General features: G+C 69.4%; 45 protein-coding genes and 1 pseudogene (1 of these 46 cut by a window edge). 23 read left to right on the forward strand and 23 right to left on the reverse strand.

What is annotated here, in order from left to right:
* Positions 1-888, reverse strand: partial view of a MerR family transcriptional regulator gene (locus ABZ877_RS24080; RefSeq protein ID WP_361074541.1) — the 5' portion only. It extends 63 nt beyond the left edge of the window; 888 of the gene's 951 nt are visible here — the first part of the coding sequence; it begins with the start codon at positions 886-888; its stop codon lies off the left edge, out of view.
* A gap of 413 nt (positions 889-1,301) precedes the next feature.
* Between ABZ877_RS24080 and ABZ877_RS24085 the strand changes: the two genes are divergently transcribed.
* From ABZ877_RS24085 to ABZ877_RS24100, 4 genes are all read left to right on the forward strand, one after another.
* Complete coding sequence (locus ABZ877_RS24085) at positions 1,302-2,312, forward strand: aldo/keto reductase (RefSeq protein ID WP_361074543.1); 1,011 nt, start codon at positions 1,302-1,304, stop codon at positions 2,310-2,312.
* A gap of 49 nt (positions 2,313-2,361) precedes the next feature.
* Positions 2,362-2,781 carry an SRPBCC family protein gene (locus tag ABZ877_RS24090; RefSeq protein ID WP_361074545.1) on the forward strand — a complete coding sequence of 140 codons (420 nt, stop codon included), beginning with the start codon at positions 2,362-2,364 and terminating at the stop codon, positions 2,779-2,781.
* Positions 2,782-3,008: 227 nt separating this feature from the next.
* On the forward strand, positions 3,009-3,965 hold the full coding sequence (locus ABZ877_RS24095; protein ID WP_361074547.1) for a GNAT family N-acetyltransferase: 957 nt from the start codon (positions 3,009-3,011) through the stop codon (positions 3,963-3,965).
* 201 nt (positions 3,966-4,166) lie between these two features.
* Positions 4,167-4,388, forward strand: coding sequence for a hypothetical protein (locus ABZ877_RS24100; protein WP_361074548.1), 222 nt, complete (start codon positions 4,167-4,169; stop codon positions 4,386-4,388).
* A 381-nt stretch (positions 4,389-4,769) separates the two neighbouring features.
* Here the strand turns inward: ABZ877_RS24100 and ABZ877_RS24105 are convergent, their stop codons facing one another.
* The 3 genes from ABZ877_RS24105 to ABZ877_RS24115 form a co-directional block, all read right to left on the reverse strand.
* The gene (locus ABZ877_RS24105) at positions 4,770-5,495 is read right to left on the reverse strand and encodes a dienelactone hydrolase family protein (RefSeq protein ID WP_361074550.1); all 726 of its coding nucleotides are present in this window, start codon (positions 5,493-5,495) and stop codon (positions 4,770-4,772) included.
* Positions 5,496-5,563: 68 nt separating this feature from the next.
* Positions 5,564-7,237, reverse strand: a complete 1,674-nt coding sequence (locus ABZ877_RS24110) for an amidohydrolase (RefSeq protein WP_361074552.1) — start codon at positions 7,235-7,237, stop codon at positions 5,564-5,566.
* A 51-nt stretch (positions 7,238-7,288) separates the two neighbouring features.
* Complete coding sequence (locus ABZ877_RS24115; RefSeq protein WP_361074554.1) at positions 7,289-8,140, reverse strand: mycofactocin-coupled SDR family oxidoreductase; 852 nt, start codon at positions 8,138-8,140, stop codon at positions 7,289-7,291.
* A gap of 205 nt (positions 8,141-8,345) precedes the next feature.
* Here ABZ877_RS24115 and ABZ877_RS24120 point away from each other — a divergent pair, with 205 nt between their 5' ends.
* Both ABZ877_RS24120 and ABZ877_RS24125 read left to right on the forward strand, forming a co-directional pair.
* Positions 8,346-9,059: a tRNA-dependent cyclodipeptide synthase gene (locus tag ABZ877_RS24120; protein ID WP_361074556.1), complete on the forward strand. Its 714-nt coding sequence runs from the start codon at positions 8,346-8,348 to the stop codon at positions 9,057-9,059.
* Between the two features lie 137 nt (positions 9,060-9,196).
* The gene (locus ABZ877_RS24125; RefSeq protein ID WP_361074558.1) at positions 9,197-10,345 is read left to right on the forward strand and encodes a cytochrome P450; all 1,149 of its coding nucleotides are present in this window, start codon (positions 9,197-9,199) and stop codon (positions 10,343-10,345) included.
* Between the two features lie 106 nt (positions 10,346-10,451).
* Here the strand turns inward: ABZ877_RS24125 and ABZ877_RS24130 are convergent, their stop codons facing one another.
* A complete protein-coding gene (locus ABZ877_RS24130; RefSeq protein WP_361074560.1) occupies positions 10,452-12,149 on the reverse strand; it encodes a hypothetical protein in 1,698 nt (565 codons plus the stop codon).
* Positions 12,150-12,470: 321 nt separating this feature from the next.
* On the opposite strand from ABZ877_RS24130, the gene ABZ877_RS24135 reads away from it, so the two are divergent.
* From ABZ877_RS24135 to ABZ877_RS24150, 4 genes are all read left to right on the forward strand, one after another.
* Complete coding sequence (locus tag ABZ877_RS24135) at positions 12,471-13,109, forward strand: dihydrofolate reductase family protein (protein WP_361074627.1); 639 nt, start codon at positions 12,471-12,473, stop codon at positions 13,107-13,109.
* 112 nt (positions 13,110-13,221) lie between these two features.
* The gene (locus ABZ877_RS24140) at positions 13,222-13,515 is read left to right on the forward strand and encodes a hypothetical protein (RefSeq protein ID WP_361074562.1); all 294 of its coding nucleotides are present in this window, start codon (positions 13,222-13,224) and stop codon (positions 13,513-13,515) included.
* A gap of 225 nt (positions 13,516-13,740) precedes the next feature.
* On the forward strand, positions 13,741-14,340 hold the full coding sequence (locus ABZ877_RS24145; protein ID WP_361074564.1) for a DUF6461 domain-containing protein: 600 nt from the start codon (positions 13,741-13,743) through the stop codon (positions 14,338-14,340).
* Between the two features lie 80 nt (positions 14,341-14,420).
* Positions 14,421-16,073 (forward strand): hypothetical protein, encoded by a 1,653-nt coding sequence (locus tag ABZ877_RS24150; protein ID WP_361074566.1) that lies wholly within the window; start codon positions 14,421-14,423, stop codon positions 16,071-16,073.
* Between the two features lie 98 nt (positions 16,074-16,171).
* On the opposite strand, the gene ABZ877_RS24155 is transcribed toward ABZ877_RS24150, so the two are convergent.
* Positions 16,172-16,561, reverse strand: a complete 390-nt coding sequence (locus tag ABZ877_RS24155) for a hypothetical protein (RefSeq protein WP_361074568.1) — start codon at positions 16,559-16,561, stop codon at positions 16,172-16,174.
* Positions 16,562-16,890: 329 nt separating this feature from the next.
* On the opposite strand from ABZ877_RS24155, the gene ABZ877_RS24160 reads away from it, so the two are divergent.
* From ABZ877_RS24160 to ABZ877_RS24170, 3 genes are read left to right on the forward strand one after another with little or no spacing between them, the layout of a single operon-like run.
* On the forward strand, positions 16,891-18,492 hold the full coding sequence (locus ABZ877_RS24160) for a Na+/H+ antiporter (protein WP_361074570.1): 1,602 nt from the start codon (positions 16,891-16,893) through the stop codon (positions 18,490-18,492).
* A gap of 46 nt (positions 18,493-18,538) precedes the next feature.
* Positions 18,539-19,078 carry a SigE family RNA polymerase sigma factor gene (locus ABZ877_RS24165; protein WP_361074571.1) on the forward strand — a complete coding sequence of 180 codons (540 nt, stop codon included), beginning with the start codon at positions 18,539-18,541 and terminating at the stop codon, positions 19,076-19,078.
* Positions 19,075-19,734, forward strand: a complete 660-nt coding sequence (locus ABZ877_RS24170; RefSeq protein WP_361074573.1) for a hypothetical protein — start codon at positions 19,075-19,077, stop codon at positions 19,732-19,734. Before ABZ877_RS24165 ends, ABZ877_RS24170 begins: the two co-directional genes overlap by 4 nt.
* A gap of 836 nt (positions 19,735-20,570) precedes the next feature.
* Here the strand turns inward: ABZ877_RS24170 and ABZ877_RS24175 are convergent.
* The 5 genes and pseudogenes from ABZ877_RS24175 to ABZ877_RS24195 form a co-directional block, all read right to left on the reverse strand.
* Entirely contained in the window at positions 20,571-21,113 is a 543-nt protein-coding gene (locus ABZ877_RS24175) for a M4 family metallopeptidase (RefSeq protein WP_361074575.1), read from the reverse strand.
* A gap of 14 nt (positions 21,114-21,127) precedes the next feature.
* Complete coding sequence (locus ABZ877_RS24180) at positions 21,128-21,499, reverse strand: hypothetical protein (RefSeq protein WP_361074577.1); 372 nt, start codon at positions 21,497-21,499, stop codon at positions 21,128-21,130.
* A gap of 382 nt (positions 21,500-21,881) precedes the next feature.
* Complete coding sequence (locus ABZ877_RS24185; RefSeq protein WP_361074579.1) at positions 21,882-22,319, reverse strand: hypothetical protein; 438 nt, start codon at positions 22,317-22,319, stop codon at positions 21,882-21,884.
* Positions 22,320-22,563: 244 nt separating this feature from the next.
* Positions 22,564-22,842: pseudogene (locus tag ABZ877_RS24190) on the reverse strand (ATP-binding cassette domain-containing protein); the annotation flags it as partial.
* A gap of 218 nt (positions 22,843-23,060) precedes the next feature.
* Positions 23,061-23,855 (reverse strand): SDR family oxidoreductase, encoded by a 795-nt coding sequence (locus ABZ877_RS24195; protein ID WP_361074581.1) that lies wholly within the window; start codon positions 23,853-23,855, stop codon positions 23,061-23,063.
* Positions 23,856-24,007: 152 nt separating this feature from the next.
* Here ABZ877_RS24195 and ABZ877_RS24200 point away from each other — a divergent pair, with 152 nt between their 5' ends.
* A complete protein-coding gene (locus ABZ877_RS24200; RefSeq protein WP_361074583.1) occupies positions 24,008-24,892 on the forward strand; it encodes a helix-turn-helix transcriptional regulator in 885 nt (294 codons plus the stop codon).
* Positions 24,893-25,140: 248 nt separating this feature from the next.
* On the opposite strand, the gene ABZ877_RS24205 is transcribed toward ABZ877_RS24200, so the two are convergent.
* The 5 genes from ABZ877_RS24205 to ABZ877_RS24225 form a co-directional block, all read right to left on the reverse strand.
* A complete protein-coding gene (locus ABZ877_RS24205) occupies positions 25,141-26,289 on the reverse strand; it encodes an NAD(P)/FAD-dependent oxidoreductase (RefSeq protein WP_361074584.1) in 1,149 nt (382 codons plus the stop codon).
* A 527-nt stretch (positions 26,290-26,816) separates the two neighbouring features.
* Positions 26,817-27,566 (reverse strand): glucose 1-dehydrogenase, encoded by a 750-nt coding sequence (locus ABZ877_RS24210; RefSeq protein ID WP_361074586.1) that lies wholly within the window; start codon positions 27,564-27,566, stop codon positions 26,817-26,819.
* Between the two features lie 208 nt (positions 27,567-27,774).
* A complete protein-coding gene (locus ABZ877_RS24215; protein ID WP_361074588.1) occupies positions 27,775-28,797 on the reverse strand; it encodes an LLM class flavin-dependent oxidoreductase in 1,023 nt (340 codons plus the stop codon).
* Between the two features lie 156 nt (positions 28,798-28,953).
* Entirely contained in the window at positions 28,954-29,418 is a 465-nt protein-coding gene (locus ABZ877_RS24220; RefSeq protein ID WP_361074590.1) for a helix-turn-helix domain-containing protein, read from the reverse strand.
* 290 nt (positions 29,419-29,708) lie between these two features.
* Positions 29,709-30,149, reverse strand: coding sequence for a nuclear transport factor 2 family protein (locus ABZ877_RS24225; RefSeq protein WP_361074592.1), 441 nt, complete (start codon positions 30,147-30,149; stop codon positions 29,709-29,711).
* A gap of 507 nt (positions 30,150-30,656) precedes the next feature.
* Between ABZ877_RS24225 and ABZ877_RS24230 the strand changes: the two genes are divergently transcribed.
* A complete protein-coding gene (locus tag ABZ877_RS24230; RefSeq protein WP_361074594.1) occupies positions 30,657-30,836 on the forward strand; it encodes a hypothetical protein in 180 nt (59 codons plus the stop codon).
* Between the two features lie 440 nt (positions 30,837-31,276).
* Positions 31,277-32,182, forward strand: a complete 906-nt coding sequence (locus ABZ877_RS24235) for an alpha/beta fold hydrolase (protein WP_361074629.1) — start codon at positions 31,277-31,279, stop codon at positions 32,180-32,182.
* A gap of 160 nt (positions 32,183-32,342) precedes the next feature.
* On the opposite strand, the gene ABZ877_RS24240 is transcribed toward ABZ877_RS24235, so the two are convergent.
* Positions 32,343-32,933 carry a CGNR zinc finger domain-containing protein gene (locus ABZ877_RS24240; protein WP_361074596.1) on the reverse strand — a complete coding sequence of 197 codons (591 nt, stop codon included), beginning with the start codon at positions 32,931-32,933 and terminating at the stop codon, positions 32,343-32,345.
* Positions 32,934-33,108: 175 nt separating this feature from the next.
* On the opposite strand from ABZ877_RS24240, the gene ABZ877_RS24245 reads away from it, so the two are divergent.
* The 5 genes from ABZ877_RS24245 to ABZ877_RS24265 all read left to right on the forward strand — a co-directional run bounded on the left by ABZ877_RS24245 (position 33,109) and on the right by ABZ877_RS24265 (position 38,582).
* On the forward strand, positions 33,109-34,422 hold the full coding sequence (locus tag ABZ877_RS24245; RefSeq protein WP_361074598.1) for an MFS transporter: 1,314 nt from the start codon (positions 33,109-33,111) through the stop codon (positions 34,420-34,422).
* 265 nt (positions 34,423-34,687) lie between these two features.
* The gene (locus ABZ877_RS24250) at positions 34,688-35,074 is read left to right on the forward strand and encodes a hypothetical protein (protein ID WP_361074600.1); all 387 of its coding nucleotides are present in this window, start codon (positions 34,688-34,690) and stop codon (positions 35,072-35,074) included.
* Between the two features lie 1,012 nt (positions 35,075-36,086).
* A complete protein-coding gene (locus ABZ877_RS24255) occupies positions 36,087-36,563 on the forward strand; it encodes a MarR family transcriptional regulator (RefSeq protein WP_361074601.1) in 477 nt (158 codons plus the stop codon).
* Positions 36,564-36,637: 74 nt separating this feature from the next.
* A complete protein-coding gene (locus tag ABZ877_RS24260; protein WP_361074630.1) occupies positions 36,638-37,948 on the forward strand; it encodes an MFS transporter in 1,311 nt (436 codons plus the stop codon).
* 55 nt (positions 37,949-38,003) lie between these two features.
* Positions 38,004-38,582, forward strand: a complete 579-nt coding sequence (locus ABZ877_RS24265) for a hydrolase (protein WP_361074603.1) — start codon at positions 38,004-38,006, stop codon at positions 38,580-38,582.
* Between the two features lie 12 nt (positions 38,583-38,594).
* On the opposite strand, the gene ABZ877_RS24270 is transcribed toward ABZ877_RS24265, so the two are convergent.
* Complete coding sequence (locus ABZ877_RS24270; RefSeq protein WP_361074605.1) at positions 38,595-39,095, reverse strand: hypothetical protein; 501 nt, start codon at positions 39,093-39,095, stop codon at positions 38,595-38,597.
* 93 nt (positions 39,096-39,188) lie between these two features.
* Here ABZ877_RS24270 and ABZ877_RS24275 point away from each other — a divergent pair, with 93 nt between their 5' ends.
* The gene (locus ABZ877_RS24275; protein ID WP_361074607.1) at positions 39,189-39,680 is read left to right on the forward strand and encodes a helix-turn-helix domain-containing protein; all 492 of its coding nucleotides are present in this window, start codon (positions 39,189-39,191) and stop codon (positions 39,678-39,680) included.
* Positions 39,681-39,756: 76 nt separating this feature from the next.
* Here the strand turns inward: ABZ877_RS24275 and ABZ877_RS24280 are convergent, their stop codons facing one another.
* Positions 39,757-40,860 carry a histidine kinase gene (locus ABZ877_RS24280; RefSeq protein WP_361074609.1) on the reverse strand — a complete coding sequence of 368 codons (1,104 nt, stop codon included), beginning with the start codon at positions 40,858-40,860 and terminating at the stop codon, positions 39,757-39,759.
* Positions 40,857-41,510, reverse strand: a complete 654-nt coding sequence (locus ABZ877_RS24285; RefSeq protein WP_361074611.1) for a response regulator transcription factor — start codon at positions 41,508-41,510, stop codon at positions 40,857-40,859. Before ABZ877_RS24285 ends, ABZ877_RS24280 begins: the two co-directional genes overlap by 4 nt.
* Positions 41,511-41,659: 149 nt before the next feature.
* On the opposite strand from ABZ877_RS24285, the gene ABZ877_RS24290 reads away from it, so the two are divergent.
* The gene (locus ABZ877_RS24290) at positions 41,660-42,424 is read left to right on the forward strand and encodes a BPL-N domain-containing protein (RefSeq protein WP_361074612.1); all 765 of its coding nucleotides are present in this window, start codon (positions 41,660-41,662) and stop codon (positions 42,422-42,424) included.
* Between the two features lie 54 nt (positions 42,425-42,478).
* Here ABZ877_RS24290 and ABZ877_RS24295 read toward each other — a convergent pair whose 3' ends face one another.
* From ABZ877_RS24295 to ABZ877_RS24305, 3 genes are read right to left on the reverse strand one after another with little or no spacing between them, the layout of a single operon-like run.
* Positions 42,479-43,312 carry a methyltransferase domain-containing protein gene (locus ABZ877_RS24295; protein ID WP_361074614.1) on the reverse strand — a complete coding sequence of 278 codons (834 nt, stop codon included), beginning with the start codon at positions 43,310-43,312 and terminating at the stop codon, positions 42,479-42,481.
* Positions 43,309-44,424: a hypothetical protein gene (locus ABZ877_RS24300; protein ID WP_361074616.1), complete on the reverse strand. Its 1,116-nt coding sequence runs from the start codon at positions 44,422-44,424 to the stop codon at positions 43,309-43,311. Before ABZ877_RS24300 ends, ABZ877_RS24295 begins: the two co-directional genes overlap by 4 nt.
* Positions 44,421-45,641 carry a GNAT family N-acetyltransferase gene (locus tag ABZ877_RS24305; RefSeq protein ID WP_361074618.1) on the reverse strand — a complete coding sequence of 407 codons (1,221 nt, stop codon included), beginning with the start codon at positions 45,639-45,641 and terminating at the stop codon, positions 44,421-44,423. Before ABZ877_RS24305 ends, ABZ877_RS24300 begins: the two co-directional genes overlap by 4 nt.
* Positions 45,642-45,735 lie beyond the last annotated feature (94 nt).

Below are 45,735 nucleotides of genomic sequence, written 5' to 3' on the forward strand. Positions count from 1 at the left end.
TCCTTCCGCCAGCTCCATACAACGCAGGCGGGCCGGCGAGAAGTCGTAGGGCAACTTGCCGGTGGCTTCGAGCGCGCTCATGCCCATGGAGTCAGCCTCTCGCCCGCCTGAGCCGAGGTCGGTCTCCTCCTGGTCGTTGCCGCCGGTCGCAGGGTGCAAAGTGTCCCAGGCGTCGAAGAGGGCATCGTCGTCCTGCCCGAAGCCGGACTCCTCGATGACGGCCTGCAGGGCGTTTTCGAAGGCGTGCCGCTCGACGGCCACTTGAACCACCCGTGAATCATCGACGGCGACACTGTCATCGAGGGACTCCTCGGCGCCATCGATGCGGTCGGATTCCTCGCGCAGAGCGGGGTGCATGGCCAGAACGGCGAAGCGGGCGGCCTGGACGGCCGCGCCGAGCGGGCCGAAGATCCGCTCAGTGACCAGCAGGCTGTCCAGGTCCGTCTGGCGCAGGGAGCCCTCGGGCAGGTTCTTGAGGCGTTCGGTGACGAATTCGGAGAGCAGGCCCATGCGACTGCCCTCGGTGCGCATCCGCTGCACGGCGGCCCGTTGCCGCCGCACTTCCGCCTCCTGCTCGGCGAGGGATTTCTCCAGCCGCTCCAGGATGCCCGCGACACCGTCTTCGTTGTCCGCATCGACGGAGGCCGTGCCAGTGGTGAAGGCGTCACGGATGTCTTCGAGGGCGATCCCGGCGTCGGCCATCTTGCGAATCCAGAGCAAGCGGATCATGTCCTCGTACCCGTAGCGGCGACGGTCGTCACCGCCCCGTTCGGGCTCGGGCAGCAGGCCGATCTCGTGGTAATGGCGAATCGCCCGCGGCGTGCTGCCGACGAAGGCCGCCGCGTCACCGATCTTGACTCGACGCGGTGGCGTGAAAGACGAATGCACGAGATGGACCCTTCCTCAAGGCATCGGGACGTAAGTCCACCGGATCACATGCCGCTACGGAAGGTGCAACCCCATACGCGCCGCGCCATGCCGCGCCGCACCCGGCCACCGCCACGTTCGCGGCGCGCCGACGCTTCTCGCCCTCGATCCAGCCGCTCGGTCCGTGAATGCAGTGCAGCAGTCCTCAAGACCGCCCGAGTCGGGCGCATTTGCATTACCCCGCGCCTGCAATTATTGTCTTAGCTTGTAAAGCGCTACTACAAGTACATGTAACAGCTCCGTACTACCCGGCGGACGCCCCCCCTCACCTGGCGCCCCGGCCCTCCTCCCGGCGGGCAGCCGCACCAAGAGGATCCGCCTTCCCCCAACGCCTCGCCGCACACACCGAGGCCCTGATCGAAAAGGCACCACTCATGTCCCTGAAGAACATCCTTCCCGGCCGCCTCGGCTTCGGCACCGCCCCCCTCGGCAACATGTTCCGCGCGATCCCCGACGAGGACGCCCGCGCCACCGTCGAAGCCGCCTGGGTCCAGGGCATCCGCTACTACGACACCGCCCCTTTCTACGGTGCCGGGCTCGCCGAGGAGCGCCTGGGTGAGGTCCTCGCGGCCAAGCCCCGTGACTCCTACGTGCTGTCCACCAAGGTCGGCCGGGTCATCCTCGACGAGAAGGAGACCGACGTTCCCGACTTCGGTGAGAAGGGCGGCCTCTTCGAGCACGGCAACCCCAACAAGGTGCTCCACGAGTGGACCGCCGACGCCACCGAACGTTCCATCGAGGGCAGCCTCAAGCGGATGGGCGTCGACCGCTTCGACATCGTCTGGGTCCACGACATCGCCCAGGACTTCCACGGCGACGCCTGGGTCAGCAAGTTCGAGGAGGCCCGTACCGGCGCCTTCCGCGTCCTGTCCCGTCTGCGCGACGAGGGCGTCATCCGCGCCTGGGGCCTCGGCGTCAACAAGACCGAGCCCATCGAGATGACCCTCGCCCTCGATGAGCCCCAGCCCGACGGGTTCCTCCTCGCCGGCCGCTACACCCTCCTCGACCACTCCCACGCCCTCCAGCGCCTGCTCCCGCTGGCCCAGGAGCAGAACGTCGACATGGTCGTCGGCGGCCCCTACAGCTCCGGCATCCTCGCGGGCGGCAGCAACTTCGAGTACCAGCAGGCCCCGCCGGAGATCATCGAGAAGGTCAAGCGCCTCAAGGCCCTCGCCGACCAGCACGGCATCTCCATCAAGGCCGCCGCGCTCCAGTTCTCCCTCGCCCACCCGGCAACGGCCGCCGTCATCCCCGGTGCCTCACGCCCCAGCCGCATCGCCGAGGACACCGCCGCACTCAACGAGAACATCCCGGCCGCCTTCTGGACCGACCTGCGCGCCGCGGGCCTGGTCAGCCCGGCCGCCCCGCTGCCCAACGGCGCCTGACCGGCAACCCCGCCCTTACCCCCCACCAGTACCCCCCCGGAGAAACACCATGGCCTCGACATCCGTCAGCCGTATCGTCCCCGTCTCGCCCGAGAAGGTCTGGAGCCTCATCGGCGGCTTCGACGCCCTGCTCGACTGGCTTCCCTACATCCCCGAGAGCACCCCGCTCGAAGGCGGCCGGGTCCGTCGACTGAAGAACCCCGAGGGTGAGGTCATCGTCGAACGCCTCGTCGACTTCAACGAGACCGAACGGCACTACAGCTACGCCATCCTCCAGGCGCCCTTCCCCGTCAACGGTTACGTCTCCACTCTCCGCGTCCACACCGTCCCCGGGCAGGAGAACGCCGCCGAGGTCCAGTGGTCCGGCCGCTTCACCGCCGAAGGCGCCGGCGAGGACGAGGTCGTAGACCTGTTCACCGGCATCTACCGCGACGGCCTCGACGCCCTCCACCAGACCCTCACCGCCTGAGACCGACACCGGCCCCGGCCCCGGCATCGGCCCCGGCATCGGCCCGTCCCAGAGAACCGGCCCCCGCACGGCCCGGGTACGCACCCACCCCGCGTGCCCGGGCCGCGGCGTGCCCGGACGTGCAGCCGCCCGGAAACCGGACCATGCCCACGGCCGGTCCAAGGACGATCGGCCACGGCGCGACGCCCCACTTGTGAGGCACCGGCGCACACGGTTACCTTCCGTCGGTGCCTCCCCTCGTCCCCTGCCTGCCGCCCGGATACCGTTGGCAGCCCTCGAGCCCCGACGACATCCCGGCGATCCATGCGCTGGTCTCGGACTGCGAACGGGAGTCGTACGGACAGGTACAGAGTGACGCGGGAGCCATCGCTGCTGATTTCCACCGACCGGGTCTGGTGCCGGAGCTGGACACCGGCCTCGTCCTCGACTCAGCGGGCCGCCTTGTGGCCCGCGCCTGGGTGAACCGGCGCTGCGAAGTGGACGTCCATCCGCGGCATCGAGGACAGGGCCTGGGCACCGCGCTGCTCGGCTGGACGCTCGCGCGGGCCCGGCAGACCGGCACCGCCCGCCTCGTGCAGACCGTGCCGGACGCGGACACCGCCGCTGCCGCACTGCTGCGCACTCACGGGTATGAGCCGCTGGTGACGGCCTGGCTGCTGGAATACGTCATGCCGACCGAGCCGGAGGTGCCCGAGCCGCCGGAGGGCATCACTGTCCGGCCCTTCCGCGAGGGCGACGGACCCGCCGCGCACATCCTGATCCAGGACGCGTTCGACGAGTGGCAGGAACGGAGGCAGGGCTACGAGGAATGGGCCACCCACACAGTTCAGCGCCCCGCGTTCGCCCCGCAGCAGTCGGCCCTGGCCTTCGCCGGAGACGCTCTGGTGGGCGTCGCCCTGGCGCTGAACGCACCGGGTACGAATGACGGCTACCTCGAACAGGTCGCCGTACGCCGCGACCAACGCGGTCGCGGCATCGCCCGGCTCCTGCTGCGCCACACCTTCCGCGCCTTCCACCGCACAGGGCAACGCTCCTGCACCCTGTGGACGCACTCCGACACCGGGGCGCTTGATCTCTATCTCCGGGTCGGAATGACGGTCCGGCACAGTTCGACGGTCTACCGCAAGGACCTGACGGTCTACCGCAAGGACCTGACGGTCTACCGCAAGGACTTGAAGGAATGAGGCCCGCCGCGAGCCCCGCCGCGTCGAGGCGCACCTATTACTGCGGCACGAGTTCCGCCACCGCCCTCGTCCGGCCAGGGCGGCGCACCAAAGCCTCCAGGTGAATGGCGCGTCCGCAGTTTCATCATCGCTCCGTGTCGGTGCCAAGATCACGGGAACAGGTGTGAACACACGAGCGGCAACCAGGAAGGGGGTTACGGCATGAACGAACCGCACGGACGCGACTGGACGCGCATGACACCCGGCGACTTCGACCGGGACGCCGAGCCGCGTCCGGAGGCCGATACCGGTCTGGCGGCCGTACCCGCCGTGCCCGATGAGGTCGGGACGCAGCCGCTGTTCGGCGGCGCGGAAGCCCCTCCTTCCCGGCGCGAGCAGGAGCGCGGCACAGCAACCCCCGTCGACCAGGGCGTCCTCTTCTAGGTGCGACCGCCACCGGCCACAAAAGAGTCCTGGCCGGACACAAAAGAGCCCTGGCCGGGCACAAAAGAGCCCTGGCTGGACGGGGGGGACCAGCCAGGGCCGTATGGGTGTGGCACACGGAGGGCGGTCGCCTCGCGGCGAAAGGCTCCATGGGGCTTCAGCCGAACGATCTTCCCCATGGGCTATAGGTAGGGCCCGGGGACACTGTCCCCTCCGCAGCCACACCCTTCCCAACGTCGCACCCGTGCGCAATGTTCCGCCGACGGAGACGACAACAGGTGAACTGCGACACACCTCGACCGGCCGTCAGCGTTCGGCGAAGCCGGGACGGATGTGCACTTCACCGGGGACAACGGCGACCGCGTGCGAACCCAGCGGCAGTCACTCCGTCATGGGCAGGCACTCAGCGAGCAGGCCGACGACGTCCCGCCAAGCTCGCTGCGCGTGTCGCGGGTGGTGGCCGACGCCAGGAAGCACGGTGTGGTCGACCGTAGGGTGGTGGAAGCCGTGCAGAGCCCCGCCGTAGACCGTGAGGCGCCAGTCGACGCCCGCGGCCTGCATCTCAGCGGTGAACGCGTCCCGTTGCGCGGGCGGCATGATCGGGTCCTCCGATCCGACCCCGGCCCACACCGGGCAGCGGATGCGCGCCGCCTCACCTGGTCGTCCCGTAGTCAGTGCGTTGACGGTCCCAATGGCGCGCAGGTCGACGCCGTCACGCCCCAGCTCCAGCGCGATGGCGCCTCCGGTGCCGTAGCCGATGGCGGCGATCCGGTCCGGGTCGGTACGCGGCTCGGCGCGCAGCACGTCGAGCGCCGCGTGGCCGATGCCTCGCATCCGGTCGGGATCGGCGAGCAGCGGCATGCAACGGGCCAGCATCTCCTCGGGGTCAGCGAGATAGCGCCCGCCATGGAGGTCGAAGGCCAGCGCGACGTATCCCAGCTCGGCGAGCGCATCGGCCCGGCGGCGCTCGACGTCGCTGAGCCCCATTCCCTCGGGCCCGACCAGAAGCGCGGGCCGGCGGTCGCCACCGGCCGGGAGCGCGAGGTGCCCGGTCATCGTGAGGCCATCGGCCGAGTACTCGACCGTACGAGTAGTAACCGTCGTCATGAGCCCGGACTGTAGTGATCGCCGAGCCCCCTCGGACCGGTGCTCTGCTGATGGCAGAAGGCAGTGACTCAGACCCCGCGCGGTGTGCGGCGCGCCTTTCCCTCGGCGTGGTGGACCAACTCGCCCTCGACGAACGTCATCCGCACCTCCGTCGCGTGTACTTGGGTGATCGGTACGTCGAAGGGGTCCCGGTCGACGACGATGACATCAGCGAGCATGCCCGGCTCGATGCGTCCGACCCGGTGCGCCATTCCCTCCTGGCGCGCGGAGTTGACTGTGAAGAGGTCGAATGCCTGCTCCAGGGTGATGGCCTGGTCCGGGCCGAAGGAGTCGGTGCCGCCTCCCGGCTCCTGGCGGGTGACGAGGGTTTCGATGGCGGCCCACGGGTTCACCGACGGCACGACGCACCAGTCCGATCCCGCGACGACGAGCGCACCGCCTTGGAGCATCTCGCGCACCGGCCACACGCGCCGGATCGCGGCCGGGCCGACGGCGGCCGCGATGTCCGCGCAGATGGGGGAGGGCCGCCACAGGTAGGGGGAGACCTCGAACGTGGCGCCGATCCGTGCGGCACGCCCGAGGTCGGACTCCGTCACGAACGTGCAGTGCCCGACGTTGTGCATGCAGGGCCCGGGCCCGTTGGCGGTGCGAGCGGCCTCGATGGCGTCGAGCGCTGCCCTGACCGCCGCGTCACCGGCCGCGTGGAACTTCACGGTGATGCCCATGCGGTCGAACCGGGTCACCGCCTGGTTCAGGACCGTCTGCTCGACGGCGAGCATCCCGTGCCGTCCGGCCTCCTCGTCCCGGCCCTCCACGGTGTCCGCGTAGGGCTCGATCATCGCCGCCGTGTGGCTGTCGGTCGGCACCCCGTCCAGGAAGATCTTCACGCAGTCGGGGGCGATGCGGGTGCTCGCGTAGAGGTTCCGCATGGCGATCAGGTCGTCGCACCCGGGATCGTACGGCGACCACACGAGGCTCAGGCGCCCCCGTTGCCTGACGGCTCCTCGCGCCGCGAGCCGGGTGTAGGCGCGCAATTCGGAGCGTGGACCGGCGGTGAAACCGACCGCTGCCTCGGTGAACGACGTGATCCCGTAGGAGAGCATCTCCCCGAGGGCCCACTCCAGAGCCGCCTCCACCTCCTCGTCGGACGGTTTGGGCGCGGACGCCGCGAGCAGATCGGCGGCGGTCTCGCGCTGTACGCCGCTCGGTTCGCCCGTGGCGTCCCGCTCGAAGATGCCGCCCGGAGGGTCCGGTGTGCCGGGGCCGATCCCCGCGGCCCTGAGTGCCGCGCTGTTGACCCACGAACTGTGGCCGCTGGTGTCCTCCAGGAGAACGGGATGGTCGGGCGCGATGGCGTCGAGCATGGTCCGGTCCGGGCTGACGCCGAGCGCGGACGCGTCCCACTGCCCACCGAGGACCCATGCGCCGGGGGCGGCCCGGGCCACGTGCTCGGCGACCATGCTCAGCGTCTGGGCCAGGCTCGAACCCTGGGGGATCTTGCAGCGGCGTTCGCGGACCCCGGCGTAGATCGGGTGCACGTGCAGGTCGTGCAGGCCCGGCAGGACGGTGTCCCCGGCCAGGTCGATCACCCGCGTGCCCGGACCTCGCCGCTCCAGTACCTCCGCGGTGTTGCCGACGACCTCGATGACACCGGCGCGTACGGCGAGCCCCTCGGCCCGGCGACCGGAATCCGTCCTGACGTGCCCACCCACCAGAATCGTGTCCGCGTACCTGTCAGTCATGGGCTGCCGCACCTCCGGCTCGGCGACTCCGCGGCTCAGCGACTGTCCGGCTCAGCGGCGGTTGATGAATCCGGCGTCGACAGGCAGCGTGACACCGGTGACGTAGCGGGCTTCGTCCGAGGCCAGCCACAGGATGGCGTTGGAGACGTCGAGCGGTTCGATCACGTCCACCGGCAGGGCGTTCGGCGCCCCCTCGGACAGAATCGGGTCCTGGGCGACGAACTCGGCCATGACGGGGTCGGCGACCATGGGCGTGGCGACGCCGGTCGGGTGTACGGAGTTCACGCGAATGCTGTGCGGGGCGAGGTTGTTGGCGTACGTACGCATGAGCCCGACCAGGCCGTGTTTCGAGGCGGCGTAGCCCAGGCCGCCGTTGCTCGCACCGCCGATGCCGACCAGTCCGGCGGTGGAGCTGACGATCACGATCGAACCGCCCTGGTCGGCTTCGACCATCGAGGGGATGGCCGTCTCGATGGTGTGGAAGGTGCCGGTGAGATTGACGTCGATGGCGTCGTGCCACGCCTGCACCTGGTCCTCCACGAGCAGCGGTGCGATCCCCGCATTGGCGACCACGACATGGATCTGCCCGAACTCGGCGAGCCCCGCGTCGTAGGCTTCCTGGAGAGCGTCCCGGTCGCGCACATCCGCCTGCCGCGCCACGACGCCGCGGCCCAGGTCCCGTACTTCCTCGACCGCGTCGCTCAGATCCTCCGGCGTCGACAGCGGGTACGGCACGGTGTCGAGGGACCGGCAGATGTCCACGATAACCAGGTCAGCGCCTTCCTCGGCCATCCGCCGCACGACATCACGACCGAGACCCCCGGCCGCCCCCGTCACAAAGGCCACCTTGCCGCCGAGACGCCCCCGCACCGGTTCAGGTTTCTCGTCTTTCTCATCGGACATGTCGCGAGTCCCTGCCATGTTTGCCCCTCAACAACGGGCCGAGCCCGCCGCGCGGAGCCCTATGGGTGATGTACCGCGCGAGGGTCGGCCTGGCCAGGGGCCGGTCGATGACCGGCACAGCGGGTGCCACCAAATTTTGGCGGCACTCGGGTGCTTCCGAGCGGTTCATGGAATCCCGCGCGAATGCGTGTGGAACCTTCCCGCCGTGCGCGCTTACACCGAACCTTCAACCCTGAACAAAGACCGTGTGCAACTGTCACCGTTCGGTCCGAGCAGCGAGGACGTGCTGCGCCAAGGCGACCACGCATTGTTCGGTGTGAGTACGGGCAACAGCTATTTCAGCCGTCGCCGTTTGACCGAGGCAATGGCGTGGGCGACCGAACGCTTCGCCGCGGTCGACGTCGTGTACGCCGATGTCGGCCTGGAAGCCATGCTCGAAGCCTTCGGTTATGAGCGAGCCGCAGCGCGAAAGAGTGTGGCCAAGCAGTTGCGCGGCGTACGGCGTCGCATCAGTGGTGCCTGCGAGGACATCGGCGCGGCGGCGGAAAAGGTACGGGCCCGGCCGCTGTCGGAGTTTCTCGGCGAGCCCGGCTACCAGGAAGTACGGGAGCGGACGCGAACGGCGCTGCGGACCGATGTGGGGCTGCGGGTCGCCCGGGACACCACGGCGTACCGGTTCCTCAACAGCCGACTGGGGCCGGGCAGCATGCCTGACCCGGCGCAGGTCTCGGCGGCGTTGACTTATGTGGAAGCCGAGTTGCCGTTCTTCATCGACACACCGCGCATTCTGGGCGTCGCCTCGTCCGTCCACTGCTATCACTCCGTCCTCCCTCTGGGGCACCTGCTGTTCGGGGACCGCCAAAGCGGACTGCGGCCGGCCGACAACCAGGGTTACGCCATCGTCGAATGCCGTGATTGACCGTCCGATACCGCGGAAGAAGCGAAGACTCCATGACTGCGACCCCCACTCCCACTTCGGCTTTGCACCTGACCTCCCATTCGGCTCCACCTCCGTACGCCGACGTCGAATGGCCTCTGTCCCGGCGCGGCGACATCGTGCCCCCCGAATGCGCGAGGCTGCGCCAGGAAAGCCCCGTCGCCCGGATCCGGACCCTCACCGGTGACGACGCATGGCTGGTCACGAGCTACGCCTTGGCTCTACAGGTCCTGGAGGACGAACGCTTCAGTCTGCGCGACACGGCGGCCCCCGACGTCCCGCGCCAATACGCGCTGACGATTCCCCCGGCAGTCGTCAACACCATGGGCAACGTCAATAGCGCAGGGCTGCACCAGGAGGTACTCCGCGCCTTCGGGCCCCGTTCCGGACCGGCGTCGGCGCAGTGGATGTCCGCGCGGGCCCATGAACTGGTCGACGCCATGGTCGAGGAGGGCGGACCGATCGATCTGCGGTCGCGGTTCGCCGAACCGTACTCCGCCGCGCTGGTGTGCAAGGTGCTCGGACTGCCGTACGAGGACGGGCTACGGCTCATGTCAGGGCTGGACCTCGGCTTCGTCACCAGCCCCGTCGCCTACGAGGAATGCACCGCCAACTGGGACAAGGACTACGCCTTCGTCCTCCGGCACGTCCGTGCCGACCGTGACAGTCAGCGCGGCCTCATCCGCGAGCTGTGCGAACTGCGCGACGACCCGGAGCGGGACGGCGGCGACCTCACCGACGAGATGATCGCCGCGACGGTCACCTCCCTCTTCGGCGCCGGCGCCATGAGCACCTACGTGTTCTTGCTCCATGCCGTGCTGACACTCGTCCAGCACCCGGAGGCGATGGACCGGCTGCGCGAGGATCCCGAGGCGATGCCGCGCGCGGTGGAGGAGCTGATGCGCAGCACCCTGTCGATCGGCGACGGCCTGCCCCGCATCGCGCGGGCCGACGTACAGGTCGGTGAGGTCCTGGTACGCGCCGGTGAACTGGTCCTGGTGTGCGTGGAGGGCGCGAACTACGACCCGGAACAGTTCCCCGACCCGGAGCGGTTCGACATCGACCGCTCGCCCAACGCCCATCTCGCGTTCGGCGCGGGGCGTCATTTCTGTCCCGCTTCCACGATCTCCCGCGTCCACGCGGCGGAAGCCCTCAGCGTGCTTGTCGAACGCCTCCCGCGGCTGCGTCTCGCGCTCCCCGCCGACCAACTGGTCTGGCGTACGGGCAACATCAAACGTGTCCCGGAGAGGTTGCCTGTCCTGTGGTGATGTCACCGCCGGAGGGGTCTGCCTCGGGCGTGAGCCAAGTACATGGGTACGGGTGGTCCGGCCGGGGCCGTGTTGTGCCGCGACCGGACCGGATGGTGGGTGTGGGTCAGGTGACGTTGATGGAGGTGGAGGGGGAGGTGCGCTCGCCGACGGTGAAGGCCACGCTTGTCGTGCCGGTAGGGGTGGTGTGAGTGGCACTGACGGCGATCCACATGGCGGCAGGGTGGGCGCCGGGGGAGGGGACGGCCAGGTCGACGTCGGTGAAGGTCAGGGTCTGTCCGTCGGCGGAGAGCGTGCCGTGGTAGACGACCTGGGGCTTGTCACCGGTCCAGACGGTGAGTTGGTGGTCGGGTTGTGTGTTGGTGCCGAACTGCAGGGCGGCGTCGGCGGGGAGGGTGGCGGTGACGGTCTGCAACGGGATGGCGGTGCTGCCGTTGTTGGACACCTGGACCCCCGGATACACCGGATCACCGTCCCGCTCCGCATGAACGGGCCCGTCACCCGGCTTCAGCGTGAAGGCGGGGTCGACGACGAGGGTCGTCGAGCGCGACGGTTTGCCGCTGACGGTGAACGCCAGACTGGTGGCGCCCAGCGGCGCGCCGTGCCCGGCGCTGACCCCCACCCACAGCACTGTCGTGCCGGGCAGGTGCAGGTCGACGTCGGTGAAGGTGAGAGTGGTGCCGTCCTCGGACAGGGCGCCGGGGTAGCGGGTGAGGTGCCCGGCCGCGTTCTGCACGGTGAGCTGGTAGTCGGCAAGGGCCGCGGTGCCGAACTGCAGACCCCGGTCCGCCGGTAGCGCCGCGGTCACGGTCACCGCGGGCAGTGTGGTGTGGCCTGCCACGCGGACGCCGGGATAACCGGCGGCGCCGCCCTGGACGAGATGCACGTCCGGCGGCCCGCCCGGTGTGAGCGTGTACTCGGTCCATTGCAGGACCACCTGACCGTACTGGCCGGCGTCACCCACCGGGGACTGGTAGGCCGGGTCGTCCTTGCCACCGGCCTGGGTGCCGTCGCCGGCCACGGTGTGCCCGTCGCTGACCCCGGGGCCGCCGGTGTAGCTGCTGCCGCCCCCGCCCCCGCTGATGTACCCGTTGGTGTACCCCCAGGCCAGGCCACCTCCGCCGCCCGCGTAACCCGCGCCGCCGCCCGAGTCGCCGCCGTGGCCGGCGCCGCCGCCCCCGCCCATCCCGGCGATCGGGAGCTGGCCCCCGGGCGCTCCGCCCGCATTGGGGCCGCCGTTGTCACCGGTGTTGCCGCCCCGGCCGCCGCCGTACTTGGCCGGCCAGGATCCACCGGCTCCACCGGTGGACTCGGACGCTCCGCGCGCGGGCGTCCCCGTCGCGTTGCCCCACGCATAGGTGCGGGCATCCCCACCTCGGCTGCCGCCCCCCGGACCGCCGCGGGCAGTCTGGTAATCACCGGCCCCGCCTCCGCCGCCGCCCGCGATCAGCAGGGTTCTGCCCAGCCGCTGGCTGTACACCCCGCTCATCCCGCCGCCCCCAATGGGGCCACCACCCAGCCCGACGACCAGACGCAAGGTTTCCCCGGGCTGCACGGCGATACGGCCACCGGCGAACCCACCGCCACCTCCCGCGGCCGGGACCTTTCCGCCGCTGCCCCAGCAGCGCGCGTCGATGACGGTGACGCCCGGAGGCACGATGAAATCCTGCACGCTGCCGGTGTAGTCGAACCGCCGAAGATGGGTGTACGGCGCCACCGGGGCACCGGCGCCGGGTGCGACAGCCGCTTGAGGCTGAGCCACCGCGGGCGGCAGGGCGGTGGCGGCGGGAATCGTTTCGGTCATGACGGGTCCTTTCACTGCGCTTGAACGCACCTCGGTGCTGGCCTGCCGGTCCCGACGACCCCGGTACGCGGGTCCGCTCGCGAGTTCTCGCGGCGACCGGCCTCACCACAGCCATCGCCCTCCTCCCCACCGGGCAACCGGCATCGGGGACGCCTCTGGCCACGTTGGCCGTGCTTTTGCGGTGCGGTGCCGGGCGGGCAGTGCTGGGCGCCGGTATGGCCCGTCAGGAGAATGTGCGCAATGTGCGCGGCGATGTCGATCCAGGGAGGCTCTGTTCGACGCAAGGGTGAGGAAAAGCCATCAGTACGAGAGGTGACTGCCATGCCCAAGGTCCGCGTACACAACGTGACGATCTCCCTCGACGGCTTCATGGCCGGCGCGAACCAGCGGCTGGACGCGCCGTTCGGTGACGGCGTCGGCTGGGGCGAGGACCTGCACAGCTGGTTCGTCGCCGCGACGGAAGACGTGTCGGCGGGCAAGACCGGGATCGACGTCGACTACTTCGTCCGCGGCGAACAGAACATCGGCGCCACGATCATGGGTCGGAACATGTTCGGGCCGCAACGCGGGCCGTGGCAGGACGAGTCCTGGAAGGGCTGGTGGGGTGACAATCCGCCCTACCACCACGACGTGTTCGTGCACACCCACCATGTGCGCCCGACGCTGAAGATGGACGGCAACACGACCTTCCACTTCACCGACGAGCCGCCGGAGACCGTGCTGCGGCGGGCCTTCGACGCTGCGGGCGGCAAGGATGTGCGGATCGGCGGCGGCGCGGCGGTGATCCAGCAGTATCTGCGTGCCAGGCTGATCGACGAGCTCCATCTTGTGATCGCGCCGTTGCTCATCGGGTCCGGGGAGCGGCTGCTCGACAATCTGGGGAACGGAATCGACGGCTACCGGGTCTCCGAACTGGTCAGCTCGCCGACCGTCACGCACGTGGTGCTGATCCGCCGCTGACGCGCGGGGTCGGGACTCGCCGCAGTTGGGACGTGTTTGGAAGGGACATGCAAGCATCGGGAACCGCACCTGCCGTGTGACGCTGATGGCAGGATTTCATGAGGAGGGAAGCGTGGCCGTGCCGCAGCCGGCGGGGTTGATTTCGGTTTTGCTGGACAGGACCGCTCGTATCGACGAGCGTGATGATGCCGCGATGGACCTTGAGGCGTACGCGGGTGAGCACGTGGTGCAAGCGCTGATCGATGTGGTCAGTTCGCCGGTCGAGGACGAGCTTGTGCTTGCCTCGGCAGCGGAGTCCTTGGGTCGGATCCTGGCCCGGGACAGCGGCTGTCCTGAGGAACTTCTTGTGTCCCTTCGCCCTGACGCGAGGCGCATCGCGGAGGAAGTGTTGCGAGCGAGTCGCTGAGCGGAGCAGGCGGTGGTGTCTCTCGGGCCTCCGGGGCTTGTCCGCGGGGAGTTCTGATCAGTCAGTCGCCGATGGCAGCGATGGTTACGGTGGCCTGGAAGCGGACGGCGAGCTTGATGTCCCTACGGATGCCAACGAGCGAGCTGACATGTTGCCGCGCACTCACCGCGTCCCTGACCTCTGGACGAGACCGACGGGCGCGCCTGACGCGAGGGAGCCGACGCCATGGCCGAGTTGGTGGATCTGACGGACGTGTTGGGCGAGGGCGGGTGCGTGACGCTGGTTCGGCGCGGGCTTGTTGAGGTGTTGTCCGTCATGGGGGTCCGCGTGTGGCGGGAGATCGGGTGGGGCGAGGTCGCCGACCGCGTACGGCAACTGCCACGAGCGGAGCGCGGAGCTCCGTCTCCCGTGTTGTTGGGCAAGCCGCTGCCCGGCGGGTGGACGCTGGTCGTGGAGGTCGACGGCCGGGCGGGGTGGATCGGGGCCAGGAGCCACACGCTGGAGAGGCTGTCCGAGAGGGGGACGGTGGCCGCGTCGCTGTGGCGCAGTCCCAACAGGGAAGAGGTGCTGTACGCCGAGGACGGTGTCGTTTGGGGTGGTTTCGACCTGACAACCGGGCAGCGCTGGGGTACGTATTCGGACAACTTCGACGCGGTCGCAGCCGCTTTGGGCTTTCCCCTGTCCGAAGGCGGGGAGCAGAGCGAGCGCCTGATGTCCCCCGGTGTGGGCCAGCGTTGCACACGTGCCTTGGAGGTGCTGACGAGTGTGCGACTGACGCGGGCGATGTTCGACGGCCCCTGGCAGGGCGGATTGCGACGCCCGTGAGACAGCGAGGCTGGATGGACATCTTGACACCTCCGCATCCTTGCGGTGCGTGCTAAGCCTGTCGAGACCAGTGTTTTGGCGTGTACCTGACCTGGTGCGCGAAGGGGGAGATCAAGAACGTGAGACCACTTCGCAGACGATTAAGCCGCGCGGTGACCGCGCTGACCATGGGCGCCCTGCTCGGCGCGCTGCCGCTCGCCGGGCCGTCCAGTGCGGCGGACGGCCCGCCCACGGCCACCGCTCCGACGGTGGCGACCACCGACATCGCCAACGAACGCCACATCAAGGTCTATCTGCAGGACAAGGAGCTCAAGGCCCTCCGCGCCGAAGGCCGCCAGAAGGAGGCGGCGGCACGCGCCGCCGGCCGCACCGGACCACAGGCGCCGCCGCACACCACCACCGCTCAGCAGAATCCGCACCGGACAGCGGCCGAACCCGTCGCACCGTCACCCTCCCGCGCCCGGTCCGCGGTGGACTACTTCGGTGCCGTCCAGTCCCAGGCCCGCCGGGCGGCAGCCCAGGACGGCGCCAAGAGCCAGGGCGTGCAGTCGGCACTCGCTCTCGAACCGCCTCCGGCGATCGGGGAGAAACCCGACCAAGGCGCGGTGGACAGGTGCTTCGCCAACGGTTCGGCCGACAACGAGTTCGGCCACATCTACAACCGTTTCGTCTACTGCAAGCGGTTCCGCACCGACGCGGACTACTACCTGGTCCGTCCGAACCGGCCGCCGGAGAAGGTGGGCACTACTTCCTTCACCTACGAGATGTTCGCGCTCGGCGACTCCCAGAACCGCAGGGTCCGGCTCTTCGCCCGTATCCAGAAGGACTCGGTCGACTACGACTGGGGCTGGTGGGACAACATCTGGCTGGCGCCGAACATCCGGCTGGGCATGATCGGCCAGTGCGGGGAACCGTTCGAGATCTGCAGCGGCACCCGGGGCCCGGCGACCCTGCCCTACGCGGTCTGGGACAACAGCACTGACTGGTACTACTGGGACATCCAGAACCGCGAGACCGCCGGCGTCGGCCGCGACAAGATCTCCCTCAACCAGTTCTTCCTCGAATGGGAGAGCACGGACCCGCCGTTCACCACCATCCAGACGGGCCGCAGCCACGGCCGAGTGATGCGGTGCGACTCCGGCGACTACTTCAACAAGTTCCCCAACCTGAGCTACCCCAAGGCATGTGTCTTCGCCGAGGTGACCTCGCGGCTGACCTTCGACTCCCGCGACGACAACATCAATGAGGTCGCCGAACACATCCGCACCGCCCAGAACAACCCCAACGCCACCTGGCCCAAGCTCGTCCCCGAGGGCCAGCCCCAGCCCCGCGACAAGCGGATCCCGGGCAAGTACGAGCCGACGAACCCCAACGCTGTCGGCCTGCACCGCATCACCGAGAAACACGAACCCGGCTGGTACAAGGCGAACCGGGACCATGTGCGGGGCGCCTGCTACAAGGAGGGCGATCTGAAGGACCTGTACTGGGACACCGGACTGCCCAACCGTCCCATCGGCGGCCTCGAGGAGTGCGACGAGTACCCCATGGCCTCAACCCTGGAAGGAGCGGCCCACCCCGACTGGGACTTCTCGGTGAGGGCCGTCGACAAGGACGACAACGGCCGCGCGGGCAACGCCCTCCAGGACTACTACGTCTACGACCGGGTCCTGTCCTGGGACCCGACACTGCCGCCGGAGATCAAGAACGACCTCTTCTTCGTCGAGATCATTTAGCGGCAGAAGTCGCTCGAACGAGACGCCGCGCACAGGAGCCGAGGGGTTCGGTGACAGCCAGGCTGTCACCGAACCCCTCGACCGGCGCAGGCTTCGTGTCAGGCCCGGTCGTACTTCCAGGACCCGCAGCTGTACGGATCGCCGTCGAGGGTCGACAAGCACGCCTGATAACGGATCCACGCGCCGTTGTAGATCTGTGTCTGGGGGAACTGCTTCGTCACGGCGGGGCCGTCGTACCCCTTCTTGTTGTAGACGTAGGCGACGAAGTAGTCGTACTGGCCGCTGTACTCGTCCATGACGGCGATGATGCCCATCGTGGCCTTGCCGTCGGGCTTGAGGTCATGAACGGTGAAGTAGTTGCCGCTGGTCTTCCAGTCGACGCTGGCCGCGCCGTTACTGTTGCGTACGGTGCCGTCGGCCGCCGCACCGGGCGCGAAGGTCGCGGTCGCGGCGGTCAGCAGGGCCGCTGTGCCGAGTACGGCGGCCAAGCCGAGCCTCCCACTGCCTATGGATCGCATGAGCCCCCCTGAAGGCGTTGCGCCTGTACTGCAAATCGGCAACAGGATGGGGCGCGGGGCGTGCGGCGTCGAGAGGTGGGGCTGCATCCGTTTGTGCGATGGGGCTGTCCGTCGATGCGCGGCAGACCTGATGGCGGCAGACCTGATGGCGGGCGTACCGCACCACTGTTCTCCCCCCTCACGTGCCCCGCACTCACTACGCACGCCACTCACCGCTCGGCAAGCCGGGCGCGGGGGCCGAGTGCAGGCTGTCCGGGCGTCGTAACGTTTGCGGACGTCAGCAAGTATCAGGAGGACACGTGCTCGGCCTTGTACTGGTTGTGCTGCTGGGGATCGCCGTGCTGAGCGGTTCGGCGTGGGGTGAGCGGCTGCGGGTGGCGCCGCAGGTCGTGTTGTTGGTCCTCGGGGTCCTGATCGGGGTCGTACCGTCGCTGCGCGCGGTGGAACTGCCCTCCGAGGTGGTCCTGTTGCTGTTCCTGCCCGCGCTGTTGTTCTGGGAGAGCCTGAGCACCTCACTGCGCGAGATCCGCCGCCACCTCACCGACGTCACGCTCGCCGCGACCCTGCTGGTGCTCGCCTCGGCGGGCGCGGTCGCGTGCGTCGCTCACGCGATGGGGGTCGGCTGGGGGCCCGCCTGGGCGCTCGGCGCCGCGGTGGCTCCCACGGACGCGACCGCCGTGGGCGTCGTCGCCCGGCTCCTGCCACGCCGCGACATCACGCTGCTGCGCGCGGAAAGCCTGCTCAACGACGGGACGGCGCTCGTCGTCTACGGCATCGCGGTCGGCGTCACCGTCGGCACGGAACACGTCACGGTGGCACACGTGAGCCGCCTGTTCCTCCTCGGATACGGTGGCGGCGCGCTCATCGGATACGTGGCCGGGGTCCTCGTCCGACGGATATGGGCACGGACCACGGAAGGGGAGGCGCTACGGGGACAGGTGCTGCTGCTCCTGACCCCGTTCAGCGCCTACCTCGTCGCCGAGTACGTCGAGGCGTCCGGCGTCGTGGCGGTCGTGGTGTGCGGGCTGATGCTCAGTCAGAGCGCTCCGCGGACCGTGCGTGCGGAGGTGCGGGTGCAGGCGCAGAACTTCTGGACCGTCGCCACCTACCTGCTCAACGGCTCGTTGTTCGTCCTCATCGGAGTCGAACTCGTCCACTCCGTACTGCACCTGCGGGACGGGCAGCTTCCGCGTGCGCTGGGCACGGCGTTCGCCGTGGCGGGAACACTGATCGCGGTGCGGTTCGCGTACTACTTCACGGTCGCCGGGTTCTTCCGCGTCGCGCGCAGGGGGACGGCACGCGCCTCCGGCACCACGTACTCGGCGCGACGGCTGACCGTCAGCGCCCTGTCCGGATTCCGCGGCGCGATCTCGCTCGCGGCCGCGCTCGGCATCCCGGCGACCGTGCACAACGGAACGCCGTTCCCGGACAGGGAGCTGATCGTCTTCGTCACCGGCGTGGTCATCGTGGTGACGGTGGCGCAGACCGTGCTCCTGCCGTGGGTGGTGCGCTGGGCGCGGATCCCGCGGGACCGTGCCGTGGCTCTGGAGGAGTGGCGCGCGGAGTCCGGGGCGCTGAACGAAGCGCTTGCCGCGCTGCCCGGCCTGGCGCGGCGCCTCGACACCGCGCCCGAGGTCGCCGAGGCCGTCCGGGCGGCCTGGCAGGTCGAGGCGGACGCCCTCGCGTTGCGCTGCCGGGTCGTGCCCGAGGACCTGGAGTTCGACCCTCAGCGGCTCACCGACGACGCCACAGCCCTGCGCCTCGCGCTGCTCGCGGAGCGGCGGGCCGTCGTGGTCCGCCTGCGCGACGAGGGAGACATCGACGACACGGTGCTACGGCGCCTTCAGGGCCGTCTGGACTCCGAGGAACTGCACCTGTTGCGGCACGTGCCGGTGGAGTGAGCCCGGGCAGGTAAGCGTGCGGGGGCGGCTCCGGCGTTGAGGGGGTGTGAAGCATACGGAGTTCAGGGAGTTCTACCGAGCCGACCAGGACGTCTGTCTCCGGGCCGTCCTGGCCGCTGTGGGCGATCGGCAGCTCGCCGAGGACCTGGTGGCCGAGGCGTTCACCCGGGCCTGGATGTCCTGGTCCACGGTCAGCCGGCACCCGGCGCCGCGCGCGTGGATCGTACGCACCGCGCTGAACACCCGGGTGTCGTGGTGGCGCAAGAGGCGCAAGGAGGTCGCCCTGGGCGACACGGCTCTGGAGCGGCCCGCCCCGGAGGCGACTGGCGACGCCGTACTCGATCCCGGCCTGCTCGCGGCCCTGCGCCAACTGCCGCGGCGCCAGCGGGAAGTGATCGCGTTACGGGTCTTCCCCGACCTCGACACCAGAACCACGGCAAGGGTGCTCGGAATCGCGGAGGGCACCGTGACCGCCCACTTGTCGCGGGCCGTCTCGGCGCTGCGAGGCCAGTTCGTCACCGTCGGGGACAACACCGTAGAAGTGGACGCCCACCGTAACGACAACGACCAGGAGGTCGGCCCATGAACGAGCACGATGTACTCACCGCGCTGAGGGGTTCCCTCGACGAGGTCACCATGTCCACTCCCGTGGAGCGGATCGAGGCCGAGGGGCGCCGGCGTCGCAACCGGCGCCGTCTCACCCTCTCGGCCGGCGCCGCCACCGCCGCGGCCCTCGCGATCGCGGTTCCGCTGCTCGGCAACCCCTCGACAGCGCCGCCGTCGGCGGGCGACAGCACCGGGGCGGGCGCGGTACACGTCCGCACGGCCGCCTACACGGTGGACACCAAGAGGGACGGCAGCATCGTCGCCACCTGGGACAAGGACGCCTACTTCAAGGACCACGCGGGCCTCGCGAAGGCGCTGCACGACGCGGGATTCCCCGTGCTGATGAAAGTGGGCACCTTCTGCAAGGGCCCGGACGACAACGGGAAGCTGAGCCCCTCCGGGCAGGGGCCGGGCGTCTCCCGGGTCGTGAAGGGCAGCAAGTCCGACGACGGCCGGGTCACCTTCACCTTCTACCCGTCCGCGATGCCCGCCGGAAAGCGACTCTTCATCGGCTACCTGAACACCGAACAGCTCGCCTCGGTACACATGAACCCCGGCTCGGTGGAACGGATCGTGCCGGCACGGGGCCCGCTGACCTGCACCACCACTTCGCCGCCTGAGCACCATTACCGCTGAGGTTGCGGCCGGTGCGGGGTCTGGAGTCGACTCCGGGCCGGAGTGAACTGTCGAGCAGTTCGTGTGAACGGTGCTTCAGCGCCCGCCGCTCGCGCGCCGGGCGGCGAGCGCTGCGGTGAAATGCCGTCTTCCACTACGCAGTGCGGCCGTGAAAAGCGGAAGCGAGGAGGAAGTGTCCGATGGGTCTCCTGGCTAGTGTGACTCTCGACGGGACCACGGCCGGAGGTACTGGGCAAACCTGATCTTTTGGTTCGAAGCGGCGCCGACCGAGCCGTGGGCCGACTGGCTGGACCATGAACGTAACGGCACCGCCGAGTCACTGGAGGCCACCCGTATGCAGGATGGGGAGACGACACGAGGCGTGCCGGCAACCCTGCCTTCTGTGCATCTGGTCGCTTTCCTCGTCGCCGCCCCGGACGCGGTCAACCCCGCCTCAGGTCGAGTCTGCGCGAGCGAGCTGATGACGCAGAATGTAAACCTTGACGCGGTGCTGGGTTGTAAGTTGGCAGCCTGCGGCGCCTTCCACCGGGTGGTACCGCCGGCAGCGGGCGGAACCAAACCCTGCTCCAGGCGACGGAGGCGCTCGCAGCTGTCTCCGATGCTGCGATGCGCGGGGCGTTCGAGGTCCTGGCCCCGGTGCTGCCGACAGGAACTCCGCGCTTCGACCCAGCCAACCCCAAGGTTTGCTGCGTGACCCCGGTCCGGAGCGTGTCGATGCATGATCCCCAGTGCGCCTGAGGCCGTGAGACCGACGACACGCGGTTGATCGTGGTTCGCGGCAACACCGCCTCGGGCAAGTCCTCCGTCGCGACTGGCCTGCGCAGAAGTTCGTGCTCCTACCAGATGCCTTGCTTCCGTGCGGCGGCCCGAACGACCTGAGGGGCTTCTCGGGAAACTTTCTTGTTGGTCGCGAGAATCGCGGCCTGGGATGCGGCGACCGCGGCCGCGTCCGCGAACTTGGCTGTCGGCCAGAGGTTCTGCAGGGCCTGATACATGATCAGGGTTCCTTCGTCTATGCCTATCTCGCGGCAGACCAAGTAGAACCAACGGTTGGTGATCCCCGACATCAGGTGCGGGTCTGCGGGCTCGAAGTAGCCTGTCATGTCGCGTGGCTGCGGATCGCGCCCCATGACAGGGTTGTCGTAAGCGGTGCCCGGTTCCGCCATGCTGCGCAGGGCTTCGCCGGTCAGCTTGGGCGCCATGATGTCGTCGCCGATGAGCCAGTCGTGATTGTCCGCGGTGTGACCATGGGCCCACGCGTCGATCGCCGAGGCGAGCATGTCACTGAACGACTCGTTGAGCGCGCCGCTCTGGTCGTTCGTGTAGTTCAGCCCGCTGCTGAACTGCGTGACGCCGTGGGTGAGTTCGTGGGCCGACACGTCGATGTCGCGCGTCAGGTCCTGGAAACGACGTTGCTTCCGTTGCCGAAGACCATGAGCAGTGCTGTGGGATCGAAGAACGCGTTGTCGAAGCCGACTCCGAAGTTGACGTTGGCCACCACGTTCAACCCGGAGTTGTCCAGGGAGTTGCGTCCGAGCTTCTCGCGGTAGTACTGGAGGACCTTGTGCATGTGGTCGTACGCGTCGTTCGCGTTCTGTCCCGGTACAGCCGGATCGCCCTCGCTTCGAACTGGTTTGACGTTGTAGTTCCACTGATTCAGGTCGTCATAGATGATGACCCCGGCCGTCCCCGGTTGGGGGATGTGCAGCCCTTCGGTCAGCCCCTCGCCGAGTTCCTGCGGAGCGGGCGCGTTCGGTGCTGTCACCGGTGCCTGAATCCGTGCTCGGCGTAACTGGTCCGATACGACGGCAGACCGCTGGGCGTCCGTCGGCTCGAGACTTTCCCTCGCATGGACTCGCGCGATGTGATCCAGGATGTGGGCCGGAATGAATGAACACACGTCATGCATGTGAGACCTCCCGAACTATTGTCGGATGCTCAACCTCCTACACCTGCTTTCCGCTGGTGTCGACGGGGCGAATTGGCGTAGAGATGAGCGACTTCGATTTCGTTGGCCGTCAGCAACTTGATGCGCTCCCCTGGGGCACGTGCACCCCAACGGGGGCCGCTTAAGCGCACAAGCGGGCGGTTGATGGTGTGCTCGACGGCCGTTGCCCGCTCGGGGCCACCGTGATGTGCGACAGGCCTCAGAAACCGTTGACGCCGTCGACGACCAGGTAGGTGCCGGGTGTGTCGATGTAGAACTCGAAGCGGAGATTCTTCGGAGAGGAAGAACCGGTCAACTCCAGAGTTGGTGTCAATATCGACCACTCGGTCCCCACCGCGAAGCGATTGGTCACTACGCCGACGTTCAGATTCCATATGTGGAACGAGCCGGTGACATTCCCCTTGAGGGCGCGTATCCACGCTATTCCAGTCACACTGCGCATGTCGGTGACTGTGATGTCCTGTGCGAATGATCCTCCCGATACGTTGGTTTTTGCGACCAAGTAATAGTCGCCGGATCGAGCGACGACCCCTTTTTCTCCGGTCTTGTGAACCTCGTAGGTCACCTCATCCGCATGGCTCACCTTCTTCCAGTTTGTTGTTCCGTTCTCGAAGCTGGGGTTCAGGAGTAAGGACATCTGGTCTCCTGGGTCCATCGGATTTCGGCAAAGTACTGCCGTGAATTACGCGGCACAAGGGTGGATGTGCCCATGAACTTGCCGTTATGGGCCACTTGGCCACTCGGCACAGGCATCATTGCAGTATCGAGACGTCGTACCCTGTTGTGCCGCGAGAGGTCTGCGCACAGTAATTCGTACGAGGGTGTACAACCTGGCAGGCCCCGCGCGTCGCACTGGAGCGGCTGGAACCCGCTGTCACTTACTCATCCACGGCGGAGAACTGGCCGGTCACTCCGATCGACGCACGCACCTGATCCGCCTCGCGGCGTACGTCATACCCGGCGACCCGAGCCGTCCCAGCTCCCGCGGGCAGCAGCGTGGACAGGATCCGGACTGTGGTGGTCTTGCCCGCACCGTTGGGCCCGAGCAGGGCATAGACGGTGCCGACGGGGACGGTCAGGTCGACTCCGGCGACCACCTCATGATCACCGTACGACTTGCGTAGCCCGGCGACCTCGATCGCATTGGTTCTCGTCGTCATGCCCGCCATGCTGGAAGGTTGCCCCTGGGGCAGGGTCAACTGCTCGGCTACACGACCCCGCATCCTCGAAACGGCGGCTGCCCTGGACCGACACCGTCCACGCCCGGCTGTCGTACGACAGAGCGCCGATTACTTGGTAGCGCGGGATGCCCGCCAGCCGTGCGGCTGACGGGCGGTGCGGGCTGACACGCCGGGATTCGAGACAGACCCCGGGCGGACTACGCGGTGGTGGCGATGCCGCCGTCGACTGGGATCACGGCGCCCGTCAGGTAGGCGCCTGCCCGGCTGGCGAGAAACACGGCGACACCTGCCATGTCGTCGTCGCGCCCGATCCGGCGTAGTGGGGCCGACGCCGCGATCTCTTCGCCGAGCTCGTCGAGGGTGGCGGCCATCATCTTCGACGGGAACGGTCCCGGCGCCACCGCATTGACGGTGACATGCTGCGGTCCCAGCTCCCTGGCGAGCACTCTGGTGAGTTGATGCAGGGCGGCCTTGCTGCTGGAGTACGAATAGTTGGGCCGCTGGGGAATGTGGATGGCGGCGATGCTGCCGATGTTGATGATCCGCGCGGGGTCATCGGCGGTGCCCGCCCTGCGAAGCGCGGGCAGCAACGCCTGAACCAGCCAGAACGGTGACTTCAGGTTGAGGTCGACGACCGTGTCCCAGGCCGCGTCCGGGAACGTCGCCAGCGGCTCGTCCCACATGGCGCCCGCATTGTTGACGAGGATGTCGAGGCGCTCCGAGCCATCGGTGACGAGGTCCGAGAGTCGCCGGCACTCCTCGTGACGGGACAGGTCGGCGGGGATGGCCCGCACCTCACCGAAGGCGGACAGATGTTCCTGCGCCTGAGCGCACGCCTCGGGGTTGCGTGCGCTGATGACCACGCGGGCACCCGCCTGGAGAAGACCACGCGCGATCATCAACCCGATGCCTCTGGTGCCTCCGGTGACGAGCGCGCGCTTTCCCCTCAGATCGAAAAGTTCCGCATGCGTTGTGAACTGGTTGTCTACCACTTGGCGACTTACTTTCCCTTTGGCCGTGCAGGGCGCTGTGCCTTGCTGGATCCCTGTCATGGAACCCGTAGACGTGTGCGGGTGGCAGTGACTGCTCTTCGGGGTAACGGCAGTACCTCCCAGCACACCGTCGGACGACCTACGGTGGTGATGTGACGGACAGCGACAGGTATGCGCACGCCGACCAGGTGCGAGAGTTCCTCAGCACCCGTCGTGCCCGCATCACGCCCCAGCAGGCAGGGCTGCCCGTCTACGGCGGCAACAGACGTGTGGTCGGGTTGCGCCGGGAGGAGGTCGCATTGCTGGCCGGGATGAGCATCGACTACTACATCCGCCTTGAGCGGGGAAACTTGCGCGGCGCCTCGGACTCGGTGCTGGACTCCTTGTCCCGCGCACTTCAGCTCGACGATGCCGAGCGGGCCTACCTCTACGACCTGGCCCGCGCGGCCACTGCGTCCCAGCGCCGGCCACCTGTTGCCGCGGGGCGGATCCGGCCGGCGGTCCTGCGGATGCTCGACGCGATGACCGACCTGCCGGCCTACATCCGCAACGGGCGGTTGGACATCCTCGCCGCCAACGCGCTCGGCCAGGCTCTGTACGCCCCGGTCTACGATTCCCCGTTGTTCGCGCAGCGCGGTCCGGTCAACACCGCGCGGTTCCTGTTCCTCGATCCCGGTGCTGCCGACTTCTGGCCCGACTGGGACAAGGCCGCCAACGACTCGGTCGCCCTTCTGCGCACAGAGACCGGCCGCTCGCCGCACGACAAGGGCCTGACGGACCTGATCGGCGAGCTCTCCGCGAAGAGTGACGAGTTCGCCCAGCGGTGGGCCAGGCACGACGTGCGCTTCCACCACTCCGGCGTGAAGCGACTTCGCCACCCGCTCGTCGGGGACCTGGCCATGCCCTACGAAGCCCTCGACCTGCCCGCTGACCCCGCGCTCCGTATCACCGTCTACTCACCCGAGTCCGACTCACCCGAGCGCCAGGCACTCGATCTTCTGGCCAGTTGGGCTGGCGCGACTGCACTCGAGCACTGACGACACCCCTCCTTACCTCCCGCTGGCGACCGAGCCCGCGCCTTCCTCATCGGCGCTTGGTAGACGATGGCCGTGCCGCACGAGCGCGGTCCGCCATTTCACCGTGGCGGCAAGACGTCCGTTGCAGCCGGGGTGGGGCACGGTGGGGTGTGCCACGGGTGTGCCGGTGACGATCTGGCGGATTGGCGCCACGTGCCTGACCTGCCCCGGCGTAGAGGGGCCGGTCGCTCCCGGGCGGGCTGCCGGTTCTACGCCTCCCGGGGCCGGTCCTCGCGGGTGACCGCCGCGATCAGCGCCTCGACTCCGCCGGTGTCGGAATCGGAGTCGGACCCGTGCGCCTCGGCGCCCTCGTGCAGGGCGGCTTCGGCGCTGCGCGGGAACATCGCCTGCTCGTACGCGGTCAGTGCGGCCTCGACATCGTCCCTGTGCGCGGCGAGGGACTTGGCGAGCTCTGCGCCGTCCAGCATGGCCAGGTTGGCACCCTCGCCGTTCGGCGCCGAGAGGTGAGCGGCGTCGCCGAGCAGGGTGACGCCCGGCACGCGCTCCCAGCGATGCCCGCGCGGCAGTGCGTACAGCGGCCGCAGGATGGGGGCGACGTCGCTGTCGGTGATCAGCGCGGTCAGCTCCGGTGCCCAGCCCTCGAACTCCCGCGCGATGCGCGCGGTCGCCGCGGCGGGATCGGTGAAGTCGATGGCATCGAACCATGCGCGCGGCTCGGTCAGCCCTACGTAGACGTGCAGGGTGTCGTTCTTCTCGCGGTGGGCGAAGATCTCCCGGCCGGGCCCCGTCGCCACCATCGCGCCGTCGCCGACGGTCTTGGCTGCGGCCGGATGCCGGATCGGGGCGTCGAACAGGCAGGTCTCGACGACCGACTTGCCGGTGTACTCGGGGGTGACTGCGGTGAGCAGGGGCCGTACGCGGGACCATGCGCCGTCCGCTCCGACCAGCAGGGCGGCGGCCACCGTGGTCCCGTCGGCGAACATCACCTCGTGCCGCCCGTCGCCGAGCGTCCGCACACCGCTGACCTTGTGGCCCCAGCGGACCGTGCCCGCCGGGAGCGAGTCGAGCAGGATCTGCCGCAGATCGCCGCGTTGCACCTCGGGACGGCCGCCGGTGCCGTCGTCGGCCTGCTCGAACAGGACGGCCCCCGCCGTGTCGAGGACCCGCATCGCCTGTCTGCCCGGGAGGACCAGCTCACGGAACTCGTCCAGCAACTGCGCGTCTGCGAAGGCAAGTTGTCCGTTGTAGTCATGGATGTCGAACATTCCGCCCTGCGCGCGGGCGGTCGGCGCGGAGTCCGCCTCGTACACCACGGACGGTATGCCGTGCAGATGCAGAACACGGGCGAGCGTGAGACCGCCGAGGCCTGCGCCGATGATGGTGACGTCGGTGAGCATACGTGTTTCCCCTTGGTGCGTGATGCGCGTCGGTGGCCGGGGCCCCGGCTGGCGGGCCGCCCGGCTCACATCACTGTCGCGAGGACCGTCGACAGTTCACCGACAGATCACCGACGGCCTCCGACAAGGGGGAGTGCGAAGGCGGAGGTTGCCAAGGATGACGCAGTCGGCATGGCCTCTGCCTTCCAGCAGTCCCACAGCCCCAACGGCGACGGGTTTCCGTCGCGGCAGTTCACCTGGGTGAGCAGTCGGCCGACGCGGGGTTCGAAGCGGTCGGCGGCGACGAAGTCGAGGTCTCTGGTCTCCGACCGCAGAACGCGCCCTCTGCACGGAACACCGGGCATGGCCCGCGCGCGGAAAACCGTAGGGCCGGAAAGACGGGCAGCCGCCAAGGCCGATGTACGTAGTTCGAGGGGCACGGTGTGCGTGCTTCGACATGGGCGGGGCCGCGGCCGTGATGGCCGCGGCCCGTGCCGCTGAGGGGATGGTGGATGGTTGGGTGGCGTGACGGTGTGCCGTTCGCGGCATCAGACCTGGTTGGCGCCGCCGTCGACGTACATTTCGGTGCCGGTTACGTAGCTGGACTGGTCGGTGGCGAGGAAGAGGACGAGGTTGGCGACCTCCTCGGGGCGGCCCATGCGGCCGAGGGGGACGTCGGCGGCGAGGTTGTCGCGCAGTTGTGCGGCCTGCTCGTCGTCGGGTGCCAGGTTGTTGAGGCCGGGCGTGGTGATGGGGCCGGGGGAGATGGTGTTGACGCGGATGGCGCGGCCGCGCAGCTCGTTGGCCCAGGTGCGGGAGAAGGAGCGGATCGCGGCCTTGGAGGCGCCGTAGACGCCGAAGGCCTCGTTGCCGACGGTGGCGGCGGTGGAGCCGGTGAGGATGATCGAGGCGCCGTCGTTCAGCAGGGGCAGTGCTTTCTGCACGGTGAACACGGTGCCCTTGACGTTGGTGTCGAAGGTGGCGTCGAAGTGCTGTTCGGTGACCTGTTCGAGGGTGGCGAACTCGCCGCCGCCCGCGTTGGCGAAGAGGACGTCGATACGGTGTCCGGCGTCGGCGACGGTGGCGTAGAGCCGGTCGAGGTCGGCGAGGTTCGCGCTGTCGGCCTGGACAGCGGTGACCTTTCCGTCGATCTTCTTCGCGGCCTGGTTCAGTGCGTCCTTGCGCCGTCCGGTGATGTAGACGTGCGCACCTTCGGCGGCGAACCGCTGCGCGGTGGCCAGTCCGATACCGCTCGTGCCGCCGGTGACCACTGCCGTCTTGCCGTCCAGCTGTCCCATGACCCGCTCCTTGAAGTGAGGTGGTGCGCCTCGAAGGTTGCCGCACCACCGTTCCGTTCAACTTTCAATGACCGTAGTCCTGAGTGGATGACGTGTCAACTAGATAGGTGACACGTCATCCATCGGCGCATGGGAAGCGTGGAGGGGGTGAAGTCGTGTGTGCGGGCCGAGTATTAGGCCGGCGGACCAGTGACGCGAACCGGTGAGGTCAGCGCCAGCCGAGCCCCGGAGCGACGTGTTTCAGGATGCTCTCAATGACATGCGCGTTGTACTCGACGCCGAGTTGGTTGGGCACGGTGAGCAGCAGGGTGTCGGCGGTGGCGACCGCCTCGTCCTGAGCGAGCTGCTTGACGAGCACGTCGGGCTCGGCCGCGTAGGAGCGGCCGAAGATGCTGCGCGTGTTGGCGTCGATGTAGCCGATCTGGTCCTCGGAGTTCCCGTCCCGGCCGAAGTAGGCACGGTCCCGATCGTCCACGAGCGCGAAGATGCTGCGGCTCACCGACACCCTCGGTTCCCGGGTGTGCCCCGCGGCCCGCCACGCCTCGCGGTACGCCTCGATCTGCTTGCGCTGCTGCACGTGGAGAGGTTCGCCGCTCTCGTCGTCCTTCAGCGTCGAACTCTGCAGGTTCATTCCGAGCCCGGCCGCCCAGACCGCGGTGGCGTTGGAACCGGAACCCCACCAGATCCGCTCGCGCAGACCCTCCGAGTGTGGCTCGATCCGGAGCAGCCCCGGGGGATTGGCGAACATCGGCCGGGGATCGGGCTCCGCGAAGCCCTCACCCGTCAGCACCTGGAGCAGCCTCTCGGTGTGGGCGCGGGCCATGTCGGCGTCCGTCCCGCCTTCCGGCGGTGCGTACCCGAAGTGCCGCCAGCCCTCGATCACCTGCTCCGGGGAACCGCGGCTGAGGCCGAGCTGGAGCCGGCCGCCCGAGATGAGGTCGGCGGCGCCCGCGTCCTCCGCCATGTACAGAGGGTTCTCGTAGCGCATGTCGATCACGCCCGTGCCGATCTCGATCCGCCGGGTGCGTGCGCCGATGGCCGCGAGCAGCGGGAACGGTGAGGCGGCCTGCCGGGCGAAGTGGTGGACGCGGAAGTAGGCGCCGTCCGCACCCAGCTCCTCGGCGGCGACCGCCAGGTCGATGGACTGGAGCAGGGAGTCCGCCGCGGAGCGTGTCTGCGAGTGCGGGGAGGGCGTCCAGTGTCCGAAGGACAGAAACCCGATCTTTTTCATGCCGCCTTCAACAACGTCCGGTCCGATTCATTCCGCCGGCTTCCTCGGGCCCCGGCGCGGCGCGGGCTACTCCTGGCGGCTGATGCCGTGTGGACAGTCCGCCCACTCCGGCGCCGGGGCGTGTGCCGCGTCCTTGTGGCTCTGGAGCGGGCGGTGCTACCGATCGGTGTCGATCTCCTGGAGGACCGTGTCGGTGATCTCCGCGAGCAGGGTGATCTGCCCGACGGTGAGGTGGTCGAGGAAGAGGCGCCGGACGTCCTGGACGTGTCTGGGTGCGGCGGCTTCCATGGCGGCGCGGCCGGCGGGCGTGACGACGACGACCGACCCGCGCCCGTCGTCCGCGCATTCCTCGCGGGCGATGAGGCCGCGCTTGGTCATGCGCGCGAGGTGATGAGACACCCTGCTCTTCTCCCAGCCCAGGACTTTCGCGAGCTCCAGGATGCGCAGCCGGTCATCGGGTGTGCGCGTCAGCTCCGCCAGCACCGAGTAGTCGGTGGCGGACAGCCCGAACTCGCTCTGCAGGGTCCGGCCGGCCTGGTTGACCAGCAGGTCGTGCATCCGCAGCATGCCGCGCCACGCCTGTTCCTCGACCGGGGTGAGCCAGCGGGGTGCTTCTGTCATGGGTCCACCCTAGGAGAAGGTTGACCCTTCCATCATCGACGGGTCAGTCCACCCCGCCACTCCTTGAGTGCCAGTCCCCTGGTTCGTGCTGATGGTATGCAGGGCGACATGGGTGGCATTGGCGTCCAGATGAGGCCCTGGCGCAGCAAACTGTGCCCGGGCCGCGCCGGTCGGTCAGCTCCGTGGACCGGCAGATCGAGCCTCGTCAGCTCGGAGGCGTCGTAGCTCTGCCGGTGCCGGCGGGCCGAGGGTGCCGCGGCGCCGGTGAGCCGGGGTGGACGTCGGTGCGGTCAGCGGGTGGCCGCGGCCTCCAAGTTGGACAGAACGCCCAGTTGCGCGAAGAGGACCGTGCCCGACGGGTAGCAGTTGAAGGACTCGATCTTGCCGTCACGCACCCGGAACACGTCGCAGCACGGAACCTTGATGGTCTTTCCGGTGGGGGCGATGACGCCCAGGGCCGTCTGCAGGGGGCCGGTGTGCGTCCCGTTCAAAGACAGCTCCACGATGACGATGTCGCCCTGGACGTACACGTCGTACAACTCGCGGTGCATGTCGGGGAAGGCCTCGGCGTAGGCGATCACCGGCTGACCGACGTCCTGCCCGCGGTAGGTGACGCCGACTGACTGGTCGGTGAAGGTCCCGTCCTCGGTGAAACAGGCGATCCAGCCGGGGATGTCTTGGGCCTCGGCCACCTGGTAGGCGTTCCGGATGGACTTCTCGTTGTCGGACATGGGGCCTCGATTCCCGTGGGGAGTATGTCCTTGTGGTGGCGAACCTAGGAGGATGTAGGTGACGTGTCAACTAAATCTTCCGCCAGGAAATAATTGTCCTGCCATTCACCGTGTTCCTACCTTCACGCTCTGGGCTTCGCCGTCCGGGCCGGAGGCCTCAGGTTCCACTACCGTCGGACCCCGTCCTCGGCCACGAGGTCGGTGACGAAGTTGCCGTCTTCCTCGACCGGGGCGGCCACGCCGAGTGCGCGGTGGCGTCGTTCTGGATGTGCAAGCCGAAGGCGGTGTCGTGGCTGGGCGCCGCCGCGCTGCCCCAGTTCCGTGGAGGCCACGGCCGGTGCTTGTGCCAACTGCGCGCCAAACGCCAGGAGTTCTCGCTGCCGCTCGGGGGTGACGGCTCGGTCGGTGTCAGCGCGACGGAACTGGCGGTCGTCCGCCGAGGGAAGGGGATCACTGCGGTGGGAGCGCTGGGACGACGGATTCGCGGTCGAACTTGGGGCCGTCCCAGTGCGCTACGGTGCGCATCTCATCGAGGCGGTCGAGGTCCTGGGCCCCGTGGATGCCGTCTCCGACGCGGCGGCCGGAAAAGGTTCCCTCGGTGACAACGTCAGGCTCGTCGGCCACCCGCAGCTCGTCATCACGCTGGCGGCGGACCCCGCTGCCATGGACCACGGCGTCTGCCTGTAGAACTCACGGCGGACCGTGTTCCGGCGCACTGGACGAGGGGATGGCGGTGCGTGCTGCTCCGCCCAGGGTCGATTGCGGAGAGCGGTGCGGCACCGGAGCGGATCATCCCCGCCACGGGATGACGACCACGGATGGGTGCGCACGCAGCGGGGCGCCCCGCCGGCCAGGCCGGAAACGACGAAGGCCGGGCACGGCTCCGTACGCCCTCAGGCCGGTCCAGGGTTGCCAGCGGCTCGGCGCACGTCTGCTGCTCGCGGTGCGGGGGAGCATCGGCGGAAATCCGCGTGCGACGGTGGCACCAGGCCCACCCCCACAGGGGGGGGGGTGGGACGCTGGTGAGCCCAGTGGACAGCTCATAGCGTCGCAGCATGATGCATGCCACGAACGGACAACGAACGGGTACCACCAGGCGGACGGCGCTGCGCGGCCTGGGTGCAGCGATGGGTGGCGTGGCCCTGGCCGGCGCGGTCGAGCCCTCGTCGGCGGTGGCGGAGCCGAGCCGCACGCCGACCACCTTCGTGTTGGTGCACGGCACCCACTCCGCCGGCGCGTTCTGGACGCCCATCGCGCGGGAGTTGACCCTGCGCGGTCACCGCGTCGTCATGGTGGACCAGCCGCAACACGGAGCGGAGGCTTTCGTTCCGCAGTCTTATCAGCGGCAGGATCTCCGGGCGATGGCTGTCGAACCCTCTCCGCTGCGGGGTTTGGGGCTCGACGGCTACGAGGCGCGCGTCACGGGGATCGTACGGCGCGCTGCACGAAACGGTCCGGTGGTGCTGGTCGGGCACAGCCTGGGCGGCGTTTCGGTCAGCCGCGTCGGTGATGCCGTCCCGCATCTGCTGCGCCACATCTGCTACATGGCGGCCTTCTGCCCCAGCCGTGCCTTGCCCTCGGCCGACGCCTGCACGGCGGCACCCGAGAACTCCGACGCCGTCAGCCCGGTCGAGCTGATGGTCGGTGACGCCGACCGGCTCGGCGTACTGCGGCTGAACTTCCGAACCGGTGACGTCCGGGAGCTGGCCCTCCTGAAGGAGATGATCTGCGCGGACTATCCCGAAGCCGACTTTCGCCGGATATTGGCCGGGATGCAGACCGACGAGCCCATCGCCGTTTACGCGGGCCGGGCGGTCGGCCGGGCCGAGAGCTGGGGACGCATCCCGCGCACCTACCTGCGCTTCGGCAAGGACCGGACGATCGCCACCGCGCTCCAGGACAGAATGGTCGCGGAGGCCGACGCGTTCACACCCGGCAACCGTTTCCGCGTCCACGACTTCCCCGAGGCATCGCACGTCGGCCCGCTGGACGTCACTTCCCTCACCGAAGTCCTGCACTCATTGGCAAGGTAAGCCGCAGGGAGTCGCGTGCGTAACCTTGACCCCTACCACCTGGCCCCCTGCTACTGGGCGGCAAGTGCCTCGGCGTGCCCGACAAGGCTGCCACGTCGGACGCCTCCTACCCCTCCCACGCGCGTCCGTCCTCCGGCCCGGCCGTGACCGCCGCAACCGTTCACGCCCGTTCAACGGTCGATTGCGTGCCCTGCCGCGCCGCGTAACGGCGGGCCTTGGCGCGGTTTCCGCACACCCGCATGGAACACCAGCGGCGGCTGCGGTTTTTCGAGGTGTCCCAGAAGACCCAGGCGCACGTGTGCTCGGAGCAGCGCTTGAGCCGGGCGGCCTCGCCGGTGACTTTGAGTTCGCTCCAGGCGATGGCGAGTGCGGCGAGTGCCTTGCGGGGGGCAGCGAGATGTGGGGCAGGCGCGAGTACCCCGGCGCCTGGGGTCCCCCCGGCCCCCGCCTCTGTTGTCCCTGCGGTCACGACGATCGGGAGGTCGCGCAGCGCCTCGGTGGCCTCGTGCAGCAGCGTCGCGTCGGCCGGGTCGCCGGTGTGGGCGCCGAGTTCCTCGCGGATCCCGGCACGCATCCGCAGGCACAGCGCGTGGTCCTGCGCATGCACCCGCTCGCTGCCGCGCAGCAACCCCTGTTTCCGCAACCACGCGTCAAGCCCGCGGGCCGTGGCGAGGTCGTCGGTGCCCTCCTCGACGTCGATCGTGTTGGCGAACGCCAGGATCAACTGCGCGGGTGCGGGTGTCTCGGCCATGCGTCCGAGTATACGCCGAATGACTAACCGGCTATCGATTTGACCGGGTAGCGAAGTCGGGCTGCCCGTGTCAGACTCAAGGTCACCGATTGCACCGTCAAAGTGGATTAGGCGGTTAGCTGGTGACGCGCTCGACGCTCACCAGTTGGTCGCAGGACAGGACAGGGGGAGTTGGATGAGTGACCAACGCGTCGACACCGTGCGTGCGCCGCAGGCGCCAGGAGTCGTGTCCGGCAAGCCGCCCGCGTCAGAGGCCCAGCGCGGCAGGCGGAACATCCTCGTCCTCCTCGTTTTCACGGCTGTCACCAACCTCGCGGACGGTGTCACCAAGATCGCGCTGCCGCTCATGGCCACCCAGGTGTCCGGCTCACCGGCACAGGTCTCCGCGGTCTCCCTCACGTTGTCCCTGCCGTGGTTGCTCGCCGCCCTGCACGTCGGTGTCCTGGTCGACCGCCTCGACAGGCGCCGCCTGCTGTGGGCCGCCAACGCGCTGCGCCTCCTCGCGCTCGGCTCGCTGATGACGCTGGCCGCTGCCGATGCCGTCACCATCCCCGTGCTCTGCGGCGCGGGCACGGTGCTCGGGATCGCCGAGGTCATCGCCCTGACCTCGGCCTCCGCGCTGATTCCGGCGCTGACTCCACCGGAGGGCCGGGAGCGGGCCAACACCTGGATCGCCGGCGCCGAGACGGTCTGCAACGAGTTCGCCGGGCCCTTCGTCGGCGGCCTCCTGCTCGCGGTCGGCACCGGTGTCGCCCTCGGCGCGACCTGGGTGGCCTACCTGGCCGCCTCCCTCATCGTGATCCTGCTCGTCGGCCGGTTCCGCGCGGCCCGCGAGGACGGCGGCGGGGACATCGAGACGGCCCCCGCCGCCGTCCGCGTACAGATCGCCGAAGGCCTGCGCTACATGTGGAACCACGTGCTGCTGCGCACCATGGCGCTCATCCTGACCGTCCTGTGCGCGTGCTGGGGCGCCTGGCTCGCCCTGATGCCGCTCTTCGCCACCTCCGTCATGCAACTGAACGCCCGCGAGTACGGCATCCTGCTCAGCGCGCTCGGCGTCGGCGGTCTGGCCGGGGCGCTCGCCGTCACCTGGCTCAACCGCTTCTTCGGCCGCCGCTGGGTGATGTTCGCCGACCTGTTCGGCACCTTCGCGATGATGGCCGTACCCGCGCTGGTCACCAACCTGTGGGCCGTAGCCGTCGCCGCCTTCCTCGGCGGCATGGGCGGCACCCTGTGGACGGTGAACTCCCGAACCCTGGCGCAGCGCCTCGTGCCCGATGCCATGCTCGGCCGGTTCAGCGCCGTCAACAGGCTGTTCAGTTGGGGCGCCATGCCCGTCGGGGCCGGTGCCATGGGTCTGCTCGCCGAATGGTTCGGCCTTCGGGTCGCGTTCGCGGTCTTCGCCGTGTCAGTGGCCCTGACCGTGCCGCCGTTCCTACGGGTTCTGACGCGACCCGTGCTCAGCGCGGCCTTCGGCGACGGCAAGTAGGGCCACGAAGCGGCGGGGGGGGGAGGGGGAGGTCGGGTCTCCGCCCTGCCCTCCCTCTGCTTCGAATCCAGCCGTCTGCTGCCGGCCGCCACCTGGGGCTCGACGTGCCCGTCGTACAGCAAAAAGTGGCTGGAACCCCTACCGCCGTGGGAGGAGATGTGGCGCATTCGGGTGTATCAGATGAAATGACCCATTGACGCTGTCCCGTACCGGCAGGACGGTGGGCGCAGTGCCCCATCGTGAACGGACGCAAGGGAGGGACAACATGCCCGCAGGTTCACAAGGCCACGGCGAAGTGCAGTTCGAGGAAGCGAAGCTCGAGGAAGCAAACGTCCACTTCCTGGGCGGGGAACAGCCGAAGGGCGTAAGTCCTCAGGATCTGTCAGGCTTCGGGTGGACGTACCGGCACGACTGGGGTCTGCGCAACGGCTGGTGGATCCTCAACCTCACGTCCAACAGCTTCGGCCCCAACACCCGTGCCTACGTCTCCATCAGCGAGGGACCGACCAGCAGCGGCGGCAAGTTCATCGGCAACGCCCGCTACCAGGTGTTCAATGTGGCACCGGACAGCGGCGTCGTCTCGATCCGCGTGTTCATCGACTGGTCCTCGCCGATCGGTCTGGTGGTGGACTACCTGTTCGTCAACCCGTGATCACGTCCGCCTGAGCGGGTGGTCCCGCTCCTTCCTCGGCGGAGGGGAGGCGGGACCGCCCGAGCCCAGCAGGGCAGCGAGGTCCCCAGACGGCGCAGGAGGCGTCGGACGGCTGGGGCGTGCGGAGTGAGCAGGCATGCATGAGCACGCGCGTGGAGCGGGTCTCACACCGCCCGTGCCCGCATGCGCGGCCGGAGCACCGGGCCCGCACCTGACTCCAGCACCGGGGCAAGAAGGGGGCCGTGCGGGCGGGGCTGGTTCGTGGCCGGACCCTGCCCAGCAGGAGGTAGTGAGCGTTCTTGTCCTCGACGGGGCGGCGAGCGTGGTCGCGCTGGGTGTGCAGGGCATTTGCCGTGGCTGTGACGCCGGTCGGACCGAGAGGTGCGAGCAGGCGAGCGGAGTCGGTGACCTCGTCGGGGGTGGGCGGCACTCTGTATGACGGGGCGCGAGCCGCGCGGGGTCTTGCCAGCCGCGACCAACGTCCACGGTTACCGTGTCGGGCCCGGCAGGATTGATGCCGAGTGCGGTTGGCCAGACCGCCATCGCAGTCACCACCGACAAGTCAGGGGTACTGCCGAAGGTGCCCCAGGGGCATCCGGAGTCCGTGGAAATCTCGATGCGGAACTCGCGTTCGTCGTCGCTGGTCGCGTAGACCGTGAACTGTGCCGCTCCCCGAGCACAGCGTGCGACTGCCGCGGGGGCGGGCTGGCTCCTTGACGGATTGCGTGAGGCCAGCGGCGTGTCCGTGGCAAGCCCCTTCCGGCGCCTCGCTCGAACGTTTCTTCATGGACATGACCTTAGGCCGTAGAACCCCAGGCGTGACCGGCCGGAGGTATGAAGACATGCGCCCTGCGTACGCGTCCGCTGGCCGGCCCTGACGCCGCTACGCGAACGCGCCCTGTGCTGTCGATGATCCGCCGATGACACTTGCCCCGAAATAGACAGCCCAGGTTGCACAGTCTTAGCTGTCGGTCTACGGTAGGAGCATGACCGACACGACGAAGGTGCAGCCATGACCGGCAAGCAAGAGGCCCCCTCCGCGACCGCCGCGCAGGCGGCCGCCGACATCTGGGTGGTGGTCGGCCGGCTGCGCCGTAAGCTGCGCTCCCTGGAGAACCTGGAGGCGTTCGAAGGGGGCGAGGGTGAGGTCGATCTGTCGCCGGGGCAGGCGTCCGTTCTCGCCCGGCTCGACAAGATCGGGGACGCGACCGCCAGCGAGCTGGCCGTCGTGGAGAACGTTCGGCCCCAGTCCATGGCCAAGACCGTCATCTCGCTCGAACGGGCCGGGCTCGTCGAGCGCCGTCAGGATCCCGCCGACGGGCGCCGCCAGCTCGTCTCCCTCACCCGTCCCGGGCGCGAGCGCGGTCAGGGCGTGCGCCGGGCCCGGCAGGAATGGCTCGCGCGGGCGCTTCAGGAGCACGGCACGGAGGAACAACTGCGGGCCGTCATCACCGCGATGAAGCTGATCGACGAGGTGACCCAGGCGTGACCCGGCCCGCCGAGCGCATACGCCGGGCACGCACGGCCGACCCGGGTGGCTTCGACCGCCGCCTCGTCGTCCCCATGATCCTCGGTTCGGTCCTGAACCCGATCAACTCCTCGATGCTCGCGGTCGCGCTGATCCCCATCGGCCGCGCCTTCGGCGCCCCGCCCGCGCAGACCGCATGGCTCGTCACGGGCCTCTACCTCGCCACCGCCGTCGGCCAGCCCGTCATCGGCCGGCTCGTCGACGCGTTCGGCCCGCGCCGCCTCTACCTCGCGGGGACCGCCCTGGTCGGCGTCGGCGGCCTCCTCGGCACACTGGCCCCGAATCTGTGGACACTCGTGGCCGCGCGAGTCCTGCTCGGCTTCGGCACGTCCGCCGCCTACCCGGCCTCCATGTCGCTGCTGCGCTCCGAGTCCGACCGCACGGGGCGGAGGAGTCCGAGCGGCATCCTTGCCGCGCTGTCGGTCTCCGCGCAGGTCATCGCCGTCATCGGACCGACGCTCGGCGGCCTCCTGATCGGCGCGGGCGGCTGGCACCTGATCTTCGGGGTCAACGTGCCCCTGTCTGCGGCCTGCCTCCTGCTCGGCACGCTGTGGCTGCCGAGGACGAAGGGCACCGTCCCCGACACCCGCGCCGACGTCCCCGGCATGGTCCTCTTCACGGTGTCCCTGACCGCGTTCATGCTCTTCCTGACCGACCCGCGCGCCGACCGCTGGTACCTGCCCGTCGTCGGGGCGGCGACCGGCTTCTGGTTCGCCCGCCGCGAGCTGGCCGTCGACAGCCCCTTCATCGACCTGCGCGTCCTCGGCGGCAACGCGCCGCTGCTCGCCACCTACGCCCGCCAGCTCCTCGCGTACATCACGTCGTACGCCTTTCTGTACGGGTACACGCAGTGGCTCCAGGAAGGGCGCGACCTGGGCGCCTCGCACGCGGGGCTGCTCCTGCTCCCCATGTCTCTCGCGGCCATCGCCGTCACCGCGCTGACCGGGCGGCACGCGCGCGTACGCGGCAAACTCGTTGTCGGGGCCGTCGTTCAACTCCTCGGCTGCCTAGCCCTGTTGCTGCTCGACTCCGGGACCGCGATCTGGTTCCTCGTCGTACTCGGCGTCGTCTTCGGCATCCCCCAGGGCCTGAACGGACTCGCCAACCAGAACGCCTTGTACGCCCAGGCCGACCCGGCCCGCATGGGCTCCGCCTCCGGTCTCCTGCGCACCTTCACCTACCTGGGCGCGCTGCTCGCCTCCGCCGCGAACGCCGTCTTCTTCCGCTCCGGCGCCACCAGCGCGGGCCTGCACGGCATGGCCTGGCTGCTGATCGCCGTGGCCGCGCTGTTCCTGATCGCTTGCGTGGCCGACCGCTCACTGAGCCGCGTCGGCCGCGACACGTGACCCCAGCAATCCCTTCCCCCCCAACCCTTCTCCTTCTTCGAAAGAGAGCTTCCGTATGCCCGTCACCACACTGGACCCCGCCACCGCCCTCGTCGTCATCGACCTCCAGAACGGGGTCATGGGCGCGCCCGGAACCCCGTACAGCACCGCTGACGTCCTGGAGCGCACCGTACGACTGGCCGACGCGTTCCGCGCCCGGGACCTGCCGGTCGTCCTGGTCCGTGTCACCCACGCCGCCGACGACGCGGACGCCGTACCCGGCCGTACGGAGGCGCCGCGCCAGGCCGGTGCCCGCCCCGAGGGCTGGGACCGGATCGTCGACGCGCTCGCCGGGCACCCGGGCGACATCGTCGTCACCAAGCGCAACTGGTCCGCGTTCTACGGCACCGACCTCGACCTGCAACTCCGCCGCCGCGGCGTTACGCAGATCGTCCTGACCGGCATCGCCACCAGCATCGGCGTCGAGTCCACGGCCCGCGCCGCCCACGAGCACGGCTACCACGTCACCCTCGCCACCGACGCCATGACCGACCTGTCCGAAGAGGCCCACCGCAACAGCGTCGAGCGGATCTTCCCCCGCCTCGGCGAGACGGGCGGCACACAGGACGTACTGAAGCTGCTCGCCGAGAGGTGACACCACCCCCGCTCATCCGGGCAGGCGGGCATGTTCCGCCCGGCTGGCGGCGATCCGCTCGCGCGCCAACGTACGGGCCCGCCTGGCGTCGCCCCCAGTGAGTCGCGCGAGGATCGACGCGAGCGGCCTGATCTGGCCCCGGCCGCCCCAGTGGCCCTCGGGGATCTCGGTGGGGAAGACCCAGATCCGGCCGGCGTCACGCGGCCAGGCCCCGTTCTCCGCGTCGAGGATCGCCTCAGTGACCTCTGCGACGACGTTCGCACGCTTCTGTTCGTCGAGCTGGCCCTCGGGGACGGACGGCACGACCTTGTAGCGCGGCGCGTCCGCGGGTTCTCCGCCGACGTAGACGCCGGCCGGCCGGTGCAGCCAGAGCCAGGAGACGGAACGGCTCACCGGATCAGCGGGGTCGAAGCCCTCGTTGCGGATGAGGATGTCGGTGATGCGGTTCAGCAGCGCCGCCTCGGCGTCCGGCTGAAGCGCCCCGTCGGGGATGTACACGTCGAGCATGGGCATGGTCGGGCTCCTTGGTGAGTTTATTTCTTCAACTCAGACGGAGCCTACGAAGGCTGAGTACGGGTTGTAAACCCAGAGAGTTACACTCGTTCCATGGAGACCCGGCGAATCGACCCAGTGAACTGCTCGGTGGCGCGCGCCCTCTCGGTGGTGGGGGAGCGCTGGTCGCTGCTGATCGTTCGTGAGGCGCTGGACGGCGCGCGCCGGTTCGGGGAGTTCCACGCCCGCCTCGGGATCGCCAAGAATCTCCTGGCGACTCGGCTGGAGACCTTGGTGACCGCAGGGGTGATGTGCCGCGTGCCCTATCAAGAGCCCGGGGACCGGCAGCGCTTCGCCTACGAACTCACCGAGCAGGGCCGGGCGTTGCGGCCCACGCTCGTGGCGCTCCTGGAGTGGGGCGACACCTACCTTGCCGACCCGGAGGGCCCGTCGGTCATCGTCCGGCACCGGCCCGTCGACGATGCGACTGCCTGCGACGAGCCTGTCAAGGTCGTCCTCAAGTGCGCCGCAGGGCACAGCCACATCGCCCCGGAAGACGTCTGCCGCACGCCTGGGCCGGGGGCGCGCTTCATGGACAGCCTTTGACGCGAACCCCGAACCCCGAACCCCGAACCCCGAACCTCGGATTGCGTTTCGTGAGCGCGCCGTTCGGCGGCAGCGATCAACCATGCCGGTTCGGAACGCACAGCCGCACCCGCCAGCCACCGTCTTCGCACGGCCCCGACTCCAACGTGGCGCCGAGGAGTTCCGCACGTTCGCGAAGGCCGACGAGGCCCTGGTGTCCGCTGGGCAGGGAGAGGGCGGGGCGGACCGGGGCGCTGTTGGTGATGGTGACACCGTAGGCCACGCCGTCGCGCCAGAGTTCGACCGTCGCGGCGGCGCCGGGGGCATGCTTGCGCGCATTGGTCAGCGCCTCCTGAACGGTGCGGTACAGGGCACGCTGGGCCGGGGCGGGAACGTCGTCCGGATGGGGGAGTCCGCCCGTCAGGGCCACGTCCGGGCCGCTGCGGCTGACGAGGCGGCGGAGGTCGGCAAGGGTGGGCTGCGGGGCGAGTTCCGCGGTGTCGCCACCGGAGACGCGGAGCAGGCTGACCATGGTGCGGAGCTCGTCGAGGGTGTCGACGCTGAGCGCGCGGATCGTACCGGCCGCCTCACGGGCCCCGTCGTCGGCGGCGGTGACCTGGAGGGCCCCCGCCTGTACGGCGATGAGGCTCACCTGGTGCGAGACGACATCGTGCATTTCGCGCGCGAGCCGGGCCCGTTCGCGGGCGAGGACGGTCTGCGCGTGCAGTTCCCGTTCGTGCTCCTTGGCCGCCTCGGTCTCCGCCAGTTGCCTACGCAGCTCTCGCCGGGCCTGGACGAGCTGGCTCAGCAGTACGGGACCGGTGGCCATCGCGAGCATGTAGACGAAGGTGACCAGTGTCCAGGTGCGCTCCTGGCCCGTGAAGTCCGTCAGCGGCCAGGGAGCGGCGGTGGTGAGCGCGAAGAGGACCGCGTACAGGGTGAGCAGCCGCCGGTCACGGGTGTGCGCGGCGAGGGTGTAGAGCGCGGCGACCGGCGCGATGAGGATGTCCTGGACCAGGGTGCCAGGCAGACAGAGCAGGAAGGCGGCGCGGGGGAGGCGGTGGCGCAGGGGCAGCACCGCGCAGGACAGCACGCCGAGGGCGAGGCCGTAGGAGCTGTCGTCCTCCAGGTTGAGCCAGAGGTCGAGCCCGGCGAAGGCGACCAGGACGGGGTCGGTGAGCGCGGTGGAGATTCTGTTCATCGTTTGGCCAGCAGCCCCGCCCGCTGCGCGAGCAATGCCGCTTGGACGCGGCCGTCGACCCGGAGCTTGGCCAGGATCGCGCTGACGTGGTCCTTGACCGTTCCGCCGCTCAGGTGGAGCCGGTTGCCGATCTCGGTGTTGGAGAGCCCCTCGGCGACCATGACGAGCACGTCGCGTTCCCGCTCGGAGAGCCGCTCGACGCGGGCGGTGGCCTGGCCGGCCTCCCCTGCGCCGGGATGGCGGCTGAGCAGGGAACGGGTCGCCTTGGGTGACATGACGACGCCGCCGGAGGCGAGCATCCGTACCGCCTGCGCGAGCTGGGCCGGCTCGGTGTCCTTGAGCAGGAAGCCGGCCGCCCCGGTGTCGAGGGCGCGCAGGACGTACTCGTCGGTGTCGAAGGTGGTCAGCATCGCGACGACCGGCCGTTTCGGGGCGGGCAGCGCGCACAGTTCGCGCAGGACGGTGAGGCCGTCCACGTCCGGCATCCGGATGTCCAGGAGGACTACGTCGGGCTGGTGCTCGCGGACGGCTGCGAGGGCCTGGCCGCCGGTGGCCGTGGCGACCACCTCGATGTCGTCGGCGGCGTTGAGGATGAGCCGGAATCCGGAACGCACGAGCGCCTCGTCGTCGACCACCACGGTCCGGATCATGTGTGTGCTCTCCTGTATGTCGTCACGTTCCCAGTCACGTCCCGAACCCTATGACCCGCCCGTCCCCAGTGGTCACCCGCTGGTCGGGGGAGGCGTGCCCGCCGACCGGCGGGTACCGGGGGAGAGACGGAGTGGAGCAGGGTGAGGCCATGACCGACACGCGCCTCACTCGTCGCTCCCTCGTCCTCGTCGCCGTTCTCGTGAGCGTCGCCCTGCCGGCCACCGCCTGCACCCCGTCCGCGGTGCAGGAACGACGCCCCTTGGCAGTGATCTACGACGGTCCGCAAGGCTGCTCCGACTGCGCGCCGACCGTGGCCAAGGTGCTGCGCGAGTCGCCGCAGCATTTTCGGACCAGGTTCGTGAAGGCGCCTCTGCGCGCTTCCGACCTCGCCGGGGCGAAGCTGTACGTGCAGCCGGGCGGCGGCGCTGACCTGGAGCGGACCTGGAAGGACCTGAAGGGTTCCGCAGATGTCCTTCGTACGTGGGTCAGGGAGGGCGGCAGCTATCTGGGACTGTGCTTCGGCGCCTACCTGGCGGGCAGCGATCCGGGCTTCGACCTGCTGCCCGGCGACACGGACGGCTATGCCGACTCCGAGGGCGCCGTGGTCGACGACGACCGCGACACCGTCCTGCGGGTGATGTGGCGGGGCAAGCCGCGCCACATGTACTTCCAGGACGGCCCGGCCTTCCACTTCAAGCAGGGCGACAGCGCCGACGATGCCGAAGTCCTGGCGACCTACCCCGGCAACGGTCTGCCCGCCGCTGCCGTCACCCGCTACGGCAAGGGCCGGGTCGGAGTGAGCGGGCCCCACCCGGAGGCCGATGCCTCCTGGTACGAGAACGCGGGGCTGGAGAACCCCGACGGCATCCGTCCTGACCTCGCGTACGACCTGATCGAGGCGACCGTCGGCTGATCCGCTGTCGCTGCCCAGTTCGCCGATGGCCGTCACTCTCCGGCCAGCCGGGCGTCACGGGCTGGTGGGTCGTGTCCCCCATGCCTGGAAGAGGGTGGCGTGCACGACCAGGGTCTCGGGATCGGCGAGGTGTCGAGAGAGCGCCGCGATGTGGTCGTCCAGTTCGGCGTCGGTGATGAGGCCGTGCTCGGTGAGGGCCGGCCGGCACAGTTCGGCTCGGTCGACGAGCAGGGTCTGGTAGGGGTCTGTGTGCTGGAAGACGTGTGTCGATGCCCGGACACGGACATCGCGGAGTCCGCGTCGGCGCAGCATGCCGGGCAGTCGGCGGCCCAGCATGACGTCCATGCCGTTGCGGGCCCAGAGCTCCGCGAGCGCCGTGACCAGGCGGTCCCAGGAGGGGTGGGGCGGTTCGCAGACGCGGGTCAGCCAGTCGACGTCCTGCACGGCTACGGTGCCGCCCGGCCTGGTCAGGGCGAGCATTTCGTCGAGGACCAGGTCGGTGTGGGGGACGTTCATGAGGACCAGGCGGGTGTGGACCAGGTCGAAGGAGGAGTGCGGCAGGCCGGTGTCCGCGGCGTCCGCGACGGTCAGCGAGACGTTGGACAGGCCGTGTTCGGCGATGGTGCGGCGGGCCATCTCGATCATGCGGGGTTCGGCGTCGACTCCGGTGACCTGACCTGTTTCCCCGACTCGTGCCGCCAGCGCGTCCATGATGCCGAGTGGTCCGCAGCCGACGTCGAGGGCCCGGTCGCCGTCGCGCAGGGGCACTCGGTCCAGTAGGGCTTGTGTGTCGGCCTTGAGCAACTCCCCTTGGAAGATCAGGCGTTGGCGCTCCTCGTCCTCGGCTCCGAGGAGGTACGGGGAAGGAGTGGAGGGTGTAATGGTCATGGGCCTTCCTTCTGGTCGGGCGGGGAGGAGGAGCAGGTCTGCCGCAGCCGGTCCCGGAGTTCCAGGAGTTCCCGGCTCAGGTCGGGCAGGTCCGCCGGACGGAAGACGGCCGGCAGATCGGCTCCGTACGCGCGGAGGGCGGCGTGTGTGCCGGGGGTGAGGCGCAGCAGGCCGTCCTCGCCGAGCCGCACGCCGTCGAGGTGTTCGCGCTCGCGGTGGAAGGCGACGGCCTCGGCGCGGGACATTCCCGGAGGCAGCCGCAGGGAGAGGACGGAGCCGTCGATGCGTACCGGGTAGCCGCCCGGCAGCCCATGGGGCGCGGGCAAGTGACCTGTGTAGGAGAGGGCGGGGTCGGTGAGGGCGTGCAGTGCCGGCACGGCGCTGTGGGCGCCGAGTTCATTGAGGAACGCGCGGGGCATGGTGCGGACCTCGTCCAGCACTTTCGGCAGTTCGGTGAGCGGCGCGCCGTCCAGCCATGCGGCCGCCTCGTCACGGAGGTCGTCCGGGGCGCTCAGGTGTGCGTGGTGTGCCAGGAGGGACAGCCGGGACTCGTCACGCAGGCCGAGCCGGGCGCAGGTCGCGGTGGCGAGGGTGGCGACGTTGCCCAGCCCGCACACGACGGGCAGACCCTCGGCGTGCAGCGCCGGATTGACGAGGTCGGGGAAGCAGGCGTTGACCACCTGGGTGCCGGGTGAGGCGTCGGCGCAGGCCAGGACGGAGTCGCGGACCAGCGCCGCCTGGAGGGGCAGCGTGGCGCCGAAACCGGCCCGGCGCAGCAGCCGGGCCCAGTCGGAGTCCCGGGTGCGTGCCTCGCTCGGCGACTGCGGCGACGCGCAGACGATCAGCAACGTCGGTCGCAGGGACCGCAGGAGCGGGCGCAGCCGCTCGGTGGGAGCGGGTCCGGCGTCGTGCGGCACGAACGACACCTGTGTGCCGGCCAGTGTTCCGTGGCCGGTCGCGAGCGCGGCCACGTCGCGGGCACGCTGACCGGTGCGGCCGATGACGTGCACGGTGGTGACGCGCTCCGGGCGATGGGCCAGGCCGCGCAGGAGGCACTGGGCGAACGCCCCGGTTCCCAGGACGGCCCAGGTACGGGCCGGGTCGCCGGTCACGACGCCACCGGTACGGGCGTCGGGACGGTGTCGTCGAAGAGTGAGGCGACGGGGACGGTGTGGGGGGCCGGCAGACCGGGGCAACGGGCGCTGAGGTCGAGCCGGGGCGGGCGCCGGTCGTCGGCGAAGTAGACCGGGATGAGTGAGCCGTCCGGTCCGTGGCACAGCAGCGGGTTCGCCACGAGGAAGTCGCGCAGGGCCGGGCTGTCGCGGCGTGCGTAGAGGCGGATGCGCTTGGTGGAGAAGTGGTTCGGCGGGAGGACGACGCGTGGGCCGAGGCGGCGCTTCCACTGGAAGATGCCCTTGCTGAGGAACGCCTCCGTGCCGAAGAAGTCGACGCGGGGGACGCCTTGCGCCTGGGCCCAGCGCAGCAGGTGGTGGTAGACCGCTTTGAAGGTGCCGTCGCGGTAGAGGTCCTCGTCGCCGTCCAGGACGCCCAGGAGGCGGGTGGTGAGCGTGGCCTTGTCGTCCGACCAGTGGCACAGGACGCCCGCCACGCGGTGACCCCGGTCGGTCAGGAAGAAGAGGCTGCCGCTGGGCAGGATGGCGTGCCGCGCCACCGGCCATGCCTCGGTCCGGCTCCGGTCGCCGTGCCGGGTCGCCATCGTCGGCAGATGCATACGCCGGTAGAAGAATTCGAGGGCGCCAGGAGTGGTCTCCTCCGTCCAGGCCCAGTCGTGTCGTGCCTGGTCGCGGCGGAACTGCCAGCGTTCCCGCTTGGAGATCTGCCGCTCAAGTTCGTCTAGTTGTGCCGGTACGTGGACGGTGAGATGGACCCGGAAGGGTGCGGTGACGCCGCGCTGTGCGGGCAGCTGGGCCAGTCGGTCCGCTTCCGCCCCGATGACGACCAGGTCGGCCGGGGGCAGGGCGCCGCGGGCGAGATCGCGCCACGCCACCAGTTCTTCTTCCCGGCCGCCGGTGGACATGCCGAGCGCGCTCCGCTGGTGTTCCAGCAACTGGAGGATGTTGGTGCGGCCGGCGGGCAGCCCCACGTAGGCGATGTCCAAGCGGCCGTGCCGCTCGCGGGAGACGACGGCCCGCACCCGTGCCGGTGCGTCGTCGACGAGACGACGGGTGGCCCGCCAGGCCGGGTGCCGGCTGTTGTTCCAGGTGTAGCGCAGGCGTGCCGGCAGTGAGGCGGCGAGATCGGATGCCGGGTGGGGGACGGGTGGACCGGTCGGCGTCGCCGGTTCGGACGAGCGGGGTGAGAGCAGCAAGAGGGCTCCGTGTCTGCGGGAGGGCTGGGGCGGGGGGCGGGGGCGGGGCGGGGGGCGCGGGGGCCGCCGCCGGGGGGGGGGGGGGGGGCTGGGC

The organism is Streptomyces sp. NPDC046939, assembly GCF_040644575.1.
In the GTDB taxonomy this organism is placed as follows: domain Bacteria; phylum Actinomycetota; class Actinomycetes; order Streptomycetales; family Streptomycetaceae; genus Streptomyces.

Coding starts and splice junctions, on each gene's coding strand:
- ABZ877_RS24085 (WP_361074543.1), top strand. CDS start 1,302: ATGTCCCTGAAGAACATCCTTCCCGGCCGCCTCGGCTTCGGCACCGCC.
- ABZ877_RS24090 (WP_361074545.1), top strand. CDS start 2,362: ATGGCCTCGACATCCGTCAGCCGTATCGTCCCCGTCTCGCCCGAGAAG.
- ABZ877_RS24100 (WP_361074548.1), top strand. CDS start 4,167: ATGAACGAACCGCACGGACGCGACTGGACGCGCATGACACCCGGCGAC.
- ABZ877_RS24105 (WP_361074550.1), bottom strand. CDS start 5,495: ATGACGACGGTTACTACTCGTACGGTCGAGTACTCGGCCGATGGCCTC.
- ABZ877_RS24110 (WP_361074552.1), bottom strand. CDS start 7,237: ATGACTGACAGGTACGCGGACACGATTCTGGTGGGTGGGCACGTCAGG.
- ABZ877_RS24115 (WP_361074554.1), bottom strand. CDS start 8,140: ATGTCCGATGAGAAAGACGAGAAACCTGAACCGGTGCGGGGGCGTCTC.
- ABZ877_RS24130 (WP_361074560.1), bottom strand. CDS start 12,149: ATGACCGAAACGATTCCCGCCGCCACCGCCCTGCCGCCCGCGGTGGCT.
- ABZ877_RS24135 (WP_361074627.1), top strand. CDS start 12,471: ATGCCCAAGGTCCGCGTACACAACGTGACGATCTCCCTCGACGGCTTC.
- ABZ877_RS24145 (WP_361074564.1), top strand. CDS start 13,741: ATGGCCGAGTTGGTGGATCTGACGGACGTGTTGGGCGAGGGCGGGTGC.
- ABZ877_RS24170 (WP_361074573.1), top strand. CDS start 19,075: ATGAACGAGCACGATGTACTCACCGCGCTGAGGGGTTCCCTCGACGAG.
- ABZ877_RS24185 (WP_361074579.1), bottom strand. CDS start 22,319: ATGTCCTTACTCCTGAACCCCAGCTTCGAGAACGGAACAACAAACTGG.
- ABZ877_RS24205 (WP_361074584.1), bottom strand. CDS start 26,289: ATGCTCACCGACGTCACCATCATCGGCGCAGGCCTCGGCGGTCTCACG.
- ABZ877_RS24210 (WP_361074586.1), bottom strand. CDS start 27,566: ATGGGACAGCTGGACGGCAAGACGGCAGTGGTCACCGGCGGCACGAGC.
- ABZ877_RS24215 (WP_361074588.1), bottom strand. CDS start 28,797: ATGAAAAAGATCGGGTTTCTGTCCTTCGGACACTGGACGCCCTCCCCG.
- ABZ877_RS24220 (WP_361074590.1), bottom strand. CDS start 29,418: ATGACAGAAGCACCCCGCTGGCTCACCCCGGTCGAGGAACAGGCGTGG.
- ABZ877_RS24225 (WP_361074592.1), bottom strand. CDS start 30,149: ATGTCCGACAACGAGAAGTCCATCCGGAACGCCTACCAGGTGGCCGAG.
- ABZ877_RS24235 (WP_361074629.1), top strand. CDS start 31,277: ATGGGTGGCGTGGCCCTGGCCGGCGCGGTCGAGCCCTCGTCGGCGGTG.
- ABZ877_RS24240 (WP_361074596.1), bottom strand. CDS start 32,933: ATGGCCGAGACACCCGCACCCGCGCAGTTGATCCTGGCGTTCGCCAAC.
- ABZ877_RS24245 (WP_361074598.1), top strand. CDS start 33,109: ATGAGTGACCAACGCGTCGACACCGTGCGTGCGCCGCAGGCGCCAGGA.
- ABZ877_RS24250 (WP_361074600.1), top strand. CDS start 34,688: ATGCCCGCAGGTTCACAAGGCCACGGCGAAGTGCAGTTCGAGGAAGCG.
- ABZ877_RS24255 (WP_361074601.1), top strand. CDS start 36,087: ATGACCGGCAAGCAAGAGGCCCCCTCCGCGACCGCCGCGCAGGCGGCC.
- ABZ877_RS24260 (WP_361074630.1), top strand. CDS start 36,638: ATGATCCTCGGTTCGGTCCTGAACCCGATCAACTCCTCGATGCTCGCG.
- ABZ877_RS24265 (WP_361074603.1), top strand. CDS start 38,004: ATGCCCGTCACCACACTGGACCCCGCCACCGCCCTCGTCGTCATCGAC.
- ABZ877_RS24270 (WP_361074605.1), bottom strand. CDS start 39,095: ATGCCCATGCTCGACGTGTACATCCCCGACGGGGCGCTTCAGCCGGAC.
- ABZ877_RS24275 (WP_361074607.1), top strand. CDS start 39,189: ATGGAGACCCGGCGAATCGACCCAGTGAACTGCTCGGTGGCGCGCGCC.
- ABZ877_RS24280 (WP_361074609.1), bottom strand. CDS start 40,860: ATGAACAGAATCTCCACCGCGCTCACCGACCCCGTCCTGGTCGCCTTC.
- ABZ877_RS24285 (WP_361074611.1), bottom strand. CDS start 41,510: ATGATCCGGACCGTGGTGGTCGACGACGAGGCGCTCGTGCGTTCCGGA.
- ABZ877_RS24290 (WP_361074612.1), top strand. CDS start 41,660: ATGACCGACACGCGCCTCACTCGTCGCTCCCTCGTCCTCGTCGCCGTT.
- ABZ877_RS24295 (WP_361074614.1), bottom strand. CDS start 43,312: ATGACCATTACACCCTCCACTCCTTCCCCGTACCTCCTCGGAGCCGAG.